40 protein-coding genes and 2 pseudogenes are annotated in these 49343 nt (G+C 70.0%); 25 read left to right on the top strand and 17 right to left on the bottom strand.

What is annotated here, in order from left to right; genetic code table 11:
• Positions 1-353 (bottom strand): annotated as a pseudogene (locus tag Q0A34_RS08125) (hypothetical protein); the annotation flags it as partial.
• Between the two features lie 55 nt (positions 354-408).
• Between Q0A34_RS08125 and Q0A34_RS08120 the strand changes: the two are divergent.
• Positions 409-819 (top strand): SdpI family protein, encoded by a 411-nt coding sequence (locus tag Q0A34_RS08120; RefSeq protein WP_291479495.1) that lies wholly within the window; start codon positions 409-411, stop codon positions 817-819.
• Between the two features lie 211 nt (positions 820-1030).
• Here Q0A34_RS08120 and Q0A34_RS08115 read toward each other — a convergent pair whose 3' ends face one another.
• Complete coding sequence (locus Q0A34_RS08115; protein WP_291479494.1) at positions 1031-1897, bottom strand: GDSL-type esterase/lipase family protein; 867 nt, start codon at positions 1895-1897, stop codon at positions 1031-1033.
• Positions 1898-2321: 424 nt separating this feature from the next.
• On the opposite strand from Q0A34_RS08115, the gene Q0A34_RS08110 reads away from it, so the two are divergent.
• A complete protein-coding gene (locus Q0A34_RS08110; protein WP_291479493.1) occupies positions 2322-3968 on the top strand; it encodes an AMP-binding protein in 1647 nt (548 codons plus the stop codon).
• A gap of 31 nt (positions 3969-3999) precedes the next feature.
• On the opposite strand, the gene Q0A34_RS08105 is transcribed toward Q0A34_RS08110, so the two are convergent.
• Both Q0A34_RS08105 and Q0A34_RS08100 read right to left on the bottom strand, forming a co-directional pair.
• Positions 4000-4779 (bottom strand): type II CAAX endopeptidase family protein, encoded by a 780-nt coding sequence (locus Q0A34_RS08105; protein ID WP_291479492.1) that lies wholly within the window; start codon positions 4777-4779, stop codon positions 4000-4002.
• Positions 4776-6182: an amidase family protein gene (locus Q0A34_RS08100; protein ID WP_291479491.1), complete on the bottom strand. Its 1407-nt coding sequence runs from the start codon at positions 6180-6182 to the stop codon at positions 4776-4778. Before Q0A34_RS08100 ends, Q0A34_RS08105 begins: the two co-directional genes overlap by 4 nt.
• Positions 6183-6218: 36 nt before the next feature.
• On the opposite strand from Q0A34_RS08100, the gene pheA reads away from it, so the two are divergent.
• The 3 genes and pseudogenes from pheA (at position 6219) to Q0A34_RS08085 (ending at position 8104) form a co-directional block, all read left to right on the top strand.
• Entirely contained in the window at positions 6219-7190 is a 972-nt protein-coding gene (gene pheA, locus Q0A34_RS08095; protein WP_291479490.1) for a prephenate dehydratase, read from the top strand.
• Positions 7187-7387: pseudogene (locus Q0A34_RS08090) on the top strand (phosphoglycerate mutase family protein); the annotation flags it as partial. The gene pheA and the pseudogene Q0A34_RS08090, both read left to right, overlap by 4 nt.
• A 249-nt stretch (positions 7388-7636) precedes the next feature.
• Positions 7637-8104 (top strand): histidine phosphatase family protein, encoded by a 468-nt coding sequence (locus Q0A34_RS08085; protein WP_291479497.1) that lies wholly within the window; start codon positions 7637-7639, stop codon positions 8102-8104.
• Here Q0A34_RS08085 and Q0A34_RS08080 read toward each other — a convergent pair.
• Both Q0A34_RS08080 and Q0A34_RS08075 read right to left on the bottom strand, forming a co-directional pair.
• Entirely contained in the window at positions 8101-8448 is a 348-nt protein-coding gene (locus Q0A34_RS08080) for a metallopeptidase family protein (protein ID WP_291479489.1), read from the bottom strand. The genes Q0A34_RS08085 and Q0A34_RS08080 overlap by 4 nt on opposite strands.
• Entirely contained in the window at positions 8445-9542 is a 1098-nt protein-coding gene (locus tag Q0A34_RS08075) for a septum formation family protein (protein WP_291479488.1), read from the bottom strand. The genes Q0A34_RS08080 and Q0A34_RS08075 overlap by 4 nt, the downstream gene beginning before the upstream one ends.
• Positions 9543-9632: 90 nt before the next feature.
• On the opposite strand from Q0A34_RS08075, the gene serS reads away from it, so the two are divergent.
• The 5 genes from serS (at position 9633) to Q0A34_RS08050 (ending at position 14094) form a co-directional block, all read left to right on the top strand.
• Positions 9633-10901: a serine--tRNA ligase gene (gene serS, locus Q0A34_RS08070; RefSeq protein ID WP_291479487.1), complete on the top strand. Its 1269-nt coding sequence runs from the start codon at positions 9633-9635 to the stop codon at positions 10899-10901.
• A 66-nt stretch (positions 10902-10967) separates the two neighbouring features.
• Positions 10968-11879 carry a lysophospholipid acyltransferase family protein gene (locus Q0A34_RS08065; RefSeq protein ID WP_291479486.1) on the top strand — a complete coding sequence of 304 codons (912 nt, stop codon included), beginning with the start codon at positions 10968-10970 and terminating at the stop codon, positions 11877-11879.
• Complete coding sequence (locus Q0A34_RS08060; protein ID WP_291479485.1) at positions 11880-12776, top strand: HAD family hydrolase; 897 nt, start codon at positions 11880-11882, stop codon at positions 12774-12776.
• 109 nt (positions 12777-12885) lie between these two features.
• Positions 12886-13638 (top strand): 3-oxoacyl-ACP reductase FabG, encoded by a 753-nt coding sequence (fabG, locus tag Q0A34_RS08055; protein ID WP_291479484.1) that lies wholly within the window; start codon positions 12886-12888, stop codon positions 13636-13638.
• A gap of 3 nt (positions 13639-13641) precedes the next feature.
• Complete coding sequence (locus Q0A34_RS08050; RefSeq protein ID WP_291479483.1) at positions 13642-14094, top strand: MaoC family dehydratase; 453 nt, start codon at positions 13642-13644, stop codon at positions 14092-14094.
• A gap of 39 nt (positions 14095-14133) precedes the next feature.
• Here the strand turns inward: Q0A34_RS08050 and Q0A34_RS08045 are convergent, their stop codons facing one another.
• Positions 14134-15171 (bottom strand): zinc-binding alcohol dehydrogenase family protein, encoded by a 1038-nt coding sequence (locus Q0A34_RS08045; protein WP_291479482.1) that lies wholly within the window; start codon positions 15169-15171, stop codon positions 14134-14136.
• 70 nt (positions 15172-15241) lie between these two features.
• On the opposite strand from Q0A34_RS08045, the gene glf reads away from it, so the two are divergent.
• On the top strand, positions 15242-16417 hold the full coding sequence (gene glf / locus Q0A34_RS08040) for a UDP-galactopyranose mutase (protein WP_291479481.1): 1176 nt from the start codon (positions 15242-15244) through the stop codon (positions 16415-16417).
• 126 nt (positions 16418-16543) lie between these two features.
• Here the strand turns inward: glf and Q0A34_RS08035 are convergent, their stop codons facing one another.
• The 6 genes from Q0A34_RS08035 to Q0A34_RS08010 form a co-directional block, all read right to left on the bottom strand.
• Positions 16544-17170, bottom strand: coding sequence for a hypothetical protein (locus tag Q0A34_RS08035; protein WP_291479480.1), 627 nt, complete (start codon positions 17168-17170; stop codon positions 16544-16546).
• A gap of 56 nt (positions 17171-17226) precedes the next feature.
• Entirely contained in the window at positions 17227-18567 is a 1341-nt protein-coding gene (locus Q0A34_RS08030; protein ID WP_291479479.1) for a HAMP domain-containing sensor histidine kinase, read from the bottom strand.
• Positions 18568-18570: 3 nt separating this feature from the next.
• The gene (locus Q0A34_RS08025) at positions 18571-19248 is read right to left on the bottom strand and encodes a response regulator transcription factor (protein ID WP_291479478.1); all 678 of its coding nucleotides are present in this window, start codon (positions 19246-19248) and stop codon (positions 18571-18573) included.
• A 159-nt stretch (positions 19249-19407) separates the two neighbouring features.
• The gene (locus Q0A34_RS08020) at positions 19408-20400 is read right to left on the bottom strand and encodes an NADPH:quinone oxidoreductase family protein (RefSeq protein ID WP_291479477.1); all 993 of its coding nucleotides are present in this window, start codon (positions 20398-20400) and stop codon (positions 19408-19410) included.
• The gene (locus Q0A34_RS08015) at positions 20397-21251 is read right to left on the bottom strand and encodes an SDR family oxidoreductase (RefSeq protein WP_291479476.1); all 855 of its coding nucleotides are present in this window, start codon (positions 21249-21251) and stop codon (positions 20397-20399) included. Before Q0A34_RS08015 ends, Q0A34_RS08020 begins: the two co-directional genes overlap by 4 nt.
• Positions 21248-21691 carry a VOC family protein gene (locus Q0A34_RS08010; protein ID WP_291479475.1) on the bottom strand — a complete coding sequence of 148 codons (444 nt, stop codon included), beginning with the start codon at positions 21689-21691 and terminating at the stop codon, positions 21248-21250. Before Q0A34_RS08010 ends, Q0A34_RS08015 begins: the two co-directional genes overlap by 4 nt.
• A gap of 88 nt (positions 21692-21779) precedes the next feature.
• Between Q0A34_RS08010 and Q0A34_RS08005 the strand changes: the two genes are divergently transcribed.
• Both Q0A34_RS08005 and Q0A34_RS08000 read left to right on the top strand, forming a co-directional pair.
• Positions 21780-23516, top strand: a complete 1737-nt coding sequence (locus Q0A34_RS08005; protein ID WP_291479474.1) for a long-chain-fatty-acid--CoA ligase — start codon at positions 21780-21782, stop codon at positions 23514-23516.
• 107 nt (positions 23517-23623) lie between these two features.
• Positions 23624-24556, top strand: coding sequence for an NAD-dependent epimerase/dehydratase family protein (locus tag Q0A34_RS08000; RefSeq protein ID WP_291479473.1), 933 nt, complete (start codon positions 23624-23626; stop codon positions 24554-24556).
• Positions 24557-24584: 28 nt separating this feature from the next.
• Here the strand turns inward: Q0A34_RS08000 and Q0A34_RS07995 are convergent, their stop codons facing one another.
• The gene (locus Q0A34_RS07995; RefSeq protein ID WP_291479472.1) at positions 24585-26375 is read right to left on the bottom strand and encodes an acyl-CoA dehydrogenase; all 1791 of its coding nucleotides are present in this window, start codon (positions 26373-26375) and stop codon (positions 24585-24587) included.
• A gap of 156 nt (positions 26376-26531) precedes the next feature.
• Between Q0A34_RS07995 and Q0A34_RS07990 the strand changes: the two genes are divergently transcribed.
• The 11 genes from Q0A34_RS07990 to Q0A34_RS07940 all read left to right on the top strand — a co-directional run bounded on the left by Q0A34_RS07990 (position 26532) and on the right by Q0A34_RS07940 (position 44964).
• A complete protein-coding gene (locus Q0A34_RS07990; RefSeq protein ID WP_291479471.1) occupies positions 26532-28583 on the top strand; it encodes a glycosyltransferase in 2052 nt (683 codons plus the stop codon).
• Positions 28583-29113, top strand: coding sequence for a phosphatase PAP2 family protein (locus Q0A34_RS07985; RefSeq protein ID WP_291479470.1), 531 nt, complete (start codon positions 28583-28585; stop codon positions 29111-29113). The genes Q0A34_RS07990 and Q0A34_RS07985 overlap by 1 nt, the downstream gene beginning before the upstream one ends.
• Entirely contained in the window at positions 29110-30210 is a 1101-nt protein-coding gene (locus Q0A34_RS07980) for a decaprenyl-phosphate phosphoribosyltransferase (protein WP_291479469.1), read from the top strand. Before Q0A34_RS07985 ends, Q0A34_RS07980 begins: the two co-directional genes overlap by 4 nt.
• Positions 30211-30347: 137 nt before the next feature.
• On the top strand, positions 30348-31397 hold the full coding sequence (locus tag Q0A34_RS07975; RefSeq protein ID WP_291479468.1) for an alpha/beta hydrolase family protein: 1050 nt from the start codon (positions 30348-30350) through the stop codon (positions 31395-31397).
• Between the two features lie 80 nt (positions 31398-31477).
• On the top strand, positions 31478-32182 hold the full coding sequence (locus tag Q0A34_RS07970; RefSeq protein ID WP_291479467.1) for a hemolysin III family protein: 705 nt from the start codon (positions 31478-31480) through the stop codon (positions 32180-32182).
• Between the two features lie 265 nt (positions 32183-32447).
• Positions 32448-34451, top strand: coding sequence for an alpha/beta hydrolase-fold protein (locus Q0A34_RS07965; RefSeq protein ID WP_291479496.1), 2004 nt, complete (start codon positions 32448-32450; stop codon positions 34449-34451).
• Complete coding sequence (locus Q0A34_RS07960) at positions 34448-34996, top strand: DUF732 domain-containing protein (protein WP_291479466.1); 549 nt, start codon at positions 34448-34450, stop codon at positions 34994-34996. Before Q0A34_RS07965 ends, Q0A34_RS07960 begins: the two co-directional genes overlap by 4 nt.
• Positions 34997-35189: 193 nt before the next feature.
• Positions 35190-36143 (top strand): cutinase family protein, encoded by a 954-nt coding sequence (locus Q0A34_RS07955; RefSeq protein ID WP_291479465.1) that lies wholly within the window; start codon positions 35190-35192, stop codon positions 36141-36143.
• A 99-nt stretch (positions 36144-36242) separates the two neighbouring features.
• Complete coding sequence (locus Q0A34_RS07950) at positions 36243-38135, top strand: FadD32-like long-chain-fatty-acid--AMP ligase (RefSeq protein WP_291479464.1); 1893 nt, start codon at positions 36243-36245, stop codon at positions 38133-38135.
• A gap of 150 nt (positions 38136-38285) precedes the next feature.
• Complete coding sequence (gene pks13 / locus Q0A34_RS07945) at positions 38286-43337, top strand: polyketide synthase Pks13 (RefSeq protein ID WP_291479463.1); 5052 nt, start codon at positions 38286-38288, stop codon at positions 43335-43337.
• 10 nt (positions 43338-43347) lie between these two features.
• Positions 43348-44964, top strand: coding sequence for an acyl-CoA carboxylase subunit beta (locus Q0A34_RS07940; RefSeq protein ID WP_291479462.1), 1617 nt, complete (start codon positions 43348-43350; stop codon positions 44962-44964).
• Positions 44965-45049: 85 nt separating this feature from the next.
• Here the strand turns inward: Q0A34_RS07940 and Q0A34_RS07935 are convergent, their stop codons facing one another.
• The 3 genes from Q0A34_RS07935 to Q0A34_RS07925 all read right to left on the bottom strand — a co-directional run bounded on the left by Q0A34_RS07935 (position 45050) and on the right by Q0A34_RS07925 (position 48413).
• Complete coding sequence (locus Q0A34_RS07935; RefSeq protein ID WP_291479461.1) at positions 45050-46507, bottom strand: DUF6114 domain-containing protein; 1458 nt, start codon at positions 46505-46507, stop codon at positions 45050-45052.
• Positions 46507-47076 carry a DUF6230 family protein gene (locus Q0A34_RS07930; protein WP_291479460.1) on the bottom strand — a complete coding sequence of 190 codons (570 nt, stop codon included), beginning with the start codon at positions 47074-47076 and terminating at the stop codon, positions 46507-46509. The genes Q0A34_RS07935 and Q0A34_RS07930 overlap by 1 nt, the downstream gene beginning before the upstream one ends.
• 131 nt (positions 47077-47207) lie before the next feature.
• Positions 47208-48413, bottom strand: a complete 1206-nt coding sequence (locus Q0A34_RS07925; protein ID WP_291479459.1) for an MFS transporter — start codon at positions 48411-48413, stop codon at positions 47208-47210.
• 86 nt (positions 48414-48499) lie between these two features.
• On the opposite strand from Q0A34_RS07925, the gene Q0A34_RS07920 reads away from it, so the two are divergent.
• Complete coding sequence (locus tag Q0A34_RS07920) at positions 48500-49246, top strand: LysR family transcriptional regulator (protein ID WP_363316438.1); 747 nt, start codon at positions 48500-48502, stop codon at positions 49244-49246.
• The last annotated feature ends 97 nt before the right edge of the window (positions 49247-49343 follow it).

The raw sequence follows: 49343 nt of genomic DNA, 5'->3' as shown, positions 1-49343 counted from the left end.
GGTCCGTCGGGCTGGGGGGGTGGCTGGGGGGGTGGCGGCTGCCGGTACGGCTGCTCCGCCGGCCGGGGCTCGTAGGCCTGCCGGGACGGCTGGTACGGGGCCGCCTGCGGCGGCTGCTCCGGCTGCCGACGGTAGCGGGGCGGCTCGCCCCCGTCCTGCCCCGGCGCCCGGTGCCGGGGCTCCGCACCGCGGTCACCGCCGTAGGCGCGGGTGACGTCCTCCGGTGGCGGTACCGCGGCCGAGGTGCGACGGGGCACGGGACGCCCGTAGCGGTCAAGGATCGGACGACCGTTCCTGTCGCGTGCGACAGGGTCTCCGGGGCGGCCGTCGTTCTCGGGCGGGGTTGGTGACATGGGGACATACTACGGGCTGGGCGGCCGGAAAACGGAGTCCCGTAGGATGCTCCTCATGAGTGATGCATTGATGGCGGTGGCCTTCCCGGCGATCATGGCTGTTGTCATGGCCATGGTCATTTCACAGGTGTTGAAGGCCGCGTCCCGGGGTGACCTGCCGCGATCGGGTGCCGTGGGTATCCGAACCTCCGCCACGAAGGCCAGCGACCACGCCTGGGAGGCCGGCCACGTGGCGGCTGCGCCGGTGGCCCGTGTGGTGACGCTGGGGGTCTCCGCACTCGCCGCGGTGATCATCATCCTCTCGTTCATCTTCGAGGGGGCGTGGGTGACCGCACTGGGCGTGGTCCCGTTCGTGATCGTCCTCCTCAGCCTGGTCCCGGTGGTCCGCACCGCCAACCGTGCCGCCCGCGCCGCGGAGGCGGAGAAGAAGTCCCGGGGGAAGGGCGCCACGAAGCGTCGGAAGTGAGGCGGCCGGGTCACACGGCGGTGTCGTTCAGCTGCCGGTTCCGGTCGGACCACCGGTGCTACGCGTGCCGGTTCCGGCACCTGGCTCACGCGGGGTGCTGAACGGGGTGCTGGGCGGGGTTCGCACGGCGGCGTGACCCGCCCACGGAAACGACCGGGGCCCGACGGTCTGCGTCAGACCGTCGGGCCCCGGGGAGGGACACTGGGAGGTGTCAGGCGTTCGCTGCGGCCCGTCCCATGGCACGCAGACCGGTGTCGGTCATGTGCAGCGGGAGGTTACGGCGCTCGGAGGTGGTGTCGATCAGGCCCACGACCCACCGGTCGTTGGAGCACATCTCGTGGCCACGGCTCGGCCCCTTGAGGTCGACGAACTTCGCGCCGGCCTTGGTGGCGCCGTTGCGCAGGCCGCGCTCCAGGCCCCACTCGATGTCGGAGACCTGGAACAGGGCGCTGGGCACCTGCACGTTGGGGATCACGTTGATCGGGCAGACCTGGCCGGCGCCGTTGGTGATGTGCGGGAAGCCCAGCACCTTCACCTTCGCGTTCGGGGCGTGCTGCTTGACCCGGTTGACGGTGCGCTCCACCGAGGCTGCGAGCTGACGCTCGATCTGCGGGACCGGCATCTTGTCGCCGATGACGTAGGGGTAGGTGTCGTTGGCGCCCGCCCAGATGACGACCTCGTTGGTGCCGGCGTTCAGGGCGCCGCCACGGTTGGCGCGGTCCGCCTGCTCGGAGACGTGCATGCCGCCGGTGCGGTAGGAGCCGCCGGCGCAGGAGTAGTTGTCGACCTGCTTGCCGGACGCCTGTGCGTAGGAGTTGGCGAAGCGGTTGTCCGTGCCACAGCCCGAACCGCTGAGGATCGGGTCGGGGAGGGGCAGGCCCTTGCCGGCCAGGTAGTTGTAGATGTCCGGGTTGGCGACGATGGAGTCGCCGAGGACCACGGTGTTGCCGGGGGCGGCCTGGCTCTCCGGTGCGGAGAGCAGCGTCCCGGACAGGGCGGCAACGGTGGCCACTGCGGCGGCTGCGAGTCCGGCGATGCGGCGGCCTGCCCGCGAAGCCGTGCGGTGTCGTGCGCTCATTTCTGAGGTTCCTCTCCTGAAGGGTGTCATATGTCCCGACGTGTCCCCGACATGCCGTGGACGGATCCGGTCTGCTTTACCGTTCCCTGGGGGAACGACGTTACATTAGCGTGACTTTATCCACTAATCCCCGAGAATGTAACCCCTGGGGCTAAAGTGGCAGATGTTACGCAAGTTCTTGAGTGTGACGGGCCCGGCGAGCGGCCTCGGGGTAACGCCCCGGGTGGCCGACCCGGTATGGTGGTCGAAAGTAGTTTTTCCGAACCATGGTCGGCGCCCCCTCGTGAGCGCCACGTCATGCCACGCGTACGTTTCACGGGGGACGCGGGAGCGGCATGACCGCTGACGCACCGAGACCGACGAGCCCAGCGAACGACAACCGCGAACGACAACCGCGAACGACAACCTCAGAAAAGGAGAGACAGTGTTCGAACAGCTGTCCTATGACCTCAAAGGCGCCGTGAAAGGGGCCAAGGCCTTCGTAGACACGGGATTCCTCAAGGGGTCGACCCCCGCCGGTGGTCTGGGGGTGGCCAAGGCGTTGGGACGTTACGGCACGAGCCTCGCCGGCCTGCTCGAGGGAACCACCGCGCGCTTCCCGTCCCGTCTGGCGCTCGTCGACGACGACGGGGAACTGACCTACCAGGAACTCACCAACTACTCCCGGCTCACCGCCCACACCCTCGCCAGCCACGGCATCACCTCGGAGAGCCGGGTCGGGATCATGGCGCGCAACGGGCGCGGCTTCCTCTTCCCCCTGGCGGCCAAGGGCTACCTCGGCTACACCGTCTTCCTGCTGAACGTCGGCGCCAGCAAGAACCAGATCGCCGAGATCGTCAAGGAGCACAAGCTCGACGTCATCTTCTACGACTCCGAGTTCGACGACCGCTTCCCCGAGGACCTCAGCGACTTCGGCGCGACCCTCGTCCACGCCGACGCCGCCGAGGGCCACCGGACCGACATCGACTTCCCGACCCTCGAGGAGTTCTGGGCGAACCCGGGCCCGCACAACGACGCCTTCCCGTCCCGCCCCACCCAGGGCGGCGTGATCCTGATGTCCTCGGGCACCAGCGGCACGCCCAAGGCCGTCCGGCACACCGAGCCCAGCTTCCCCGTCGGGGTCCTCGGGCCGGTGCTCAAGGGCCTCAACGTGAAGGCAGGTGACCGGCTCCAGCTCACCGCCAGCCTCTTCCACGTGCTCGGCTGGGGTGCCGCCGTCCTGGCGATCACCGCCGGCTGCACCCTGGTCACCCAGCGCGTCTTCAAGCCCGAGGTCGTCCTCCGGCAGGTGCAGGACTACAAGTGCACCGGCATGCTCAGCTCCGCGGTCTTCCTCAAGGACGTCCTCGCCGTCGACGACGGGTCCTACGACCTGTCGTCGATGACGTGGATCCTCAACGCCGGTAACGCCATGAGCGAGGACCTCGTCCGTGGCCTGCAGGAGCGCTACGGGAACATCGTGTCCAGCGGTTACGGCTCCACCGAGGGCCTGCTGGTGGCCTACGCCACCCCGGAGGACCTGGTCGAGGACCCGACCACCGCCGGACACCGCGTGTGGAACGGGCGCCTGGAGCTGCTCGACCCGGAGACCGGGAAGCCGGTCCCGCCCGGGGAGGTCGGCATCATCCACGCCCACAACGCCATGTCGATGAAGGGCTACCTCGGCAACCGGGACAAGCCGGACTACCGCGACGGCATGCTGGACCTCGGTGACAAGGGTGTCATCGACCCGGAGAGCGGGCGGTTGCGGGTGTTGGGCCGTAACAACGACATGATCATCGTCGGCGGTGAGAACATCTGGCCGACCTCGGTGTCCGACATCATCGACCGGGCTGAGGGTGTGGCCGAGTCGTACTGTGTGGGTGTGGAGGACGACGAGAAGTTCCAGCGGGTGAAGGCGTACGTCGTCACCGACGGTTCCGTCGAGTTGACCGAGGACGACATCCGTGAGCATGTGCGGGAGAATTTCATGGCTCCGGCGATTCCCCGGGACGTGGTGCTGATGGACCGGCCGTTGCCGCGTAACCCGATCGGCAAGGTCGTCAAGCGCGAGCTCGAGGCCTTCGGCTGACCCCTCGCCCGGCCGGGGCCTGCCGGGCCCCTCACAGCCCCGGTGTGGACCCCAGCACCTGGTAGCCGACGAACGCCACGGTGTCGATCACCCCGTGGGCGACGACCAGCGGCCACACCCGGCCTGTGCGGTAGAAGAACCACACGAACACCAGCCCCATCACCATGTTGCCCAGGCCCGCCGAGTAACCCTGGTAGAGGTGGTAGCTCCCACGCAGCACCGCCGACGCCAGGAACACCCACATCCACGGCACCCGGAGCTGACGCAGCCGGCAGCACAGCCACGCCACCACGAGGATCTCCTCGGCGAAGCCGTTCGCCCACGAATTCAGGACGAGCAGGAGCAGGTCCTGGACGCTGCGGTCCAGCCCGGTGGGGATGACCTCCTTCGACAGTCCCAGCTGCACCGCCCCGACGTAGAAGGCCAGACCCGGGACCCCGATCAACGCCGCCAGGCCCGCGCCGGGGGCGATGTCGCGCCACCGGGGGCGCAGGTGCACCCCGGAGGGGCGGGACGGCCCGGTCGGTCCGGACGCTCCCGCCAGTGCCGGCGGCACATGCCGTAGCAGCAGGAACAGCGCCAGCCCGCCCCAGGCGACGAGCACCCCGGTGGAGACCAGCTGGAACGCCGGGTCCAGCCAGCCCAGCGTGGACTGACGGGCGTTGAGGGTGGTGCTCTGCTTGTTGAGGTCTTCCGGCAGGGTGGCCGCCTCGAGCAGCCGCAGAGCCGAGCGCACCCCGGAGGCCCCGAAGGTGACGGTCAGGACGATGAGCAGTTCCCAGCGGATCGCCCGCCGGTCCGTGCGGGTCACCGCCGGGCCCCGGACGGTTCCCCGAGCAGGGCGTCGAGGTCGCCCGGCCCGTCCACGGTGACGGCGTCGAGCACGGTGGCGTCGGCCTCCACCATGGCGGCGACGCTCTGCTGCAGGTGCCGCGCCAGGACCAGGAGTTCGGCGGGGGACACCCGGTCGGCGACGGCCCCGAGGTGGACGGATACCGGCCACCGGCCGGGGGCAGCACCGGGGGCAGCACCGGGGACACAGTCGGGGGACACGAGGGGCACCGAGAGCCCCGCCCAGCCGGTGAGGTTCCAGAGCGTCGCCCAGGGTGTCCACGCCGTCTGGGCCTGGAAGTCCTCGGCGGGGTCGGCGGAACCTGTGTCGTCGGGCGTCGACCGTCGGGAGAAGGTCCCGACCGGTGGTGGCGCGCACGCCAGCATCGGGGTGACGACCACGTCCACGGGCCCGCCGGTGTCGTCGTCCCAGGCGGCGAGGACCCGTCCCGGCAGCGCGGTGACCGCGTCCGCTGCGTCGGCGATCTCCGCGGAGGTCAGCTCCCGCCCCCGCTGTCTCAGCCACGCCGGCATCGTGGTGGCAGGGTCGGGAAGGTCACGGCAGCGCGCCGCCATGATGCGGGAGAACACGTCGAAGTGCTCCACCGGGTAGGGGGCGCCCACGGGGCGCACCCCGCGAACGTCCGGGTGGGTGACCAGGGGGGACGCTGCCGCGGCGGTGGCGTTGGCCACCGCCGGGTCCACGGTGCCGGTGCTGTGGAACGGCCGGTTGGTGTGCCCCACCCGCAGTGGGCGGGCCAGGCCACCGGGGTCGGTCAGCCCGTAGGCGCGTGCGGTGAGGTCGAGGTCCCGGGCGATGAGCCCCTGCGCGGCCGGGTTGGGCAGCCCGCCGCCGTCGACACGGTGGGCGGGCTTCAGCCCCGGCAGTCCCACCGCCGCGGCCGGCACCCGGATCGACCCGCCGCCGTCGCTGGCGTGGGCGACGTCGACGACGCCGCGCGCCACGGCCACCGCGGCGCCGGACGAGGAACCGCCGGACGTCATCCGTCGGTCGACGGGGTTCACCGGGCCAGGGCCGTGGGCGGGTTCGGTGTAGACCGTCGCCCCGAACTCGGCGGTCACACTGGTCCCCACCAGCCGGGCGCCCTCCTCCAGCAGGTGGGTGACCGCGGTGTCGTGGCCGTCGGCGAGCACGTCGTGTCCGACGGAGCCGAAGCCGGTCACCTCACCGGCGACCCGGTTGAGGTCCTTGACCAGGACGTCCAGTCCGCGCAGCGGGCCGAACTCGCCGGGGTCCTCGTGGGCCCGGTCGTAGATCCTGGCCACCCCGAGTTGCGCGGGGGTCAACCCGGTGCGCGCGCACAGCCGCTCCAGGCGCAGCGACACGGCCTCGGTGCTGCCGGTGGACGGTGGGGGATTCATGTCGGACACACTACCGGCGCCCGGTAGGTTGGTGTCATGAGTGACATTGAGTCGGTGGCCTACCTCGGCCCGCGCGGAACCTTCACCGAACAGGCCGTCCTGGACATGACGGCCGCCGGCCACCTGCCGGAGGATGTCGCCCACCGTCCGGTGAGCTCCCCGGCCGAGGCCCTGGACCTCGTCCGGGCGGGGACGGTCGACCGGGCCGTCGTCGCCCTGGAGAGCAGCGTGGACGGACCGGTCACGCAGACGTTCGACTCCCTGGCAGACGGTGCGCCGGTGCAGATCCTGAGGGAGCACGACGTCCCCGTCGTCTTCTCCGTCCTGGTGCGTCCCGGGACGCGGCCCGAGGACGTCCGGACGTTCACCACACACCCGGTCGCGCAGGCCCAGGTGCGCCGGTGGGCCGCAGAGCACCTGCCCCACGCGGAGTTCATCCCGGCCAGCTCGAACGGGGCGGCCGCCGCAGCCGTCGCCGCCGGGGAGGCGGACGCCGCCGCGGCACCGGCACGCGCCGGCGAACTCCACGGACTGGAGCCCGTGGCGGAGGGCATCGCCGACGTCGCCGGAGCGCACACCCGGTTCGTCCTGGTGGGGCTGCCGCAGGAGCCGACCCCGCGCACCGGTCACGACCGCACCGCCATCGTGCTGCAGGTGCCCAACGTCCCGGCGTCGCTGGTGATGGCGTTGATGGAACTGGCCACGCGCCGGGTCGACATGTCACGGATAGAGTCCCGGCCGACCCGTGAGAAGGCCGGCACCTACAACTTCCACGTGGAACTCGTGGGGCATCTCGAGGACAACGCCGTGGCCGAGGCGCTGGCCGGACTTCACCGGTTCTGTGACCGCATCCGCTTCCTCGGCTCCTGGCCGCAGGAGGGCTGGGTCGGCGGTGTCGACGGGCCGGACGGGTCCGTGCCGCCGGACTACACCGCGTCCTGGGAGTGGGTCCGGGGGCTGAAAGAGCCGACCCGGCCGGCAGGGCGGGGAGACGGGGACCGCCCGTGACCAGGCTGCTGCTGATCCGACACGGGCAAACCACGTCGAACGTCCGCCGTGCGCTGGACACCAGCCTGCCGGGCGCGGCCCTGACCGACCTCGGCTGGTCACAGGCACGCGCCGCCGGTGAACAGCTCGCCGACGAACGGCGCGACGGTGCCCCGCTGGCGATGGTGTCCTCGCAGGCGTTGCGCGCCCGCCAGACCGCCGCCGGCATCGTCGTGGGCGGGGCCGACCGCGGCCTCCGCCTCGAGGAGACCGGGCCGGGCAGCACCTTCGCCGACGCCCTGGCGGACCTGGCGCAGCTGGAGGTCACCGACGGGGTGGACCACGCCCCGGCCGGCCCGGAGCCGGACCCCTCGGCGGGGGCGCCGGTGGCCCTGGGCGGCGGTGAGGCCGGGGGTGCTGCGGCCCCCACGCACACCGGCGCGTCCGGGTCGTTCCTTCCGCTGGTCATGCCGGGCGCGGTCCCCGGGATCTCCGAGATCCCCGCCGGCCGGTACGAGATGCGCATGGACCCGGAGGCGCACTACAACTACCACCGCACCTTCGCCGAGTGGCTGGGCGGCTCCATGGACGTGCCCGTGCCGGGGGCGGCGACCGGGCATGACGTCGTCGCACGGTTCCTGGGCACCCTGCTGCCGGTGCTGTCCACCGCGCAGGGCGCCGGGGCGGACCTGGCGGTGGTCAGCCACGGTGCGGTGATCCGTCTGATCGCCGCGTACCTGGGCCGGGTCGACCCCGAGTTCGCGGTACGGACCCTGCTGCCGAACACCAGGCGGGTGGATCTCGAGGTCCCGGACCTGGGCGGACCGGTGTCCCCGCGGGACCTCGACGACACCCTCGAGGGCGCCCTCGCCGAGGGATGGAAGGTCACCGACTGGGCCGGTGCCGGCGAACCTCCGAGGGCGGGGAGCCGCTAGCCCCAGCCGAGCTCGTGCAGCCGGTCGTCGTCGATGCCGAAGTGGTGGCCGATCTCGTGGACCACGGTGACCGCCACCTCCTCGACCAGCTGCCCGTGGCTCGAGCAGTAGTCGCACAGGGCGTCCTTGTAGATGCTGATCTTGTCCGGGAGGAACGTGGGCCACTCCACGGAGCGTTCCGTGAGGGCCACACCGTGGTAGAGCCCGAGGATCGTCGGGTCCTCCTCGTTGCGGTCCTCCACGACGACGGCGACGTTGTCGAGGGCGTCGAGCAACTGGCGCGGGATCAGGCGCAGCCCCCGGTCGACGAGGTCCTCGAACTCGTCGTCGCTGACCTCGATCACGGGGCCTCACCGGCGGAGTTGCCGCCGTTGTTCCCGCTGTTGGCCCCGCTGTTGCCGCCGTTGTTCCCCTGGTCGCGGCGCGGGTTGCGTTCCGGCTGCTTCGCCGGCGGGTTGCCGTCGATGGTGAACTCGCCGCGCACGTCACCCTGCAGGTCGGCGAAGCCGCCGCCCTCCCGGGCCTTGGTCAGCGCACAGTTGACCGTGCGCGACCCGGCGTTCCAGGACTCCTGCGGCAGCGTCGTCCAGAACGGGGTGAGGGTGGACTGGTAGAGGTTCTCGTCGTCCCCTCCGCCGAGGAACTCGATGGCCGCCGCGGTGCACACCGCGTCCAGGTGGTCGTTCTGCTGCTCGATGGTGGGCCAGGCGCCGTCGAAGGTGTCCCCGAGGTTCTCCACGGAGGTCACCTGCCAGGAGTAGGGCTCGTCGCAGTCGGTGACGTCCACCTCGTCGCCGCGGGCGCGCATGCACGTTTCCGGGGGTTCGGCGGGGGACTGGTCGGTCTCGGCCGCCCGTCCGGTGGCCTCGGCGTAGACCCCGTCCGCGTCGGGCACCGCGACACCGCACAGCATCGTGCGGTCGCCGCCGTCCCACGCGGCCTCCGGCGGCAGGATGGGCACGATGGAGTACCGGCCCTGCGGGTCGAGACGCCCGTCAAGGTAGGTCCGGGTCGGCCCCTCGCACAGCTCGGAGGTCAGCTGCGCCTGACGTTCCAGGTCGGGCTGCGGGGCGTCCGGCCCGAACTCGCTGGTCGGGTACTGCGACAGGTCCTCGCGGGTGGCGACCTCGAAGCGGTGCGGTGAGGCGCAGTCCACCACCTCGAAGTCGGTGGCGATGTCGCCGTTCTGCGACCAGTTCACACAGTCGGCGGTGTCCGCGTCGGTGAAGGCGACGAGCTCCGGTGCCTCCTCGGTGCGCTCCGACCCCCGCTGGGCGACGACGGACGCGCCCTGCGGGGCGAAGTACTCGTAGGCCCCGGCGCCCACGGCCCCGGCGAGGGCCGCCGTGAGCAGCACGGTGACCGTCCTGCGACGTCCCCTGCGGGGGTGCACGTCGGTGGGACGGTCGGTTGCGGAGGTCGGGGTGCTGGACGCCATAACACGTATTCTCTCACGGGGGCCGGAAAACTCGGGCAGTGCCGGACAGCGCTGCACACGGTGGGAACCACTGTAGCTAAACTACTGGACATGATTGATCTCAAGTTCCTGCGGGAGAACCCCGACGTCGTCCGTGAATCCCAGCGCACCCGTGGCGAGGACCCGGCGCTCGTCGACCGGCTCCTGGAGGCCGACCGGCGTCGGCGTGAGGCCATCGCCGCCGCCGATGCGGCCCGCGCCGAGCAGAAGGCGTTCTCGAAGACCATGGGCAAGGCCATGAAGGACGCCTCCGACGAGGAGCGTGAGACCCTGCGTGCCGAAGGCAAGAAGCGCTCCGCGGCGGTGAAGGAGCTCGAGGACGCGCAGTCGGCCGCGGAATCCGACGTGCAGGAGCTGCAGATGGCCCTGTCGAACGTCGTCAGCGGCGCGCCGGCGGGCGGGGAGGACGACTTCGTCGTGCTGGAGCACGTCGGTGAACCCCGCGAGTTCGACTTCACCCCCAAGGACCACCTGGAGTTGGGTGAGTCCCTCGGCCTGATCGACATGGAGCGCGGCGCCAAGGTCTCCGGGGCCCGGTTCTACTTCCTCACCGGCGACGGTGCGCTGCTCCAGCTCGGCATGCTGCAGCTGGCGGCGCAGAAGGCGCGTGACCACGGATTCCAGCTGATGATCCCGCCGGTGCTGGTGCGTCCCGAGATCATGGCCGGCACGGGGTTCCTGGGGGCCCACGCCGACGAGATCTACCGTCTGGAGGCCGACGACATGTTCCTCGTCGGCACCAGTGAGGTGGCGCTCGCCGGCTACCACAAGGACGAGATCATCGACCTGTCGGACGGCCCGGTGCGATACGCCGGCTGGTCGTCCTGCTTCCGTCGTGAGGCGGGGTCGTACGGCAAGGACACCCGCGGAATCCTGCGCGTGCACCAGTTCGACAAGGTCGAGATGTTCGTCTACTGCCGCCCGGAGGACGCCGAGCAGCAGCACCGGGAACTCCTGGCGATGGAGAAGGACATGCTCGCCGCGGTCCAGGTCCCGTACCGGGTCATCGACGTGGCCGGCGGCGACCTCGGGTCCTCCGCCGCCCGCAAGTTCGACACGGAGGCCTGGGTCCCCACCCAGGAGACCTACCGCGAGCTGACCTCCACCTCGAACTGCACCACTTTCCAGGCGCGCCGTCTCAAGACCCGCTACCGTGATGAGGACGGCAGGGCCCAGACGGCCGCCACCCTCAACGGGACCCTGGCCACCACCCGCTGGCTCGTCGCGATCCTGGAGAACAACCAGCAGGCGGACGGTTCCGTCGTCGTGCCCGAGGCGCTGCGCCCCTTCGTGGGGAAGGACGTCCTGACCCCGAAGTGAGCCCCCCGGGGCTCTGGTACGAGCCCCGCAGCGACCCCGCAACACAACTAGGAGAAGTGACACGGCATGTGGATTCCCAAAGGCTTCGAGATTCCCACCGGTGTGCCGGACGTACCGGCGCACCCGGAGTCGAAGGAGCTGTTCTACGGGCGGATGATCATCCCCTTCGCGAAGTTCTGGATGCGTTACGTCCAGCGGCTGAAGGTGGAGATCCACCACCCGGAGCGCGTGCCCACCGAGGGCGGGGCCGTGCTGGCGGTGAACCACACCGGCTACTGGGACTTCGTGTTCGGCGGGATCCCCTCCGCCGTGAACGGGGGGCGCCTGGTGCGCTTCATGGCGAAGAAGGAGATCTGGGACAATCCGGTCGCCGGCCCCGCCATGACAGGTTGCCACCACATCCCGGTCGACCGGGCGGACGGCGCCGGGTCCGTGCGTGAGGCCACGCGCCGGGCCGCCGGAGGGGAGCTGATCGGCATCTTCCCGGAGGCCACGATCTCCCGGTCGTTCGAGATCAAGGAGTTCAAGGACGGGGCGGCGCGCATCGCGCAGGACGCCGGTGTGCCGCTGGTGCCGGTGGTGCTGTGGGGGTCGCAGCGCATCTGGACCAAGGGCCGCAAGCCGATCTGGCGGCCGAAGAACGCCTCGTTGATCATCTGCGTCGGGGAGCCGGTGGATCTCGACGGCACGCCGAAGGAGGTCACCGACCGCCTGCACGCGTCGATGGTCGGGATCCTCGACACAGCCCGCGCCCGCTACGCCGAGGCGTTCGGCCCCTTCGACGACGGCGAGTACTGGATGCCCGCCTCGCTCGGCGGCTCCGCGCCGACGCTGGACGAGGCGACCGCCCAGGACCGGGCGGACGCCGCGAAGCGCAAGGAGGAGCGCATCCGCCGGGAGGCGGAGAAGGCGGCGGGTGTGACACCTGAGAAGAAGAAGTCCCTGGTGGGGCGTCTGCGTGGGAAGCTGGGACGGTAGGTGACCGCCTCGCCGGTGGCGCCGGACGCCCCGACGGTGGTCGTCAGCGACCTCGACGGCACCCTCGTCACCTCCGCGGAGCGGGTCTCGCCGCGCGCCTGTGCGGTCATCAACCGGCTGGTGGCGGCGGGGGTCACGTTCATTCCCGCGTCAGGACGCCCCGCGCGCTGGATGCTGCCGGTGATCGAGCAGCTGGGCCTGCGTCCGGTGTGCGTGTGCGCCAACGGCGCGGTGGTCTACGACTCGGCCACCGACCGGATCACCTACGCCGCGGAACTCCCTGCGGAGGTGCTGTCCAGGGTCACGGCCACCATCTCTGCGGCGACGGGGCCCCGGCTGGCCGCCCGCGGGCTGCCTCAGGTGACCTTCGCCGTGGAGCGCGCCGGGCGCAGCGCCTTCGACCGTGCCGACGAGTTGTTCGCGGTGCAGCCGGAGTACCCGCACGCCTGGGACACCGAGGAGCATTCGGTGCAGCCCCTGGCGGAGTTGTGTTCCGTGCCGGCGGTGAAGCTGCTGGTGCGCAACGAGGCCATGGGCAGTGCGGAGCTGTTCGACCTGGTCAACCCGGTCGTCGACCCGGCGGTGGCGCACGTGACGTGGTCCTTCGGCGGGGGCCTGCTGGAGATCAACGTGCCCGGGGTCTCGAAACTGTCCGGGGTGGCGCACGCGCTGGGTGGCGGGGGAGTGTCCGGCACGGGCGCCCGGGCCGTCCCCGATCTCGACCCGTCCCGCGTCGTGGCCTTCGGCGACATGCCCAATGACGTGGCGATGCTGCGCTGGGCCGGGCTGGGGGTGGCGATGGGGAACGCGGTGGACGAGGTGACCGCCGTGGCCGACCACCGGACGTCCTCCAACGACGACGACGGGGTCGCCGAGGTGCTGGAACGCTGGTTCTGACCGGTCGGACGCGGGTGTGCGGAATATTCGTTCCCCGGCCCAACATTCTTGGTAGTATGGCCGGGTAATCGTGTCTTCACCCCGTCACCACAACCACTGAGGAGCCACCATGACCCAGCGCACAGCCATCGTCACCGGAGCCGCCCGCGGTATCGGCGCCGACGTCGCCGCACGCCTGGCGGAGGACGGCCTGGCCGTCGCCGTACTCGACCTCGACGAGAACGCCTGCCGCCCCGTCGTCGACCGCATCACCGCCGCCGGCGGGAAGGCCGTCGCCGTCGGTGCCGACGTCTCCGACGAAGCGGCGGTCCAGGCCGCCGTCGACCGTGTGGCCGAGGAGCTCGGCGCGCCGACCGTCCTGGTCAACAACGCCGGCATCATCCGCGACAACCTGCTGTTCAAGATGACCACGGACGACTGGGACCAGGTCCTGTCGGTGCACCTGCGGGGCGCCTTCCTCATGTCGCGCGCGGTGCAGGCCCACCAGACGAAGGAGGGCTGGGGCCGCATCGTCAACCTGTCGTCGACCTCGGCGCTGGGCAACCGCGGCCAGGCCAACTACTCCGCGGCGAAGGCCGGCATGCAGGGCTTCACCAAGACCCTGGCCATCGAGCTCGGGAGGTTCGGCGTCACGGTGAACGCCGTCGCCCCCGGCTTCATCGCCACCGAGATGACCGCGGCCACCGCCGAGCGGGTGGGCGTGAGCTTCGAGGACTTCAAGGCTGCCGTGGCCAAGGAGGTCCCCGTCCAGCGGGCCGGCGTCCCGGCGGACATCGCCCACGCCGTCAGCTTCTTCGTCAGTGAGGGTGCCGGGTACGTGTCCGGCCAGGTCCTGTACGTCGCCGGCGGGCCGAAGGACTAGACGATGAGGGTACTCAACGGAATCGAGGAACTGCGCGCCGCCGTCGGGGAGCATCTCGGCCACAGCGACTGGGTCGAGGTCGACCAGGGGCGAATCGACAAGTTCGCAGAGGCCACCGGCGACCACCAGTGGATCCACGTGGACCCGGAGCGAGCGAAAAACGGCCCGTTCGGCTCGACCATCGCACACGGGTACCTCACACTCTCGCTGATCCCCATGCTGGTGTGGCAGATCTACACCGTCGAAGGCACGACGATGGGCGTCAACTACGGTGCCGAGAAGGTGCGCTTCCCCGCGCCGGTGCCGGTGGGGTCGCGGGTCCGGGCAGGGGTGGAGGTCCTCTCCGTCGAACCCGGCGGCGGCGGTGAACGGGTCGTGACCCGGGTGACCGTCGAACGCGAGGGCGGCGACCGGCCGGTCTGCGTCGCCGACGTCGTCTCCGTCCTGCGGTTCTGACACGCCGGCCCCGCCGGGAGGGACCACCGCCGGCGGAGCCTAGATCCGCACCACGATCTTGCCGGTCACATGGCCGCGCTGGATCTCGCTGTGGGCCTCGGCCAGGGTGGCGGCGTTCATCCCGATCATCGTCTCGCCGACGGTGGGGATCAGGCGGCCGTCGTCGACCATCCCGGAGATCCGGTCGAGGATCACCCCCTGCTCGTCCATGTCCTCGGTCTCGAAGACCGTGCGGGTGAACATCGACTCCCAGTGGATCGAGATCGACTTGCGCTTGAACGGCGCGATCTGGAAGTCCTCCGGGTCGTCAATCAGGCACAGGCGGGACTGCGGGGTCATGATCTCGGCCAGCTCCTCGGCGTGACCCGAGGAGTTCGAGGTGAAGACCAGGTCGATCCCGTCCGGCTCCAGGTCCAGCACCTGCGGAGCCAGGTTACGGCGGTGGTCGACGACCTCGTGCGCACCCATCTCCACGACCCAGTCACGCGACTCCTCCCGCGAGGCGGTGGCGATCACGGTGAGCCCGGTGAGGGCCCGTGCCAGCTGGACCATCACGCTGGGCACCCCGCCCGCACCGCCGAGGACCAGCAGCGACCCGTTCGAGTCGATCGACGCCCCGAGCCGGTCGAACAGGGCCTCCCAGGCGGTCAGCGCCGTCAGCGGGAGGGAGGCAGCCTCCGTCGCCGAACAGGTGGTGGGACGGTGGCCGACGATGCGCTCGTCCACGGCGTGGAAACGGGCGTTGGTCCCGTCGCGCAGCTGGCTGCCCGCGTAGAACACCCGGTCACCGACCTCGAACCGTTCGACGTCCTCACCGACCTTGCGGACGACGCCGGCAGCGTCGTAGCCGAGGATCGGCTGCTCGCCCCGCGCGAGAGCCTCGCCCGCCCGACGGCGCATCTTCGTGTCGATCGGGTTCACCGACACCGCCTGGATCTCGACCAGGAGGTCCCTCGGCCCGAACTCGGGCAGGGGGACGGTCACGTCGGTCAGGCACCGGGGGTCGTCCACGGGAAACTCACCGGTGACTGCGACGGCCGGCATGGTGGTGGGCAGCTCGACTGCACGGGAACTCATGGCGCTCCATAGTAGGGCCACCGGCATGGCGCCGCACCCCGCCAGGCCACGGGCTGTATCGTTACTGTTCATGAGTGACCGGAACAGTGAATATGATCTGATCGTCGTCGGCAGCGGGTTCTTCGGGCTGACGGTCGCCGAGCGCGCCGCCAGCCAGCTGGACAAGAGGGTGCTCGTGGTGGAGCGCCGCAGCCACATCGGCGGCAACGCCTACTCCGAGGCGGAACCGGAGACGGGCATCGAGATCCACAAGTACGGGGCGCACCTGTTCCACACCTCCAACAAGAAGGTCTGGGACTACGTCAACCAGTTCACCGACTTCACCGACTACCAGCACCGCGTGTTCGCCATGCACGACGGCACCGCCTACCAGTTCCCCATGGGCCTGGGCCTGATCAACCAGTTCTTCGGCCGGTACTACAGCCCGGACGAGGCCCGTGAACTGATCAAGGAGCAGACCGACGGGCTCAACCCGGAGGACGCCACCAACCTCGAGGAGAAGGGCATCTCGCTGATCGGCCGGCCGCTCTACGAGGCCTTCGTCCGTGACTACACGGCCAAGCAGTGGCAGACCGACCCCAAGGAGCTGCCGGCGGCGAACATCTCGCGACTGCCGGTGCGCTACACCTTCAACAACCGGTACTTCAACGACACCTACGAGGGCCTGCCGGTGGACGGCTACACCGCGTGGCTGGAGAACATGGCGGCGAACGCCAACATCGAGGTGCGTCTCGACACCGACTGGTTCGACGTCCGCGACGAGCTGCGCGCCGCGAACCCGGACGCCCCCGTGGTCTACACCGGCCCGCTGGACCTGTACTTCGACTACTCCGAGGGGCGGCTGGGCTGGCGCACCCTCGACTTCGAGACCGAGGTGCTCGACACCGGCGACTTCCAGGGCACCCCGGTGATGAACTACAACGACGCGGACGTCCCCTACACCCGCATCCACGAGTTCCGTCACTTCCACCCGGAGCGCAGGAACTACCCGGACGACAAGACCGTGATCATGAAGGAGTTCAGCCGTTTCGCCGAGGGCGAGGACGAGCCGTACTACCCGATCAACACCCCCGAGGACCGCGAGAAGCTGCTGCGCTACCGCGAGCTCGCCGAGGCGGAGACCGCGGAGAACAAGGTGTTCTTCGGTGGGCGCCTGGGGACCTACCAGTACCTGGACATGCACATGGCCATCGGTGCGGCACTGAGCACCTTCGACAACAAGGTCGCGCCGCTGCTGCAGGGGTAGGGGCCCGTCTCCGCCTCGCCTGCCCCCGGCCTCCCCTGGGGGAAATAGGCACCGTCCCGGGAACGCGGTCAGGGTGATCCGCGTACCCGGGACGGTGCCTTCTTGTGCTGTGGGGACGGCCGCCGGTCAGTCGTCGACCTCCGTGGCGACGACGGAGAGGTCGTCCGCGAGGTCCACGTCGACCTCGCGTCCGTCAGCCCCCCGGACGCTGACCTCGTAGGCCACGCCCCGGTCGTCGGAGGCGGACACGGAGTCCACGGCACCGTCGCGGACACCGGCGTCACCGGACGCGGCCAGGGCGGCGTCGAAGATGCTGTCCAGGTCGGCCAGGTCGAGGACCGGGTCCTCCCGGTCGAACCTGTCGGGGCCCTCGGTCTCGAGACGCATGGCGCCGTCGGAGGAGACGTGGACCTCGGTGGAGCCGCCGTCGTCGAGTTCGACGTCGACCTCGTGGCCGCGGCCCTGGAGGTCGATCGAGCTGGCGCCGCGTCCTCCGGCCTCGGCGACGGCCTGCTCGGCGGCGTCCCGGAAGGAGGCAGGGTCCGAGCCTGCGGTGTCGCCGGCTGCCCGGTCGTCCCGGTCGTTGCCGTCCCCGGTCTCGGACGCGGTGACGGTCCGGACCTCGTCGTTGTCGTCGTCGGTGGCCTCCGAGATGCCGTAGGCGACGCCACCGGCGAGGAGGAGTGCGGCGACCGCGCCGGCGCCGAGGACGAGGGGCCTACGCTTTTTCTGGGGTGTGCTGTGTTCAGTCATGCCCTCACTATGTCCGACGGGCGCTGAACCCTTTCTGAAGTGCGCTGAACGCTTCTTCAGGATCCGCCGGCGGGGAGGGTGACGGTGAACACCGCGCCGCCACGTGTCGGTGACGCCGTGCAGGCGTCGACCCTGACCTGCCCGTGGTGCGCCTCGACGATCTCCCGGACGATGGCGAGTCCGAGTCCGCTCCCGCCGGCGTCGCGGGCGCGCCCCTCGTCCAGCCGGGTGAAACGGTCGAAGATCCGTTCCCGGTCCACGGCCGGGACGCCGGCACCGTCGTCGGCGACGATCAGTATGACGGACTGGCCACCGTGGTCGTGCTCGACGGCCAGCACGATGCGCGATTCGGCGTGGCGTGCGGCGTTGTCGACGAGGTTGCGGACGGCCCGGGCGAGCAGCCGGGCGCTGCCGGTCACCTGCGCGGCCTCGACACCGGTGACGTCCACGGACAGCCCGCTGACCCGTCGTACCCGGTCCGCCTCCGCGAGCAGCAGGTCGTCGAGGTCCACCGGTTCGGAGGGGGGACGCTGGTTCTCGTCGAGCCGGGCGAGCAGCAGCAGGCCGTCGACCAGGTTCTGCATGCGTTCCCCTTCGTCGAGGACCACGTCGCTGAGTTCCCCCAGGGAGGTGGCGTCCGGGTAGGACGCCCCCAGTTCCGCGTGCTGGCGCATGGTCGCCAGCGGCGAGCGGAGTTCATGGGAGGCGTCGCTGACGAAACGGCGCTGCACAGTCTGGGAGTGTTCGAGGCGTCCGAGCATGCGGTTCATCGTCGCGGCCAGCGCGCCGAGTTCGTCGTCGCCGGCGTCCACCCGTCGGGACAGGTCGTCGGCGGTGATGTTGTCGACCTGCCGGCGGAGCCGCTCCACCGGGCGCAACGCCCGTCCGGTGACGATCCACACCACAGACCCCACCAGGGCGACCACCAGCGGAACCGCGACTCCCAGCAGGACGGTGGCCGCCCCGACGGTCTCCTCGACGTGCTCTGTCGTGCGGGCGACGGTGAGTGTCCCGCCGTCGGTGTCCCCTGAGACCACCAGGTAGGGGTCGTCGTCGACGGTGACGCTCCGGGCGGAGTCGCCGGGCGTGGGGAGCAGGTGTGCGTCGTCGTCGTTGACCACCGTGCCGGAGTCGCTGGGTGCGCTGGTTGCGGGTTGCCAGCGCACCAGCTGGTCGTCGTCGATGCCGGCGATGACGTCCGCGGCCCGTGCAGGGTCGTCCCCGATCTGCGACGTCAGTGACTCGAGGTCCTGCTCCGCCGACTCGCCGACGGAGGCGGTGAGCACGCGTCCGAGGACGAGGACGGCCACCACCGCACTGACCACGAGGATCAGCGTGACGAAGGCGGTCGCCCCCGCCGTGACGCGGGTGCGGATGGAACGGCGTGCGGGGCGCACCGCCTACCCGCCCGTCCCGGACAGCCGGTAGCCCACACCGCGCACCGTCTCGATGGCCTGACGTCCGAAGGGCCGGTCGACCTTGGCACGCAGGTGCCCCACGTAGACCTCGACGATGTTGGCGTCCCCGGTGAAGGAGTCGCCCCACACGTTGGCGAGGATCTCCCGGCGGGTCACCACCTCCCCGCGGCGCCGCAGCAGGAAGTCCAGCACCGCCATCTCCCGTGCCGTGAGCGCGATCTCCTCACCGCCGCGGAAGGCACGCCGGGCGGCAGGGTCGAGGGTGAGGTCACCCGCCTCCAGGACGGCGGGACGCTCCCGCGCGCCGCGTCGGGCGAGTGCCCGGACGCGGGCGACGAGGACGGGGAAGGAGAAGGGTTTCGTCAGCCAGTCGTCTCCGCCGGTGTCGAGGCCCTCGACCTCGTCCCATTCCCCGTCCTTCGCGGTGAGGAACAGGACGGGGGTGTGGTCGCCGCCGGCACGCAGTGCGTGGCACACCCGGTAGCCGTTCATGCCGGGCATCATCACGTCGAGGACGATGACGTCGTAGTCGCTGTCGGCGGCCATGGACAGCCCGGTCCCGCCGTCGTGGGCGACGTCGACGACCATGCCCTCGGCCTCCAGGCCGCGGCGTACACCGTCGGCGAGTCGTTTCTCGTCGTCCACCAGCAGGATCCGCATGGACTCCAGTCTTGCACGTGCGGGCTGAACCGTTGCTGAAGGCGGAGGGCCCGGACGGCCCGGACGGTACAGCCCCCGGAAATAGGCACCGTCCAGGGAACGCGGTAAGGCTGATTCGCGTACCCGGGACGGTGCTTATTTCCCCGACGGGGAGCACGGTCACGCCTGGAAGACCACCCTGCCCACGGTCGACCCGTCCGCCAGGCGCTGCAGGCCGTCCGGGACCTCGTCGAAGCCGAGCCGTTCACTGACCAGCGGAGCGACCCTGCCCTCGTCCGCCAGGGCGGTCAGCTCCTCATGGCAGCGACGGACCGCGTCAGGGTCGAACCTGTTGTACAGGCCCCAGTGCAGGCCCAGGACCGAGTAGTTCTTGATCAGGGCGTGGTTCAGCGCCACCTCCTGGATCTCCCCGCCGGCGAAGCCGATCAGCACGATCCTGCCCTCGAAGGCGATGCACTTGGTGGACCGGCGGTAGGTGTCGCCTCCCACAGGGTCGAAGACGACGTCGGCGCCACGCCCGCCGGTCTCCTCCTTCACCACGGCCACGAAGTCCTCCGCGTGCCGGTCGACCACCACGTCCGCACCCAGCTGGCGGGCGATCTCCGCCTTGGCGGGACCTCCGACCACGCCGATGACGCGTGCGCCCGCGGCCTTGCCGACCTGGATCGCGGCGCTGCCCACTCCGCCGGCCGCGGCGTGGACCAGCAGCGTCTCACCGGGCTGGAGGGCAGCGCGGCGGTGCAGTGCGAACCAGGCCGTCTGGTAGCCGATGAACAGGGAGGCGGCCTGGCCGTCGTCCAGCGACGCCGGGGCAGGGAAGCAGGTCGCCGCACTGAGCACGGCGTAGTCGGCGAACCCGCCGTGGGGCAGGTCGGAGGTGCCGTAGACCCGGTCGCCCACGGCGACACCGTCGGGGCCTCCGACGCCCTCGCCGACGGCGGTGACGTCCCCGCAGAGCTCCACCCCCGGCGTGAACGGCAGGTCGGGGCGCACCTGGTACCTGCCCCGGCACATCAGGACGTCGGGGAAGTTCGACGCCGTCGCCCGGGTCCTGACCACCACCTGACCGGGGCCCGGTTCCGGGACCTCCTTCTCGACGGCGGTGAGGACCTGTGAGGGTTCCCCGAGCTCGGACACCTGCCATGCCTTCATGTGTTCTCCTCCTTGTGCGGGTCTTCTGTGCCCCCTGCGTCGACCGACCGTGCGATCCTGTTCATGCCTCTGAGCCAGCGGTCGGGCTCGGTGGCGCGCAGCGCGTAGTAGTCGGCGACCTCCGGGTGGGGGAGGATGAGGAAGTCGTCGCCACGGAGCGCCCGGACCACGTCTTCGGCGACCTGCTCCGGGGTGAGCGCTGAATCCCGGCCGAGAAGTTCCTGGTACGGGCCGGCCCCGGCGAGCATCCTCGTCTGCACGCCCTGCGGGCACACGGCCTGGACCACGACACCCCGGTGCCGGTAGGTCGCCGAGAGCCACTCGGCGAACGCCACGGCACTGTGTTTGGTCGCCGAGTAGGCCGGTGCCCCGAGCATCGTCAGCAGACCGGCGGCGGAGGCGGTCACCACGAAGCGGCCCCGGCCGCGTCCCACCCACTCCGGGACCAGGAGCCGCGCCGCGCGCACGTGGGCCATGGTGTTGACCCGGAAGGACGCCTCCCAGTCGTCGTCGGTGGCCCCGAGCCCCCGGCCCCGGTCGACCCCGGCGTTGGCGAACCAGGCGTCGATGGCGCCGTAGACCTCGCGGGTGCGCTCCACCAGGGCGGTCACGCCGTCCTCGGAGGCGGCGTCACCGGTGACGACGAGCGCCTCGCCGCCGGCGTCGGTCACGGCGGCGGCGGTGCGCTCCGCACCTGGACCGTCCAGGTCGGAGACGACCACGCGGGCACCTTCGGCGGCGAGCCGTCGGGCGAGGGCGGCACCGATGCCGTTGCCGGCCCCGGTGACGACGACGGTCGAGCCCCCGGGCGTGAACTGTGCGGGTTGTCCCGTGGTTCCTGTCGCCGTCACTCCGGCTGCTGCCCCTGCTGCCCGCCGGCCGAGACGTTGACCATCCAGGACACCCCGAACCTGTCACGTACCTGGCCGAACCAGTCGCCCCACATCTGCTTCTCCAGGGGGAGGAACACCGTCCCGCCCTCGGAGAGGCCGGCGAACCAGCCGGCCATCTTGTCGTACTCGTCGGTGTCGCCGCCGATGCAGAGGTCGACCGGTGGTGCGTCGAACTCGCGGGGGTCGGTGTCGGCGGTGTCGCAGGCCATGAAGGTCCACCCGTCGGGGGTCTCCAGGTGGCCGTGCATCACGAGGGGCTCGCGTTCCGGGGTGTCGGCCGCTCCGGCCTGCCCGAAGGTGAGGATGTCGGGTTTCCCGCCGAAGACGTCGGCGTAGAAGGAGAGTGCGTCGGCGGCGGTGTCACGGAACTTCAGGTAGGGGTTCAGCCAGGTGGACATGGTGGTGGCCTTTCGGTGGTGGTGTCTGTGCCTCGGGAGCCGTGAGCACAGGGTAGTGACCTACGTTACAGGAGTAACGTGAACCACCATGAGCACAAGCATGAGCGACGGCGCAGGTACCGGGAGAAGCGACAGGACCTGGTTGCAGTTCTACCCGGAGTGGACCAGTCCCGAGCTGGAGTACGACGGGGCGGACGAGCGCACCCTCGCGGCCATCTTCGACCATGCGGTGAGGACGTGGCCGGACCGTCCGGCGATGACGTTCTTCGGCGCCACCGTGACCTACGCGGAGTACGGGCGCCAGGTCCGCAAGGCCGCCTCGATGCTGCACAACCGGGGTGTCCGCAAGGGTGACCGGGTGGCGATCGCGTTGCCGAACTGTCCGCAGGCGTTGGTCAGCTTCTACGCGGTGTTGTCGCTGGGGGCGACGGCCACGCTGCACAACCCGCTCTACACCGCCCGCGAGCTCGCCGTGGCCTTCAAGGACCACGGCGCCAAGGTCGGCATCTTCTGGGACAAGGCGGTGGACGTCGCCCGGGAGTTGCGGACCGTCGCCCCGCTCGAGCAGATCATCCCTGTCACGGTGACCCGGGCGATGCCGGTCTACCTGCGCGCGGCCCTGAAGCTTCCTGTGAAGCCTGTCCGTGCGATGCGCGACAAGCTGCAGGGGAGCACTGAGGGGCTCACCGAGTGGGCGGACCTGGTCAGGGACGCCTCCGAGTCCGAGGGGCGGGCGTTGATCGAGACGGCGGAGGTGGCGCCGTCGGATCCGGCGATCGTGCTGTACACCTCGGGGACCACCGGGACGCCGAAGGGTGCGGCGCTGTCCCACGCCAATCTCTGCGCGAACATCATCCAGGGGCTCGCCTGGGTGCCGGGGCGGGGGACGGGGGAGGAGCCGGAGCGGATGCTCGCCGCCCTGCCGATCTTCCACGCCTACGGCCTGACGATGAACATCACCCTCGGGCCGTTGATCGGCGGGACGGTGCTTCTGCTCCCGGCGCCGGAGAAGCCGCTGCTGGCCTCGGCGATGAAGAAGCAGAAGCCCACCTGGGTGCCCGGCGTCCCTGCCCTGTACCAGACGATCATGGACATCGCGGAGAAGCAGGGGATCGACATCTCCGGGGTGAAGGCCAGCTTCTCCGGCGCCTCCGGGCTGCCGGTGGAGCTGGTCAGGCGGTGGGAGAACATGACCGGCGGGCTGCTCGTCGAGGGGTACGGGCTCACCGAGACCTCGCCGATCGTCGTCGGCAACCCGATGAGCACGGACCGTCGTCCGGGGTATGTGGGCGTCCCCTTCCCGGACACGGACGTGCGGGTCGTCGACCAGGACGACCCCACCCGTGAGCTGCCCGACGGTGAGGCCGGGGAGCTGGTGGTGAAGGGGCCGCAGGTCTTCGGTGGCTACCTCAACCGTCCGGACGCCAACGAGAAGGCCTTCGTCGACGGCTGGTTCCGCACCGGGGACATGGCGGTGAAGGAGTCCGACGGTTTCGTCCGGATCGTCTCGCGCATCAAGGAGATGATCGTCACGGGCGGTTTCAACGTGTATCCGGCGGAGGTGGAGGAGGTGCTCACCGAGCACCCCTCCGTGGCGCAGGCCAGTGTGGTGGGTCTGCCGCGGGAGGACGGTTCGGAGACGGTCGCCGCGGGCGTCGTCCTGGCCGAGGGTGCGAGGTTGGACGAGGAGGTCCTCAAGGACCACTGCCGTGAGGGGCTGGCGCGGTACAAGGTGCCGCGGGTCTTCCACCTGTTCGACGAGCTGCCCGCCGACCAGCTGGGGAAGGTGCGCCGGGTGGAGGTGCGTGAGCAGATGCTGGGGTAGCTCCCGGCGTCCGGGGAACTGCAGGCGGGACGCGGTGTTGACAACGATCACATTGATGTTTACAGTGTCACCATAGCGGCACACCCAGTCAACGAAAGGCGCCACCCATGCAGACCATCCTCGGAGCCAACGGGCAGATCGGAACAGAACTCGCCCGCGAGCTCCACGCCAACCACACCACCGACATCAGGCTCGTCAGCCGCAACCCGCGGAAGCTGCACGACACCGACGAGCTGGTCTCCGCCGACCTCATGAACGCCGACGAGACGGACGCCGCCGTCGCCGGCAGCGACATCGCCTACCTCACCGTCGGCCTGCCGCCGGACAGCGCACTCTGGGCCGAGCAGCTCCCCACGATGATGAAGAACACCATCGACGCCTGCGAGAGGCACGGCACCCGGCTCGTCTTCTTCGACAACACCTACATGTACCCGATGACCAGCGAGCCGCAGACCGAGGACACCCCCTTCACCCCGAAGGGCAGCAAGGCCCGGACGCGCGCGACGATGACCACCATGCTCCTGGAGGCCATGGAGCAGGGCCGCGTCGAGGCCGTCATCTGCCGCGCCCCGGAGTTCTACGGCCCCGGCAAGACGCAGAGCTTCACCAACACCCTGGTGTTCGACGCCGTCGCCGAGGGAAAGAAGGCCAAGGTGCCGTTGAGCGCCGACACCCGTCGCAGCCTCATCTGGACCCCGGACGCCAGCCGGGCCATGGCCCTGATCGGCAACACCGACTCCGCCTACGGCCAGACCTGGCACCTCCCCGTCGACACCTCGCGCATCACCTACCGCGAGCTCGTCGACCTGGCGTCCCGGGAGTGGGGACGCCAGGTCGGTGTCACCGTGCTGCCCAAGGCGGCCTTCGCCGTCGGACGCCTGTTCAGCAGCAACGTCCGCGAGCTCTGGGAGCTCCTCCCGCGCTACGGGGTGGACAACATCTTCGTCACCGACAAGTTCACCGAGGCCTTCCCGGACTTCCGCGTCACCACCTACGCCGAGGGCGTGGCGGCGATCCACCGGGAGCGCACCGGCGCCTGAGTGCGCCACCCCGTCCCCGGTGCGGGGGTCAGAACACCGACTCGTCCAGGTCGTTCAGCAGGGAGTCGCGGGCGCTGAGCCGCTCGAGGACGGGGTCGACCTTCGGCAGCTCACGGGTGAAGAAGTACCGGGCCGCGGCGCGTTTCCCCTCCGCCAGCGGTGATCCCGCCGCCTCCGCCGCGAACGCCATGTCCAGCCAGAGCCAGGCGACGACGACGTGCCCGGTGACCTCCAGGTAGTCCGTGGCGTGGGCCAGCGCGGCGGTGGCGTCCCCGTCCCGCCACAGGTCCCCGGTCACCTCGAGAAGCCGCCGCAGGCGGTCGGCGAGGGCCGTGGAGAACTCCGGGAACAGGACCGCCGTGGACGTCACCGTCTCCGAGACCGTGTCGGCGAGCAGCTGCAGCCCCGCCCCGTCCTGCATCAGGACCTTGCGCCCCAGCAGGTCCTGGCCCTGGATGCCGTGCGTCCCCTCGTGGATCGGGTTCAGCCGGTTGTCCCGGTAGAACTGCTCCACGTTGTAGTCGCGCGTGTACCCCGCCCCGCCGAGGACCTGGATCGCCAGGTCATTGGCCGCGGGGCCGTACTGGGACGGGAAACTCTTCACCACCGGGGTCAGGACGTCCAGCAGCAGCTCATGGCGCCGCCATTCCTCGCCGGTGGAGGTCGCGGCCAGGTCCACCAGGTGCGCGGCGTACAGGCACAGCGCCATCGACCCTTCCGCGTAGGTCTTCTGCGCCATCAGCATGCGCCGGACATCGGCGTGCCGGATGATCGGCACCTGCGGTTCGGCGGGGTCCTTCGCCCCGACGGGACGGCCCTGCGGACGGTTGCGGGCGTAGTCCAGCGACTCCAGGTAGCCGGTCATCGCCAGGGCGGCGGCACCGGTGCCCACGCCGATCCGGGCCTCGTTCATCATGTGGAACATGTACTGCAGGCCCCGGTTCTCCTCGCCCACGAGGTACCCCACCGCCCCTGCCGAGCCGCCGGGGGTGTGGGCGCCCTCGCCGAAGTTCAGCAGCGTGTTCGTGGTGCCGCGGTAGCCCATCTTGTGGTTCAGGCCGGCCAGGACGACGTCGTTGCGCTCGCCCGAGTCCAGCACCTTCGGGACGATGAACAGGCTGAGCCCCTTCACCCCCGCCTCCGCCGGGCCGGTGCGGGCGAGGACGAGGTGGATGATGTTCTCCGTCATCGCGTGGTCGCCGCCGGAGATCCACATCTTCGTCCCGGTGATCCGCCAGGCTCCGTCTGACCCGTCTGCCCCGTCTGTCCCGTCGCGCCGGGCCCGGGTCTTCACGTCCGCCAGGGAGGAGCCCGCGTGGGGTTCGGACAGGCACATCGTCCCGCTGTACCGCCCGGCGAGCTGTGGCTCGGCGTAGTCGGCGATCTGCCGGGGCGTCCCGTGGGCGAGGATGAGGGCGGCGTTCGCCATGGTCAGCATCGGGTAGGCGGCGGTGGCGATGTTGGCCGCCTGGACCCAGGCGAAACAGGCGCGGGAGACGGTGAGCGGCAGGTCCACGCCCCCGTGCTCCTCGCCGAAGGACGCGGCGGCCAGTCCGGACTCCGCGAAGGCCCGCAGCGCCGGTGCGATCGCCTCGTGGGTGTGGACGCCGTCGGCGTCGAAGGTGGGTTCATCCTGGTCGGAGGCGCGCATGTGGGGGCGGAACCAGGTCTCCGCCAGGTCGCGGGAGGCGTCCAGCATGGCGTCGAAGGTGTCCCGGGAGTGGTCGGCGAACCTGTCGTGCCGGGTCAACGACTCGACGTGCAGCCAGTCGTAGAGGAGGAAGGCGAGGTCGTCACGGGAGAGGATGTCGGCTGTCATGCTTTCCCATGCTAAACCACTGCGCGGCCCGCGAGGTCCTCAGCGTCTGGCAGGCGATTCACAGGTGGATTCAGCGTGCCCGACTACGCCCGCGTCGCCGTGATGGGGAATAATCGTCGGCGTACAACTGTCTAACGGAGGCCGGCGTAGAACTTGATGAGCGCAACCACTGAGATGAGCGACGATCGCCGTGACGATCGCTACGACCCGCGGCGACTCGCCCGGGTCATTCTGCCGAAGAGGGGAGAACCCCGGGACGTCCGCTCCCTCTACATCGTGGAGAACGAGCAGACCCCGGGGCGTGTCACCGCACTGTCCCGCACGTCCGCACGGATTCCCGCGGGCGAGGAGGTCAGCTTCGAGAGCTACTTCAACGGTTTCCCGGCGTCCTACTGGCGCCGTTGGAGCCAGCTCGACGAGGTGCAGCTGCGCGTCGACCTCACCGGCGACGCCCGCATCGACATCTACCGTTCCAAGATCGACGGCTCGCGTATCGCGGTGACCGGAGGGATCGTCGACGTCGACGAGCACGGCCACGGTGTCGCGGAGTTCACCGTGTCCCTGGCACCGTTCGAGGACGGCGGCTGGATCTGGTTCGACATCACCTGTGAGTCAGAGACGACGATCCACAGTGCCGGCTGGTTCGCCACCCGGGACGCCGCCGACCAGCGCGTGGTGTCCGACACGGTCGTCACCGACCCCGCCACCGGCGAGAAGACGACGCTCAGGGAGGGTGACCTCCTGCCGGCGCCGGAGCCGCGCGTGACGATCGGCATCCCCACGTTCAACCGTCCGGCCGACGCCGTCGCCGCCCTGGAGGCGCTGTCCTCCGACCCGGTGGTCGACTCCGTGGTGGACGCGCTGATCATGCCGGACCAGGGAACGAAGCACCCGAAGGACGAGCCGGGATTCCCGGCGGTCGAGCAGCACTACGGTGACCGTCTGCGCATGCCGGTGCAGGGCAATCTCGGCGGTTCCGGCGGCTACTCGCGCATCATGTACGAGGCACGCCACCCGGAGCGCGGCACGGACAGCCCGTTCATCCTCTACATGGACGACGACATCGCCATCGAGCCGGACAGTGTGCTGCGTGCCCTGGCGGCGTCGCGGTACGCGTCCTCGCCGATGCTGGTGGGCGGGCAGATGCTGAACCTGCAGGAGCGTAGCCACCTGCACACCATGGGTGAGATCATCGACCGCGGCAGCTTCATGTGGACCGCGGCCCCGCACACCCACTACGACCACGACTTCTACAACCACCCGCTGCGCGACCGTGGGGAGTACGGCAGGAACGCGTCGGGGGAGCGGGTCGACTCCAAGGACCTGCACCGCCGCATCGACGCCGACTACAACGGCTGGTGGATGTGCATGATCCCGCGGGTCGTGGCGGACACGGTCGGCCAGCCGCTGCCGCTGTTCATCAAGTGGGACGACGGCGAGTTCGGTCTGCGTGCCCGGGACCACGGGTTCCCCACCGCGTCGTGGCCGGGTATCGCCATCTGGCACATGGCCTGGTCCGACAAGGACGACGCGATCGACTGGCAGGCGTACTTCCACCTGCGTAACCGGCTGATCGTCGCCGCCCTCCAGCACGAGGGCAGCCCGACCGGCATCATCGCCTCGATGGCGAAGGCCACGGCCAAGCACCTGATGTGCCTGGAGTACTCCACGGTGGCGATCCAGAACGAGGCGATGAAGGACTTCCTCGCCGGCCCCGACCAGCTATTCGAGATCCTGGAGACGGCACTGCCGCGCATCAACGCGCTGCGCAAGCAGTACCCGGACGCCGTCGTCGTCCCGTCGTCGTCGACGCTGCCGCCGGCGGACGGTGGTCCGGCGAAGCTGACCGACATCCCGCTGTCCACGGTGTCGAAGGTGACCCGGCTGGCCAAGGTGGTGGCGAACAACCTGCGTCCGGCCGACCCGCACCACCATGAGGTCCCGCAGGTCAACCTGCCTCCGATCGAGGCGCGCTGGTTCTCCCTGGGACGTCTCGACGGTGTCACCGTGACGACCGCCGACGGCACCGGTGTGGTCTACCGCAAGCGTGACCGCGACAAGGCCCGGGAGCTGGCCACGGAGTCCGCCCGCCTGCAGAAGGAGGTGGCGGCCCGTTTCGACGAGATGCGGCAGCGCTACCGTGTCGCACACCCTGAGCTGACCAGCATCGACGCCTGGGCGCAGATCTTCGAACCGGAGCAGGGCTGATGGGGCGGTCGGAGGCGGACGTCCTCGTCGCCGTGCAGGACGCCGTCCTCGCCGGCGACGGTGACGGTTCCGCCGTGCTGGGCGCGGCCCGCGGGCTCAGCCACTTCGGTGAGCATGCCCTCGGCTGGTTCGCACTGGCCGGTGCCGGTGCGGCGGTGTCCGCCGTCCGCGGCAGGACGGCGGCCCCGTGGGTGGAGCTCGGCGTGTCCGCGTTCACCGCGCACGCCGCGTCCGTCGTCCTGAAGCGTGTGGTGCGGCGGCGTCGTCCGTCGGACCCGCGTGTCCGGGTCGGGGTCGGGACCCCCTCGCGGCTGAGCTTCCCCTCGTCCCACGCCACGTCCACCGCGGCCGCGCTGAGCTCGCTGAGCCGGATCACCGGTTCGCGTGCGCCTCTGGCAGGTGTGCCGGTGATGATGGCGTCCCGGCTGGTCCTCGGCGTGCACTACCCCACCGACGTCCTCGCCGGAGTTGCCCTCGGAGTGGCGACGGAGAAGACCGTCCACCGAACTGCGAAGGAGATCAAGCGATGACTCGTCCCGGGACGGATCCGGAATTCGACCCCAGCGAAACCCACGACACCAATGAACGCCCGGGTGAACGTCAGGCGTTCATCGGGTCTGAGCCGCACACCTCGGGGCTCGAGGAGCCCGCGGCGTGGGAGGACCGTACCTACGCGCGTGAGGAGTCCGGTGACTCCGGCGAGGGTTCGGGGCACCGTGCGCCGCGCAACCTCCCGGAGGCGATGGTCAAGGCGTTGCGCCCGAAGCAGTGGGTGAAGAACGTCCTCGTCGTGGCCGCGCCGGCCGCGGCCGGCGGCGACCTGCTCTTCCAGGGGCGGGTGATCACCGACATCGTCATCGCCTTCGTCGTGTTCTGTCTCGGCGCCTCGTCGATCTACCTGGTCAACGACGCCAAGGACGTGGAGTCCGACCGGCAGCACCCCACGAAGCGGTTCCGTCCGATCGCGGCGGGTGTCCTGCCGGTGGGGCTGGCCTACGCCATGGCGGTGGTGCTCATCGTCGGGGCGCTGGGGCTGAGCTTCCTGGCCTCCAACGGCGGGTCGTTGGCGATCGTCATCGCGGTGTACATCGCCCTGCAGCTGGGCTACTGCTTCGGCTGGAAGCACCAGCCGGTGATCGACATCGCGCTGGTGTCGTCCGGGTTCATGCTGCGGGCGATGGCCGGTGGTGTGGCGGCGAGTATCGACCTGTCGCAGTGGTTCCTGCTGGTCGCGGCCTTCGGTTCGCTGTTCATGGCCGCGGGTAAGCGCTACGCGGAGCTGAAGCTGTCCCTGCGCTCGGGGGCGAAGATCCGCAAGTCCCTGGAGAGCTACACGCCGACCTACCTGCGTTTCGTGTGGACGTTGGCGGCCACGGCCGTGGTGCTGGCCTATGCCCTGTGGGGCTTCGACATGAGCCAGCAGCACCCCGGGCACGCCTCGGTCTGGTACCAGGTGTCGATGGTGCCGTTCACTGTGGCGATCCTGCGCTACGCCGCCGACGTGGACCGCGGTGAGGGCGGTGCCCCGGACGAGATCGCGTTGAGCGACCGCACACTGCAGGCACTGGCGCTGATCTGGGTAGCGACGATCGCCGTGGCGGTCTACGTGATCCCCGCTGTCACGTAGCTGTCCGGACGCTGCCGTAACGCTTGGTGCCGGCTTGGCGATATTCTTGGCGGAAAACATCACTGTTTGGTAACGTTCCGAGCACTGTAGGCACGGAGGGCGTCGACGCCGTCCGACAAAAGCACGTAAAGGAAAACATGACGACTGCCACCGGGAAGCACCGGTCCGCGACCGGCTCGCTGGGCCGCAAGCTCATGGCCCTGATTGTCGCGATCGGCACGGCCTTCGGGTTGGCCACCGTCGTGGCTCCGACCGCGTCCGCCGATGACCGCGGGATTCTTGGCCCCCGCTGTAGCTGGGCCAACTACAACCACTACGTCCAGAACTGCTGGTTCTACTCCGGTGCCATGGGGCAGGACATCCAGGTCCAGATCAAGCGCTCCAACAGCGACGCCGCGATCTACCTGCTGGATGGGCTGCGCGCCCGCGACGACTGGAACGCCTGGACCTACCTGGGCCACGGTGTCGACCAGTTCGTCAACGACGACGTCAACGTGGTCATGCCCGTCGGCGGCGCCTCCCAGTTCTACGCGGACTGGATCGGCCCGTTCAACGGCTCCACCACCCCGAAGAAGCCGCGGTGGGAGACCTTCCTGACCCGTGAGCTGCCGGCGCAGCTCGCACAGAACTTCGGGATCAGCCAGAACCGCAACGCGCTGGTCGGCCTGTCGATGGGCGGTACCGCGGCGATCAACCTGGCGTCCCGCCACCGCAACCAGTTCAAGCAGGCCACCTCGCTGTCCGGCTACCTGAACACCACGTCCCCGGGCATGTACATGGCCCTGCAGTTCGCGATGAACGAGGGCTCCCCGGGAGCGAACGTCTGGGACATGTGGGGCCACCCGCTGCACCCGACCCGCTTCGCGAACGACCCGCTGCTCAACGCACCGAAGCTGGCAGGTATGCCGGTCTACGTCTCCGCCGCAGCCGGTATCCCCGGTCCGCGCGACGACTTCATGGCCAACCCGGTCGGCGGCATCGCCGGCATCGGCCTGGAGTGGGCGTCCCGCGGCTCCACCGCGACCTTCGAGCTGGCCGCCCGCGCCTCCGGTGCGAACGTGACCGCCAGCTACCCGACGGTCGGCGTGCACAACTGGACGCTGTGGACCCCGGAGCTGCAGAAGGCACGTCCGAAGATCCTCGACGCGCTGAACGTCTGCTACCGCGCAGGCAAGGTGGTCTGCTGACATAAGGCAGACCTAGGGGGGACCGCGACGGCCCGGGAGATGGCGACATCTCCCGGGCCGTACGCATACACTGAACAAGTATGGAAACAGAAGCTCACGGGGCAGGAGAACGGCGGAACCTGCGGCCGGTGGACCGTGGTGCGCGCCCGTATCTGAGGGGACGCCTCCACGAGAACGCGGCGTGGTACTTCGGAGGTACGGGCACCGCGCTGACGGTCACGGCGTTCATCCTGCACGGCGGTTCCGCCCTGTCCTGGATCACCGCCCTCTACTCTCTCTGCCTCATCGGACTGTTCGCGGTCTCGGCGCTGTACCACCGGGCACCGTGGCGCAGTGAGGCGACGGTCCAGGCGTGGCGTCGCGCCGACCACTCGATGATCGCGATATTCATCGCGGGCACCTACGGACCGATCGCCGTCTACGCCTTCGACTCGTGGTCGGAGGGCCTGTGGATCCTGCCGGTGTGCTGGGTGCTGGCCGTCGGTGCGGTGGCGATGAACATCTTCTGGATCGGCCACCCCCGTTGGCTGGACGTGGTCGTCTACCTGTCGCTGGGGTGGCTGGCCGTGCTGAAGATCGGTGGTTTCGTCGAGGCTATCCCGGCGGTGGCGGGGATGCTGATCGTCCTCGGCGGGGTCATCTACACGCTCGGGGCGGTGGTCTACGGGCGGCGGAGCCCGAACCCGTCGGCACGGTGGTTCGGCTTCCACGAGGTGTTCCACGCTGCGACGATCGTCGCCGGCGGGCTGCACCACGTGGCGATCTGGATCCTTGTCCTGTCGTGAGCCGGCCCGGTTGTACCCCCGGGGGGAGGTGCTACACTACCGGCAGAAACTAAGTCTCAAGTAAAACTTCAAGGTTTTGGCGTGTTGTCCCGGGAATCCGGGGACCGCATTGCCATAATTGCCGGTGTTGCCGCCACGGCTGGCCGTGGCGGACACCGGCCCAGACCGGAGTCCGGCAGTGGGAGGGGAACCCGCTGCGGGGCCCGGCACCGCCGACACCGCCGCTGCTGACGAGACGCACCTACGAAGGAAGAACGCCACCACCATGAGAATCGCCGCGAACACCCGCACCGGGAAGTCCCCCGCCAGCCGTCCGTCCCGACGGGCGTCTCGGCGCGTCGGTGCCGCCGTCCTCGCGCTGCCGCTGTCGGTGGCGCTCGCCGTGCCGCTGGCGGCACCCGCCGCCGCGCAGGGGCCCCAGGGTTCCCAGGGCGCGCAGGGAGGCAGCGGCCTCGGTGACTACCTCGACCCGGACAACGTCCCGGAGCGTCCGGCACAGGACGTCACCGAGCAGGACCTGCCCGGACTGCCCGACGGCGTGGACGTCGACCGGGTGGAGTGGCTCTCCGACCGGTGGGCGAACGTCTACATCAACACCCCCTCCATGCCCGAGGGCCCGGTGCTGGTGCAGATCCTCCTGGCCCGCGACTGGTACAGCCAGCCGGACCGCGACTTCCCGTCCGTGTGGGCGCTGGACGGCCTGCGCGCCCGAGACGACGAGTCGGGCTGGACCCTGTCGACGAACATCCAGCAGTTCTACGCCGACAAGAACGTCAACGTCGTCATGCCCGTCGGCGGCAACTCCTCGTTCTACACCGACTGGGAGCAGCAGCCCGAGGAGGGCAAGACCTACAAGTGGGAGACCTTCCTGACCCAGGAGCTCCCCGCCGTGCTGCGTGAGGGCTGGCGCACCACCGAGCAGCGGGCCGTCACCGGCATCTCCATGGGCGGCACCGCCGCAGTGAACCTGGCGCACCGGCACCCCGAGCTCTTCCAGTTCGTCGGCTCCTTCTCCGGGTACCTCGACACCACCTCGCCGGGCGTTCCCCAGGCGATCAACTACGCCACCAACGACGGCGCGGGCTACGACGCGCAGCGGATGTGGGGCCCGTACGGCTCGCAGCGGTGGAACGAGAACGACCCGAAGCAGCACGTGGACGCACTCAAGGACATGACCGTGTACCTGTCCGCCGGCAACGGTAACGCCGGTCCGTACGACCGGCAGGGCCCCATCCCCGGCTACCCGGCGAACCCGGCAGCCTTCGGTCTCGAGGCGATGTCGCGGATGACCACCCAGACCTTCGCCAACGCCGCCAAGCGCGCCGGTGTCGACGTGGTGGCCAAGTACCGCAGCTCCGGCACCCACGACTGGCCGTACTGGCAGTACGAGATGACCCAGGCGTGGCCCTACATCGCCCAGACCTTCGGGCTGTCCCAGGAGGACCGGGGCGCCAAGTGCGCCGCGGTGGGCAAGATCGCCGAGGCCGAGAAGCGTCAGCGCAGCCAGAAACTGGGCACCTGCACCACCAACGAGTACGACGCCGCCAAGGGCGGCAAGGTCCAGGACTTCCGCAACGGCCGGATCTACTGGAAGAAGGGCGCCGACAAGGCCTGGGCCACCTGGGGCCGCATCGGCGCGCGCTACTCCGAGATGGGCGGCGCCGACAGCTGGCTGGGCTACCCGACGGGTGAGGAGCAGACCGGTCTGAAGGGCGGCGGGATCCTCCAGCGCTTCGAGAACGGCATCGTCTACTGGACGCCGCAGACTGGCGCCGTCGCGGTGAAGAACGACATCGTCGACGCCTGGGGCCGCAGCAAGTGGGAGACCGGCCCCTTCGGCTACCCGGTCGCCGCGGTCGAGCAGGTGCCCGGCGGCGGAGCCGTGCAGAAGTTCCAGAACGGTGTCGCCGTGCGGGACAAGGACGGCAAGGTCCGCATGATCGAGGGCAAGATCGGCGAGAAGTACCTCGAGGCCGGCGGACCCGCCGACTCAGGCCTGGGCTTCCCCCGCTCCGAGGAGAACAGGATCAAGGGAGGCGCGTTCACCGAGTTCGAGCACGGCAACATCTACTGGTCGGCCTCCACCGGCGCCCACATCATCAGGAAGGGCAAGATCTTCGACGCCTGGGGCGAGGAGAAGTACGAGCAGGGACGTTTCGGCTGGCCCGTCGAGGACCAGCAGGGCATCCCCGCCGGCGGCGAGGTCGTGAAGTTCCAGAACGGTGAGATCCGCGAAGTCAACGGCAACGTCCAGAAGGATCCGCGATGAGTGGCCGCACAGTCCGGGGCGCCCGTACCGCCACGGTGACGAAGGTCGCCTCTGTGGCGGCCACCCTGCTGCTTGCCGGCGGGTTGGCTGCCTGCGGCGGCGACTCCACCGTGGACAGCGACGACCAGGCCAGCGGCGTCCCCAGCGTGAGCTCGTCGCCGACCGGGTCGGACGGGGCGTCGTCGGAGACCTCGTCGCCGTCCTCGACCCCGGCCCCGGACTCCGGTTCGGACGGTGACACCCCGCGTGACGGCGAGGTCAACGAGGTCGACGAGCCCGGTGGGGAGGTCGCACCGCGCACCGCCGAGGACGACGCCTTCCTCGCCGAGCTCAAGGACAAGGACATCGACCTGGAGGATTCCGCGATCCAGGACCAGGTCATCGCCGCCGCCCGTGAGCAGTGCCTGGCCAACGAGGAGAGGCGCGACGGGTTCGCGATCCCGATGATCGCCGGCCAGCTGGAGGTCCAGGAACTGACCAAGGTTCCCGCCGAGGAGGCCCAGCGGATCATCGTCGAGGCCGCTGAGAAGAACTACTGCGGCTGACCGTCCGCAGGTGGGCGACTGCCCCGGGGTGACGAACGTCACCCCGGGGCAGAGGTCTGTGTCTGCATGTGGAGCTCCCGGGATCCCCTGCGCCTGTCCGTGCTCCTGCCCCTGCCGGTTCAGGCCGGTTCAGGCCGGTTCTGGCCGGAGGCTGACAGATCTCTGCCAGGAAAACCGGGTACTCTGACTGGCCATGAGAAAGTTCCTCACCGTCGTGGCGGCCCTCGTCCTCGCCGTCGTCCTGGTCATCGGCATCGGCCAGTGGGTCAACCGCGGTCCCGATGACTCCGCAGGTCCGGGGCCCGGCCCGGGGCCCGGCCCGGGGCCGACCCGGACCACCGACCCGGAGCAGCCGGCGAGCTGCCCGGACTACCAGCTCTTCGCGGCTCCCGGCACGTGGGAGTCCACCGAGGACGACGACCCGATCCACCCCTCCTCGCGCCCGCACTCACTGCTGCTCAACGTGACCCGACCGTTGCAGGAGGAGTTCGGCGACGGGGTCGACGGGGGGCAGCTGAAGAGCTGGACGCTGCCCTACGCCGCGCAGTTCCGCAACATCCAGGCCCTTCGTGAGATGTCCTACGACGACTCGCGCAACCAGGGCTACGCCCGGCTGGAGGCGGAGATGACCTCCGTGCACGAGGCCTGCCCGGCGACCCGCATGATCCTCGTCGGTTTCAGCCAGGGTGCGGTGCTCACCGGTGACCTCGCCACCGCCATCGGCAACGGGGACTCCACCGTGCCGGCGGACGCGGTCGCCGGTGTCGCCCTGATCGCCGACGGGCGTCGTGAGGACGGCAAGGGTGAGCTCGTGGGAAGCCCGGACGTCACCGGCATCGGCGCGGAGATCGCGTTGAGCTCCGTCGGGCCGCTGGTCGCCCCGATCGTGCCGGGCGCGTCCATGCGTGGCCCCCGCCCCCAGGACTTCGGCGCCCTGCAGGACAGCACCCTGCAGTTCTGTGCCCCGGCTGACCTGGTGTGCAGTGCGCCGCGGGACATCGGCAACGCCGTCCAGCGGGCCAACGACCTCATCGACGCCAACAAGGTGCACGCGCAGTACTCCAGCAACGGGACCGTCGTCGGTGGCGGCACCGTCCCGGAGTGGATCAACAACTGGGTGCGCGACATCATCGCCGAAGGCCGGTAATCCCCGCACGGCGGTGGTCGAGACGATAGAGTTCATGAGAGTTCTTTTCACAAAAGCAACACGACGAACACTCACGCAGACAGTTAAGAGGGATATCTGATGGACATCAGCGCCGCGATGGCACAGTTCTACGACGAGAAGGGCGAGATCGCGATCCCGGACCAGCTCTCGCTCTCCGCCATGTGCGAGATGCTGTACACGATGGCCCAGATGGAGGGGGCGGTGGACACCCCGCTGATCACCTTCCACGATTTCAGCGGCGGGGCCGCGGGGGAGACCGTCACCTGGACCCGCGCCGAGGTGAACACCCGCATCAAGGCGGTGTGTGTCCGGCTCCAGCAGGTCACCGAGCGCGGCGACCGGGTGGCGATCCTCGCCAACAACAGCCCCGAGTACCTCTTCGGTTTCATGGGTGCCCTCTACGCCGGCACCGTCCCGGTGCCGCTGTACGACCCCACCGAGCCGGGCCACGCCGACCACCTGTCGGCGGTGCTGGGGTCGTCCACGCCCACTGTCGTGCTGACGAACAAGACCTCCGCCGGGCACGTCCGCAGCCACTTCTCCTCCCTCCCCTCGTCGGAGCGTCCCCGTGTGCTCACGGTGGACGCCCTGCCGGACTCGCTGGCCGAGGAATGGCAGAACCCGATGATGGCGATGATGGAGAACCCGGAGCTGGCGCCGAACTCCGGTGACCCGGCGTTCCTCCAGTACACCTCCGGATCCACCCGCACCCCCGCCGGTGTGGTGCTCACCCACCGCAGCATCGTGACCAATGTGCTGCAGGTGTTCCAGGCCGGTCAGCTGCAGATGCCGATGCGCCTGGTGAACTGGCTGCCCTTCCACCACGACATGGGCATCATCCTGTCGTCCTTCGTGCTGATCCTGGGGATCCCGCAGGACATCATGGCCCCGCGTGACTTCATCCAGGACCCGGGCCGCTGGATCGGCCAGCTCGCCGACCGCGGGGACGGACTGAACGTGTACTCCGGTGTGCCGAACTTCGCGCTGGAGCTCGCCTCCCGGTACGCCGACCCGGCGAAGCGCGAGGACCTGGCCGACGTCGACCTCAGCCACGTCGAGGGCATCATCAACGGTGCGGAGGCGGTCAGCCTGCAGTCCGTCGACCGGTTCTGTGACGTCTTCGGCCCCTTCGGCTTCCGCCGTTCCACGATGCGGCCGTCGTACGGCCTGGCCGAGGCGACGGTCTTCGTCACGACCCCGCAGACCGAGGACCGGCCGAAGCTGCGCGTCTTCGACCGCGAGAAGCTGGCGGAGGGCCTGGCCGTGGAGGTCGACGCCGACGCGGAGAACGCCGTGCCGATCATGAGCGTCGGCGAGCCCGGCCCGTCGCTGTTCATGCCGATCGTCGACCCGTCGACCGGTGAGGAGGTGCCTGAGGGCACTGTCGGCGAGGTCTGGCTCCACGGCGGGAACATCGCCGCCGGCTACCTCGACCGCGAGGACGACACCGCCGAGACCTTCCGCAACTCCCTGCCCGCCGACAGGCGTCTCGCGGAGAACTCCGCCGCCGAGGGCGCCCCGGAGGACGACTGGCTGCGCACCGGCGACCTCGCCGTGGTGGTCGACGGGCAGCTCTACATCACCGGCCGGATCAAGGACCTCGTGGTCGTCGCGGGCCGCAACCACTACCCGCAGGACATCGAGGCCACGGCCGCCGACGCCGCCGGCGGCCACGTCCTGCCCGGCGTCCTCGCCGCCTTCGCCGTCAACGGCGACCTGATCAAGGACGCCGCCGGCGGTGACTCAGGCTCCGAGCAGCTGGTCATCGTCGCCGAGCGCGACCCGGAGGCCTCCGCCGACGGCGACGCCGCGGCCGTCTCGGCGATCCGCTCGGCCGTCACCTCCACCCACGGTGTCCAACCCGCCGACATCCGCATCGTCGACGAGGGCACGATCCCGCGCTCCTCCGCCAACAAGATCGCCCGCCGGGTCTGCGCCAAGGCCTATCTCGACGGCCGCTTCAACCGGTAGTCGACTACAGTGGGGCGTCTGTGGTCCTCTGCGGACCAGCCCCTTGTAGCGTGGCGACGGCCACCGTCGATGTCACATTGATGGTGGCCGTCGTGCCCGTTCCGGTCACCCCTCCTCTGTCCGTCATGAATAAGGATGAACTACTCCGATATGTCTGAATCGTCTGGATCGTCTGGAACTCCCGGGAACGCGAACCCCCGGGCCGCCTCACCGACCACGGCCGCCGGCATGCGCGCCTGGCTGCGTGACTGGGTGCAGGCCACCACCGGCCTGGCCGCCGACGACATCACCGACGACCGGCCGATGGAGGAGTTCGGGCTGTCCAGTCGAGACGTGGTGGTGCTCTCCGGGGAACTCGAGCGCCTCACCGGTGTCCCCCTCGACGCGACGGTGGCCTACGAGTACAACACCATCGCCGGACTCGCCGGGTTCGTGCTCGCCGGCGGGACCCGCCGTCCGCGGGTGTCCGGCGGCGGCGCACAGCGGCAGGGCGGGGGACAGGGGGCCGGGCTGAGCCCGGAGGACCGTCAGATCGCCGTGGTCGGCATGGCCGGCCGTTACCCGGGCGCCGACGACGTCGACGCGATGTGGCGCATGTTCGAGCAGGGGCGCAGCGGTGTCGGCGAGCTCCCCGAGGGCCGCTGGAGCGAGTACTCCGACGACCCGGAGATGTCCCGCCGCATGGCGGAGGCCTACCTCACCGGCGGCTACATCGAGGACATCGCCTCCTTCGACGCGGAGTTCTTCGGGCTGTCGCCGGTCGAGGCCGCGAACATGGACCCGCAGCAGCGGATCCTGCTGTCGTTGACCTGGGAGGCGCTGGAGAACGCCGCCATCCCGGCCAACCGGCTGCGTGGCACGGACGTGGGGGTGTTCATGGGCACCTCGAACAACGACTACGGCATGCTCATCGGCGCCGACCCGGCTGAGGCGCACCCGTACGCCCTCACCGGCAACTCCAGCTCGATCGTCGCCAACCGCATCTCCTACGCCTTCGACTTCCGCGGCCCCTCCGTGGCCCTGGACACCGCCTGCTCGTCGTCCCTGGTGGCGATCCACCAGGCGGTGCGCGCCCTGCGCGACGGCGACTCCTCGGTGGCTGTCGCCGGTGGTGTGAACCTGCTGGCCAGCCCCTTCGCCACGGTCGCCTTCTCCGAACTGGGCGTGCTGAGCCCCACCGGCGGGATCCGCGCGTTCTCCGAGGACGCCGACGGCATCGTCCGCTCCGACGGCGCAGGCGTGGTCGTGCTCAAACGGCTCTCGGACGCCAGACAGGACGGCGACGACGTGCTCGCCGTCATCGCCGGTTCGGCGGTGAACCAGGACGGGCGGTCCAACGGGCTCACCGCCCCGAACCCGGAGGCCCAGGCCGCCGTCCTCGAGGCCGCCTACGCCGACGCCGACGTCGACCCGTCGCAGGTGGACTACGTCGAGGCGCACGGCACCGGCACCATCCTCGGCGACCCGATCGAGGCCGGGGCGCTGGGCCAGGTGCTCGGCGCCGGCCGCGACGTGGCCTCACCGCTGCTGCTCGGTTCGGCGAAGACGAACTTCGGGCACACCGAGGCCGCCGCCGGTGTCGCCGGTGTGATCAAGGTGGTCTCGGCGATGCGTCACGGTGTGCTCCCGCCCACGGTGAACTTCACCGGGCCGAACCCCTACATCGACTTCGACCGCGAGCACCTCGAGGTCGTCGAGGACCCGCGGGAATGGCCGGAGTACTCCGGCGCCCCTGTCGCCGGTGTCTCAGGCTTCGGTTTCGGCGGCACCAACGCCCACGTCGTCCTTGTCGCGCCGGAGGGTGCGGCACCGGCCGGGGAACCCGCCCCGTCCCTGCCGGACGCCTTCGACTGGGCAGGCGTCCAGGAAGCCACCGGTGAGGACGGCGACGAGCGTCCCCTGCCGCGTCTGCTCCCGGTCTCCGGGCTGCTGCCGTCACGCCGCCGGACCGCCGCCGCCGACCTGGCGACGTGGCTGGACGGGAAGGCGGGGAAGTCCGGTCAGGCCGTGCTCGCCGGCACCGCCGTGGTCCAGGGCAACCGAAACCACGGCCGGTCCCGCGGTGTGGTCGTGGCCCACGACACCGACGAGGCGGTCGCCGGACTGACCCGGCTGGCCGAGGGCAGAAAGGGCGCGGGCATCTGCGTCGCGGACAGTCCCGAGCGCGAGGGCGCGGTCTGGGTCTTCTCCGGCTTCGGTTCACAGCACCGCAAGATGGGCAAGGAGCTCTACTCCCTGTCGCCGCTGTTCGCGGCGCGGCTCGACGAGATCGACGTGGTCGTGCAGCGGGAGGCCGGCTACTCCGTGGTCGGGATGATCCTCGACGACGCGCAGAACTTCGGCACCGAGACCGCCCAGGTCGGCATCACCGCCATCCAGATCGCCCTCGCCGACCTGATGACCGGGCTGGGGCTGCGTCCCGCCGCGGTGGTGGGCCAGTCCATGGGTGAGATCGCCGGGGCGTACGCCGCCGGCGGACTGTCCATGGAGGACGCCATGACGGTCGCCTGCCACCGGGCCCGCCTCATGGGCGAGGGTGAGACACTGCTGTCCGAGGACAAGCAGGGTGCGATGGCGGTCGTGGAACTCGGGGTCGAGGACCTGGTGGAGTTCCAGAAGGAGCACCCGGAGTTCGCCGCCGTGGAACCCGCCGTGTACGCCGCGCCGGGGATGACCACCGTCGGCGGACCTGCCCGGCCGGTCGCCGACCTGGTCGAGCACCTGGAGGGCGAGGGCAAGTTCGCCCGCATGCTGAAGGTGAAGGGTGCCGGCCACACCAGCATGCTCGACCCGATCCTCGGTGAACTCCACGCCGAGATAAGCGGCATCACCCCGCGCCCGCTGCACACCCCGGTGTACAGCAGCGTGGACCGGGGCGTGGTCTACCACCCGGGAGACGTGGTGCACGACGCCGACTACTTCCTGCGCTGCACCCGCTACTCGGTGTGGCTGTCGGACGCCACCGGCCGGCTCTTCGACGAGGGCTTCCGCACCTTCGTGGAGTTCTCCCCGAACCCCGTGGCGCTGATGCCGATGATGAACACCGCCTTCGTCCACGACGCCGGTGAGTCGAGCCTGATGTACCTGCTCAAGCGCAAGGAACCGAGCGTCGACACCCTCCTGGCGACGGTGGGTGAGCTCTACGTCCGCGGTGCCGACGTGGACTTCCGCCGGCTCAACGCCTCCGACGGCCGTCCTGCGCGGCCCGGCCGTGCCGTGGCCGGGGTCCCGGGTGTGCACTGGAACCTGCAGCGCTACTGGACCGCCGCACGGCCCGGGGGCGGCTCCGTGCGTGGCGTCCCGGGACGCCGGGTGGCCCTGCCGGACGGCCGGACAGCCTTCGCCGTCGCCGCCGCCGAGGTGCCCAGTGTCGACGCCGTCGCCGAGGCGGCCGCCCGCGCGGTCGTGCCGGACGCCGTCCTCGCCGCCGTGGAGACCTACGGCACCCTGCCGACCGACGGAGAGGTGACCACACTGGTCACCCGCACCCTCGGCGGGTTGAGCGTGCACGTCTACGCCGTGCACGGCAACGACGGGGGCGACGCGTCCCACCTGGCCGGTGAGGCCTTCGCGGCGTCGCCGACGACCGGTACCGCCGCCGCGGCGTCCCGCGCGGTGCAGGAGGCCCGGGGCGGCCAGGACACCGGCAACCCGGCGCACCCGACCACACCGTCGTCCGGACGCAACGCCCTGCCGTCGGTGGACACCGACGCCGAGCGGTGGAGCCCCGACTCGGGGGAGAGCGTGGCCGACCGGCTGCGCAACATCGTCTCCGAGTCGATGGGCTACGACATCGACGACCTGCCCGGCGAACTGCCGCTGATCGACCTCGGCCTGGACTCGCTGATGGGGATGCGGATCAAGAACCGGGTGGAGTACGACTTCGCCCTGCCCCCGCTGAACGTGCAGGCACTGCGCGACGGATCCGTCGACGAGGTCATCGCGCTGGTGGAGCAGATGGTGCACGAGAAGAACAGCGGTGAGTCCGCCGCCGGCACCGGGACACAGGCCGCCGAGTCCGGCTCGACCGGCCCGACCGCTGCAGTGCCGGCGGAACGCGACGGTGACGCCGGGGGGAACACAGAGGGCAACGGCAAGGCCGACGGTGTCGGCGTGGCCCCGCGCGACGCCTCCGAGCGCATGGTCTTCGGCACCTGGGCGTCACTCACCGGCGCAGCTCCGGCCGGTGTGACCAGCACCCTGCCGCAGATCGACAGGGAGACCGCCGCCGCGGTCGCCGCCCGACTGAGCGAACGCTCCGGGGCGGAGATCACCCCTGAGCAGGTCAGCGCCGCGGAGACCCTGGAACCGTTGGCCAACCTCGTCCGCGACGTCTTCGAGACCGCCGTCGACGGCAACATCCGCGTCCTGCGCGCCCGGCCCGAGGGCTCGGAGAGCCCCGCGGTCTTCCTCTTCCACCCGGCCGGCGGCTCCAGCGTGGTCTATGAACCGCTGACCCGCAGGCTGCCCGCCGACGTCCCGGTCTACGGAGTGGAACGACTGGAGGGTTCCCTGGACGAGCGGGCGGGGGCCTACGTCGCCGACATCACCGAGCTGGCGGGCGGCCGGCCTGTGGTGCTCGGCGGCTGGAGCTTCGGCGGCGCCCTCGCCTTCGAGGTCGCCCACCGGCTGGAGAAGTCCGGTGAGGTGACCGTCGGCCACCTGGAACTGCTCGACCTCGTGCGCCCGGCGAACCCCGCGCCGGACACCACCGAGGAGATGCACGCCCGCTGGGACCGCTACTCCGCCTTCGCGAAGAAGACCTACGGCATCGACATGCCGGTACCGCACGACCTGCTGGACAGCCAGGGTGAGGAGGCGCTCATCGGGATGATGACCATGTTCCTGCAGAACACCGACGCCTCCTCCCACGGCCTGGCGGCCGGGGTGCTGGAGCACCAGCGGGCCAGCTTCGTGGACACCCGGATCCTCAACACCCTCGACTTCGAACGCTGGGCCGAGGTGACCGCCCCGGTGACCCTCTACAAGTCCGAGGGGATGCACGAGGGTGCGATCGAACTCGAGCCGTCCTTCGCGGACATCCCCGCCGACGGCGGCTGGGACGGTGTCGTCGACGACCTGGAGCTGGTCCAGCTCGCCGGAGACCACCTCGCCGTGCCGGACGAGCCGGCCATCGGCATCGTCGGCGCCCGGATCACCGAGCACCTGCGCGACATCTCCGAGCGGAACCGAGTGCGATAGCGTGGAACCCATGACAGGAACACCGGAACACCCCTGGTTCGGCGACGAGACCGTCGCCGCGGAACGCACCGCACCGGGAACAGGACGGTCCACCGCCGAGAAACTGGAGGACCTGCACTCCAGGCTCGAGGAGGCCCAGGATCCGGGAAGCGAACGCGCGCGCCAGAAACGTGACGAGGAGGGCCGGACCACGCCGCGACAGCGCATCGACGCGCTGCTCGACGAGGGGTCCTTCACCGAGATCGGTGCCCTCGGACGCACCCCCGGTGTCCCCGACGCCCCCTACGGTGACGGTGTCGTCACCGGTTACGGCCGCGTCGACGGGCGTCCCGTCGCGATCTACGCCCACGACAAGACCGTGTACGGCGGGTCCGTCGGCGAGACCTTCGGCAAGAAGGTCTGCGAGGTCATGGACATGGCCACCCGGATCGGCTGCCCGGTCATCGGCATTAACGACTCCGGCGGTGCCCGCATCCAGGACGCGGTGATGTCCCTGGCGATGTACTCGGAGATCTCCCGGCGCCAGCTCCCGCTGTCGGGGCAGTCGCCGCAGATCTCGGTCCTGCTGGGCAACTGTGCCGGCGGTGCCGTGTACGCCCCGGCGACGACGGACTTCCTGGTGGCGGTCGAGGAGCAGACGACGATGTTCGTCACCGGTCCGCAGATCATCGAGTCGGTCACCGGCGAGAAGATCAGCATGCAGGACCTCGGCGGCGCCCGGGTCCAGGCCGCCAACGGCAACATCAGCTACGTCGGCACCGACGAGGACGACGCCTTCAGCTACGTCCGGGAGCTGCTGGCGCACCTGCCCAGCAGCGCCTTCGAGGCCACGCCCTACACCCCCGCACCGCCGGACGCCCCGGACGAGCGGGACGCCGAACTCATCGACCTGATCCCGGACGACCCGAACTCCGGCTACGACATGATGGACATCCTCACCAGGATCTTCGACGACGAGGACGTGCTGGAGGTGCAGCCGGACTACGGCCAGAACGTGATCACCGCCTTCGCCCGCATCGACGGCCGTTCCGTCGGTGTCGTCGCGAACCAGCCGATGTCCCTGGCGGGCTGTCTCGACGCCGAGGCGGCGGACAAGGCCTCCCGGTTCATCCGGATCTGCGACGCCTACGACATCCCGCTGGTGTTCGTGGTGGACACCCCCGGCTACCTGCCGGGTGCGGAGCAGGAGAAGCTGGGTCTGATCCACCGTGGTGCCCGTCTGGGCTTCGCCATGGTGGAGGCGACGGTGCCGAAGCTGACCGTGGTGGTGCGTAAGGCCTTCGGCGGCGGGTACGCGGTGATGGGGTCGAAGAACCTCGGTGCCGACGTGAACCTGGCGTGGCCGACCGCGCAGATCGCGGTGATGGGTGCCGAGGGTGCCGCGGTGATGATCCAGGGACGTCAGCTCGCCGCCCTGCCGGAGGAACAGCGCCCGGCGGCGAAGAAGATGTTCATGGACTTCTACAACGCGAACATGACGAGCCCGTACGTCGCCGCGGAGCGTGGTTACATCGACGAGATCATCGATCCGTCGCAGACCCGCCTGCGGCTGCGCCAGTCGTTGCGGCTGTTGCGCGACAAGCGGGTGCTGGAGCCGGCGAAGAAGCACACGATCATGCCGATGTGAGCGGCCCCGAGGCGCGGCTGCACGGCGCGCACGGGAAGACCCCGGACAGTTGTTCTGTCCGGGGTCTTCCTGTCGGTACGGCAGGTCAGTTCTCGTGCCAGGGACCGATGTTCTTGCGTGGGTAGTCCATGAAGTCCGCCATCACGTGGTAGGTCTCGAGACGGACGTCCAGGACGCGGGTTTCCGCGGACAGCAGGTCCGGCAGGCCCAGGCCGATCTTGGACAGTTCCTTGGCGATGTCGTCAGGGGCCCAGTCGGCGTTGATGGTGATCGGGAGCATGGTGTCCACACCGAGCAGCTCCAGGGTCATCGTGAGCTCCTGGACGAAGATGTGGAAGTTCCCGGTCAGGGTACTGGTCGCACCCTCGGTGTCGTCCAGCAGGTCGTTGCCCAGGGCGTTGGGGAACTGCACCCGGAGGTTCTCCATGACCGCCTTGTCCGCGTCGATGCGGATGGCCTTCTTCGGCCCCTGCATCGTGTCGATGGTGACGTAGGAGAGCTTCATCCCGGGCGTCATCTTCGCGGTGTCGGTCTTGATGGTGAAGGTGCCGCCGAAGGGCGTCTGCATGCCAGCCACCGGCTCCGGCGGGGCGACGTTCAGCCCCGGGATCTCCACACCGAGCTTCTCCAGGGAGTTGTCCAGGCCGTCCTGCAGCTCGTTGCCGTCGGGCATACGGAACTCAGGGAGGTTCAGGTCAGGTGCCTCAGGCAGCGGGGGCAGGTTCGGCAGGCGGGGGGTGTTCCCCCGGTTACCGTCGGTCCCCCCGTCGCCGGTACCGCCGTTCCCGTTGCCGTTGCCGTTCCCCTGTCCGGGGATCTCCAGCTCGGGGAGCTGGATGTCCGGCAGGCCCGGGATCTGTGCGCGTGCGTCGGGCGTCTGGACGCCCACAGCGACGGCGACGGCGGCGAGGACGGCGATGACCGACTTCGCCGAACCGGCGCCGGAGGACTTCTTCCCGGCCTTCTCAGCCTTACGGGCCTTCCTGGCCTCCTTCTTCTCCGCCTTCTCGGCCTTGGCCTCCTGACGGGGCTGCGGGTCCCACGCCAGCGCGAGGGCACCGCCGACGAGGCCGAGGATGAGGCCCACGCCGAAGCCTCCGAAGTTGGACTGCCAGAGCGCCAGGATCGACAGGATGAGTGCGGCGACACCGGCGAGGATGCGTCCTTCGCCGCGGAACCAGCACATCAGGCCGCAGGTGATCAGCAGGATGCCGATGACCAGCGTGGACACCCCGCCCATCGTCGAGATCTGGATCTGGATGTTGGAGATCTGGAACGACAGGTAGGCCGGTGCCATGATCACGACGCCGGCGAGCATCATCAGCAGGCCGGCGGCGAACGGCCGTTCCTTGCGCCAGCGGCTGAACCGTCGGTTCTGCTTCTCGAGTTTCTCTGAACGGGGTTCCGTGGACTGTGCCGTGGCCGCGCCGTCGGCGGGATCGCCGACGGCGTCCATGGTCTCGGTGACTTCGGTCGACGACGTGTCGTCGGGCTTGCCTCCGGCCCCGTTCACGCCCGGAGGCGTGGTGGAGTCGTCAGACATCAGCACTCAGCCTCGTCGACGTCGACGATTCCCACCTTGGATCCGGCGGCCGTCAGCTTGTCCGCGGCGATGGAGGTGGCCTTGATGACCTGGTCCGTCGCGTTCAGCGCGTCGGCGTGCAGGCCCCAGGACCCGGCCGGCGGCTCGTCGTCGAGCTGGCTGGCGTCCACACCGATCTGGGCGTTGGTCAGCGTGAGGCCACCGACCAGGCCCGGGGAACCGAGCACGAGGTGCTCGGCGGTGGTGTTCTCGCCGGGAACGAGCATCTGGAAGCGCTTCTCGCCCAGGCCGGGCAGCTTCAGCGGGGCGGTCATGCACATGTCGGTGATGCTGGCGTCCTCGAAGACGAGGCGGGCGACACCGGTGTTGCCGTCGTGCTGGCCGTCAGTGCCTCCGAAGATGGAGACGCCGGTGGCGTCGAGCCCGCTGACCTCCTGGTTGAAGACGGTGTTGGACAGTGCCAGGTTGGCGGACAGCCCCCCCTGGGCCATGGCCACCCCGACTCCGGCCGTGGCCAGGAGTCCAACTGCCATGACCCCGGCGAACCGCTTTCCCTTGATGTGTCCCATGTTCGTTCCTCCGTGTGGTGAGGGACGCTGTCTGCGGACCCCTCGGTTGGTAAGTATGTAGCCGACTGCGGAACATCGTATCGCTGTCGTACTTGTTTCTGTGAAGAATCAGCAAATTGTAGTGGGGTATATCAGTCCCGTCCAGTCCGCATGGTGCTGACCAGGCATAATGCCAGCGCTGTAATCTGTAGTGCCGCCAGTGCCACGATGAGTGCGAGCCAGCCGGCCTGGAAGAAGTACCCGGAGAGCCAGCCGATCACGGAGGAGCCGAGATAGTAGCTCATGATGTAGGTGGAGGACGCCTCGGCACGGTCCCGGTCGGCGATCTGCCCCACCAGTGTCGACGCGGTGGAGTGGACGGCGAAGAAGCTCGCCGTGAACAGCAGGACCCCGACCACGGTGACCGCCAGGTTCGGGACCAGTGCCAGTGCCAGCCCGACGGTGGCCAGCGCCACCCCGGTGACCAGGACCCGCCCCGCCCCGTACCGGGTGACCAGCGCGCCGGCGCGAGCGGAGGACCACGTGCCGGAGAGGTAGAGCAGGAAGACCGCACCCGCCACCGCCTCGGGCAGGCCGAACTGCCCGGTCAGCCGGAATCCGAGGTAGTTGTACAGGGACACGAAGGCGCCCATCATCAGGAAGGGCAGGATGAACAGGGCGACCAGGCGGCGGTCGTGCCAGTGGCGGCGGAAGGCGCTGAGTTCGTGGCGCAGGGTGATCCTCTTCGGCGCGAAGTTCCGTTGGGGCGGCAGGGCCCAGGCGCAGACCAGTGCCAGCACCAGGGCGACGGTCCCACCGGCGAGGACGGCTCCGCGCCAGTCGGTGAACTCAAGCACGCTGGAGGGGACCAGGCGGCCCAGTAGACCGCCCAGGGTGGTTCCGGCGATGTAGAGCCCCATCACCCGTCCCAGGTGGTCGCGGTGGATCTCCTCGGACAGGAAGCTCATCATCACCGCGGGCACGCCGGCGACGGCGACGCCCTGCAGGGCTCGGACGGCGACGAGTGTGCCGATGCCGGGCGCGGCGGCGAGGAGCAGGCTCAGGACGGTGGCGACGATGACCGACACCTGCAGGACGCGGCGTCGTCCGACCCGTTCCGACAGGATGCTGACGGGGATGACGGTGATCGCGAGCATGCCGGTGGTGGCGGAGACGGTCAGTGCGGCGGTGGTGGGGGAGACCCCCAGCCCGTCGTGGATGGACGGCAGGACGGCCTGGGTGAGGTACATGGCGTTGAAGCTCGCCAGGCCGGCGGTGGCGGCGGCGAGCATGATCCGCCGGTAGCCGGGGTCGCCCGGGGAGAGCCCCGGGGTGGGGTGGGTGTCGGTCGCGTCCATGGTCACTATCGTGGCGGTCGCGCATCGACGATCAAAATGCATTAACCTCGGGTTCCTGTCCCGGTTGACGCATAGGAGGTTCGGCGATGGCGGCACCGGTGGACCTCGACTGGTTCCTGGACCTCGTGGAGACCGGGAACATGGTGGACACCGCCGTGGTCACCGGTGTCAGCCAGTCGACGCTGTCCCGACGGCTCGCCGCCCTGGAGCGGTCCGTGGGGGCGGAACTCTTCGACCGCAACGGCAGGCACCTCGTCCTCAACCGACGCGGTGAGGTCCTGGCGGCCACCGCGCGGGCCACCACCGAGACCTGGCGGGCCGGGGTGGAGGAGGTGCGCCGACTCGTCGACCCCGAACGCGGCACCGTCCGACTGGGCTTCATGCACTCCCTGGGCACGTGGCTGGTGCCGGACCTCCTGCGCGGGTTCCGGGCCCGACGCCCCACCGTGGACTTCGAGCTGGTGCAGGGTGCGGCACTGGACCTGGTGGACCGGGTGACGGCGGGCACCGTCGACCTCGCGATCGTCGGGCCGTGCCCGACGGACCAGGTCGCTGACGGGCTGGTGGGGTGGGAGGAACTGGCGGAGCAGCGTCTGGGGCTCGCGGTGCCGTCGGGCCACCGGTGGGCGGGGCGTGACAGCATTGACCTCGCCGAGGCCGCCGGGGAGCCGTTCGTGGCGATGCTGGAGGGTTACGGGACCCGTCTGCTGCTCGACACCCTCGCCGCGGACAGCGGCTTCCGGCCCCCGGCTGGTCTTCGAGTCGATGGAGTTGACGACGGTGGCGGGACTGGTCACCGCGGGCCTCGGCGTGGCGTTGCTGCCGATGGGTGACCCGAACCTGCAGATGGAGGGGATGTCCGTGATCCCCCTGGACACGGACCGGGTGCGCGAACTCGGCGTGGTCTGGGCGGCTGGGGCGGGCGGGGCG

The organism is Corynebacterium sp. (genome assembly GCF_022712195.1).
In the GTDB taxonomy this organism is placed as follows: Bacteria; Actinomycetota; Actinomycetes; order Mycobacteriales; family Mycobacteriaceae; genus Corynebacterium.
Note: the sequence above shows the minus strand (reverse complement) of the source record. Positions and strands in the feature narration are given on the sequence as shown.

Bases quoted from the DNA above. Each gene is read 5' to 3' on its own strand.
- Q0A34_RS08100 (WP_291479491.1), bottom strand. From the start codon at position 6,182: ATGAATCCCCCACCGTCCACCGGCAGCACCGAGGCCGTGTCGCTGCGC.
- Q0A34_RS07920 (WP_363316438.1), top strand. From the start codon at position 48,500: ATGGCGGCACCGGTGGACCTCGACTGGTTCCTGGACCTCGTGGAGACC.
- fabG (WP_291479484.1), top strand. From the start codon at position 12,886: ATGACCCAGCGCACAGCCATCGTCACCGGAGCCGCCCGCGGTATCGGC.
- Q0A34_RS08075 (WP_291479488.1), bottom strand. From the start codon at position 9,542: ATGGCGTCCAGCACCCCGACCTCCGCAACCGACCGTCCCACCGACGTG.
- Q0A34_RS08115 (WP_291479494.1), bottom strand. From the start codon at position 1,897: ATGAGCGCACGACACCGCACGGCTTCGCGGGCAGGCCGCCGCATCGCC.
- Q0A34_RS07935 (WP_291479461.1), bottom strand. From the start codon at position 46,507: ATGTCTGACGACTCCACCACGCCTCCGGGCGTGAACGGGGCCGGAGGC.
- Q0A34_RS07955 (WP_291479465.1), top strand. From the start codon at position 35,190: ATGAGAAAGTTCCTCACCGTCGTGGCGGCCCTCGTCCTCGCCGTCGTC.
- Q0A34_RS07995 (WP_291479472.1), bottom strand. From the start codon at position 26,375: ATGACAGCCGACATCCTCTCCCGTGACGACCTCGCCTTCCTCCTCTAC.
- Q0A34_RS08085 (WP_291479497.1), top strand. From the start codon at position 7,637: ATGCCGGGCGCGGTCCCCGGGATCTCCGAGATCCCCGCCGGCCGGTAC.
- Q0A34_RS08025 (WP_291479478.1), bottom strand. From the start codon at position 19,248: ATGCGGATCCTGCTGGTGGACGACGAGAAACGACTCGCCGACGGTGTA.
- Q0A34_RS07985 (WP_291479470.1), top strand. From the start codon at position 28,583: ATGGGGCGGTCGGAGGCGGACGTCCTCGTCGCCGTGCAGGACGCCGTC.
- Q0A34_RS07980 (WP_291479469.1), top strand. From the start codon at position 29,110: ATGACTCGTCCCGGGACGGATCCGGAATTCGACCCCAGCGAAACCCAC.
- Q0A34_RS08050 (WP_291479483.1), top strand. From the start codon at position 13,642: ATGAGGGTACTCAACGGAATCGAGGAACTGCGCGCCGCCGTCGGGGAG.
- Q0A34_RS08120 (WP_291479495.1), top strand. From the start codon at position 409: ATGAGTGATGCATTGATGGCGGTGGCCTTCCCGGCGATCATGGCTGTT.
- Q0A34_RS08020 (WP_291479477.1), bottom strand. From the start codon at position 20,400: ATGAAGGCATGGCAGGTGTCCGAGCTCGGGGAACCCTCACAGGTCCTC.
- Q0A34_RS07990 (WP_291479471.1), top strand. From the start codon at position 26,532: ATGAGCGCAACCACTGAGATGAGCGACGATCGCCGTGACGATCGCTAC.
- Q0A34_RS07950 (WP_291479464.1), top strand. From the start codon at position 36,243: ATGGACATCAGCGCCGCGATGGCACAGTTCTACGACGAGAAGGGCGAG.
- Q0A34_RS08035 (WP_291479480.1), bottom strand. From the start codon at position 17,170: ATGACTGAACACAGCACACCCCAGAAAAAGCGTAGGCCCCTCGTCCTC.
- Q0A34_RS07975 (WP_291479468.1), top strand. From the start codon at position 30,348: ATGACGACTGCCACCGGGAAGCACCGGTCCGCGACCGGCTCGCTGGGC.
- Q0A34_RS07940 (WP_291479462.1), top strand. From the start codon at position 43,348: ATGACAGGAACACCGGAACACCCCTGGTTCGGCGACGAGACCGTCGCC.
- Q0A34_RS08005 (WP_291479474.1), top strand. From the start codon at position 21,780: ATGAGCACAAGCATGAGCGACGGCGCAGGTACCGGGAGAAGCGACAGG.
- Q0A34_RS08000 (WP_291479473.1), top strand. From the start codon at position 23,624: ATGCAGACCATCCTCGGAGCCAACGGGCAGATCGGAACAGAACTCGCC.
- Q0A34_RS08045 (WP_291479482.1), bottom strand. From the start codon at position 15,171: ATGAGTTCCCGTGCAGTCGAGCTGCCCACCACCATGCCGGCCGTCGCA.
- glf (WP_291479481.1), top strand. From the start codon at position 15,242: ATGAGTGACCGGAACAGTGAATATGATCTGATCGTCGTCGGCAGCGGG.
- Q0A34_RS08065 (WP_291479486.1), top strand. From the start codon at position 10,968: ATGTGGATTCCCAAAGGCTTCGAGATTCCCACCGGTGTGCCGGACGTA.
- Q0A34_RS07930 (WP_291479460.1), bottom strand. From the start codon at position 47,076: ATGGGACACATCAAGGGAAAGCGGTTCGCCGGGGTCATGGCAGTTGGA.
- pks13 (WP_291479463.1), top strand. From the start codon at position 38,286: ATGTCTGAATCGTCTGGATCGTCTGGAACTCCCGGGAACGCGAACCCC.
- Q0A34_RS07965 (WP_291479496.1), top strand. From the start codon at position 32,448: ATGAGAATCGCCGCGAACACCCGCACCGGGAAGTCCCCCGCCAGCCGT.
- pheA (WP_291479490.1), top strand. From the start codon at position 6,219: ATGAGTGACATTGAGTCGGTGGCCTACCTCGGCCCGCGCGGAACCTTC.
- Q0A34_RS07960 (WP_291479466.1), top strand. From the start codon at position 34,448: ATGAGTGGCCGCACAGTCCGGGGCGCCCGTACCGCCACGGTGACGAAG.
- Q0A34_RS07970 (WP_291479467.1), top strand. From the start codon at position 31,478: ATGGAAACAGAAGCTCACGGGGCAGGAGAACGGCGGAACCTGCGGCCG.
- serS (WP_291479487.1), top strand. From the start codon at position 9,633: ATGATTGATCTCAAGTTCCTGCGGGAGAACCCCGACGTCGTCCGTGAA.
- Q0A34_RS07925 (WP_291479459.1), bottom strand. From the start codon at position 48,413: ATGGACGCGACCGACACCCACCCCACCCCGGGGCTCTCCCCGGGCGAC.
- Q0A34_RS08010 (WP_291479475.1), bottom strand. From the start codon at position 21,691: ATGTCCACCTGGCTGAACCCCTACCTGAAGTTCCGTGACACCGCCGCC.